Origin of the sequence: Limnothrix sp. FACHB-1083 (assembly GCF_014696485.1) — a bacterium.
Lineage (GTDB): Bacteria > Cyanobacteriota > Cyanobacteriia > CACIAM-69d > CACIAM-69d > CACIAM-69d.
The window spans coordinates 1-57,671 of record NZ_JACJQD010000014.1 but is presented as its reverse complement, the minus strand read 5'-3'; the positions used below and the strand labels follow the sequence as shown (position 1 = coordinate 57,671).

Genomic DNA, 57,671 nt, shown 5'->3' with positions numbered 1-57,671 from the left:
CAAAGCGTTTGGTGACGTTTTCTACGACGATGCCCACGATGCCGCTGCTCCCGATGCGAAAGGTTGACCCCATTATGCAATGGATAGGTCGCCGATCAATGCCCTAAACCCCGCTTTCTCGGTCGTGTTACCGGGGTTTTGTCTGGTTCGCAGCCTAGTTCTCTCCTGCCGCGTCGGTCGATCGCCCCAGTCGATCGAGCCATTGGCGCAAGAGGGCATTCACTCGATCGGGCGCTTCATCGTGGGGACAATGACCCGCTCCCTCGATCGGCACAAATTCCAAACGCGGTGAACAACCGACAAATTGTTGGGAGAGGGCGAAGGGAATGAGTCGATCGCGCGTGCCCCACAACAGGAGCACCGGAATTTGGATGTGGTTCAACACCCGCCGAATGGGGGGCGAAAACCGGCTGCTGGCCATGGCGCGGATGATTTGGGCAAAGGTGCGGGCCGCCCCCTGATCGCGGGCCGGCTCTGTCAAAATTTCCACCAACTCCGAATCGATCGCTCCGGGATCTCCCCAAGCCAAGCCAGCCCAGCGCCGCACCACGGCCGGCCGGCGCACCCCATAAAAAACAGCCTGCAACAGCCAGGGAGAAGCCACTAAATTCTCCAGCCCCAGCACCAGTGGGCGCAGTGCCCTGGGAATAATTTCCTCGCGCATGGATGGATCGGGCAAGCTAATCGCCACGGCCCCACAAACCATTTCGGGGTAGCATTCCGCCACCGTGAGGGCAATGGCCGAGCCGATCGAGTTGCCCACCACCACCGCCGGAACCCCAATGAAGGTTTGCCAAAACTCCCGCACCTGCTCCGCCCAAAAGTAAGCATCGTAGGCCACCAACGGCTTGCAAGATGCGCCAAAGCCAACCAAATCGAGGGCATAAACCGGATGGTGAGTGGCCAGGGCTTCCATGTTGGAGCGCCAATAGCCGATCGAGGCCCCAAACCCATGCAGCAACAAAATGGGCGGCCCGCCATTCACCGCCGGGCCGGGCAGGAAACTGTAGCGGGTTGACCAACCGCGCCAAACCCAATCACGCCGATCGCCCACGCGATCGACCCACGATCGCGCCGGGCATTGAGGGACTGGGGGTTGCGGGTCGGTTGTGGCCAGTGGAGTTGCGTTCATGGGGTGCTGTGGCCGAATACTTTTGATCGAGCGGCCTTGATGATCGAACGGCCTCGATCGAGGCACTGGATCACAAAGACCATCATGATTCAGTTGCCTGGATCAAATACTAAGAAATCTTGCGAGTTTATTGACATCCTTAGCTGCACCTTAGCCGATCAAACCCCCTATTTCCAAGGCGCGATCGCCCGAAAAGTCCCTCATCCCATCCACCCCTGGCACAGAGTAAAATAGGTGGCAGTCTCTGTTGTTTTGGGCCAAGTCTGTCCCGCAGCAGCCAGACGCTGAATGGTTCAATACCGTTCGACACCATTCAATTGATTGCTCGATCGTGCTAAGACGGAAGCAAATCGCCTCAATCGCCCCATGCGATCGGCTGTTTCCCGCCTTAGCAACGCTGGCCCAGCCTAAACAAACTTCAAAAGCTCCATTCACAGCGATCGCGCTACCCCAGAATCCATTTCACCAATGCCACCAGTCATCGACAAACGCAAACCCGCGAATCTTCCCCCCATCAACGAAAACATCCGCTTTCCCGAAGTGCGCCTGATTGATGCAGACGGCGCACAGGTTGGAATCATCCCCACCTACGACGCACGCCGCATGGCCGAGGAAAAGGAACTAGACCTCGTGCTGATTAGTGACAAGGCCGTGCCGCCCGTTTGCCGGATCATGGACTACGGCAAATATAAGTTTGAGCAAGAAAAGAAGGCGCGCGAGGCCAAGAAGAAGCAGCATACGGCTGACGTGAAAGAAGTCAAGATGCGCTACAAAATCGACCCGCACGATTACCAAGTGCGGATCCGCGCCGCTGAACGCTTCCTCAAGGCCGGCGACAAAGTGAAGGCTACGATCACCTTCCGGGGGCGGGAAATTCAGCACGCCCACCTGGCGGAAACCTTGCTCAATCAAATGATGCAGGATCTGCAAGAAGTGGCTGAGGTGCAGCAAGCACCGAAGCGGGAAGGCCGCAATATGATGATGCTGCTGTCACCCAAGCGGGAAAAGTAACCTTCGGCAAGGATGGCCAGGGGTGAAAACTGGGTGATGGCACGCGGGGGCCCCTGGGCCCAGCCGTGATCATTAGATTGACGAGCCGTCCATGGTTTTGTCACCCTTGTGTGGTGGGGGGCGTGCGATCGCGCGCCCCTCTGCCCTTGCCCGTCCGCCCACTCCATTTGATTGACCGATCGCCCATGGATGCCAACTATCAGGGAACCCGAGGCGGCGCATGGCAACAGGTGCTGCGCTGGCTGAACCTTCGGCCCGAAGAAGGGGAACGCACTTGGTTGATGTTCGCCTTCTACACCACCACCACCGTGGGGTTGAGTTGGCTGGATAACAGCACGGCGGGTCTGTTTGTCGATCGCTACGGGGCCGTGGGCCTGCCGCTCATTTATTTGGGCAACGCGGCGATCGGGGCCTTGATGGGCTTTGCCTATTCCCTGATGCAGAAGGTTATTCCCCTGCGTCAGACGATCGTCTTGATTCCAATTTTGATTGCCCTGCCCCTGGTGGCCTTTCGGGCGGGACTGGGCATTGAGCACCTGGCGGCGATCACGGTTTTTGTGATGCGGCTGTGGCTGGATGTGACCTATGTGCTCAACGACATCAACACCTCCATCACCGCCAACCAGCTTTTTAACATTCGGGAAATTAAGCGCACCTATCCCCTCATCAGCAGTGGTGTGCTGGTGGCGGATGTGATCAGCGGTTTTTCGCTGCCGGTGCTGTTGGATTGGGTGGGGCTGCCGAATGTGTTGCTGTTGGCAGCCGCCACGATCGCCTTTGGGGGCGGCATTTTGTTTTATCTGGGCCGGGCCTACAGTCAGGCCTTCCCCGATTCCCCCAGTCGCTACACCGAAGAGTCCCAGGCGGATTCCAATCGCCGGCTGCAGGGGCCCCTGCGCAGCTATGCGGGCTGGCTGGTGGCCTTTTTCATGCTGGCGCAGGTGTTGTTTCTGCTGGTGGAATTTCAGTTTTTTGATCGACTGGAGTTGCAGAGCAAAACGACGGCGGGCACGGGTACCGGGGGTGACGTGGCCAGCGAGATTGCCAGTTTTTTGGGCCTGTTTAACGGGGTGTTGGGGTTGGCGGAGTTGCTGACCCAATGGCTGGTATCCAGTCGGGCGATCGAGCGGATTGGCCTGTTCCGATCGGCGGCCATTTTGCCCACGGCGGTGCTGATTTCTGGGGTTTTGGCCCTGTTGAGCATTCCGCTAGCGGCCCATGGCTTTTCGGGCGCGTTCCTCGGGGCGATCGGCCTGAAGTTCATGGATGAGCTGCTGCGCTACACCCTCTTTGCCAGCACCAACCCAGTGCTGTTCCAGCCCATTCCCGACAGCGTGCGGGGCAGCATCCAAGCCCGGGTTCGTGGCGTGTTTGAGTCACTCTCCACGGGGCTGGCGGGGCTGCTGATTTTGGGAACGGTGTTTGTTTGCAAGCACTTTTTACCGCCAGACTACCTGGAAGCCCAAAGCTGGATTGTGCTGGGGGCGATCGTCATTTTGGCGGTGCTCTGGGTGGTGGCGGTGTTGGGGTTGCGATCGCGCTACATCAGCCTGTTGGTGATCAGCGCCGAGCGGGGCCGGCTGGGCACGATGGATGTGGACTCTTCCACCCTGCGCCAGGCGGTGATTGAGGCCCTGGTGCAACCGGGAACCACCCCCGAAGATAAGCGATCGTGCATTGAACTCCTGAGCCGCATTGACCCCGAGCGGGCCAGTGAAGTGCTGGCTCCCCTGCTGACCGGGTTTCCGCCCGTGCTGCAAAAGCAATGTTTGGAAGTGATGCTGGAGCGGCCCCAAACGGACTATCTCGCGCAAGTGCGGGCCCTGATCGTCCAGCAACCACCGCCGGAGGTACTGGCGGCGGCCCTGCGCTACGTCTGGATTACGGAATCCGATCAGGATGTGCGCCATTTGCAGCCCTACCTGCGGCCGGAGGTGGATCCCATGGTGCGGGGTACGGCGGCCTCGTTAATCATGCGCCGTGGGTCTGCAAGCCAAAAGGCCGAAGCCACCAACAGTTTGCGCCGAATGCTCACCAGCGGCGATGTGCGAGAGCGGGTGATGGGTTGTCGGGCCTTGGGCGAGGCGGCCTATCTCCAGGCCCTGCGGTTGTATGTGCCGGATTTGCTTCAAGATTCATCGGTAGAGGTGCGTTGCGCCCTGCTGGAAGTGATTGCCTCGGCCCGGCTGGAAGACTATTACCCGGCCCTGTTGCGGGGGCTGAATTACAAGAGCACCCGGGAATCTGCCCTGCGCGGGTTGACCAAGCTGGAGCATGAGGTGCTGCCGATGCTGTTGGAAATGGCGGAGGACTGCCATAAGCCGGATCTGATGCGGATGCAGGCCTGGGGGGCGATCGGGCGCATTAGCACCTCAGAAGCCTTGGATATTTTGGTGTCGCGGTTGTTGGTGTCCTGGGGAGCCACCCGCCAAACGATTATGCGCACCCTGCTGAAGCTGCCCGATGACGCGGGGATTGAGGGCGTGTTGCGGCGGATTGGGCGAAGTGGGGTGGAAATGGCGATCGACCAGGAGTTGCGCTACGTGGGGCAACTGGCGGCGGCGCTGGTGGATTTGTCGGAAGCGTCCCTCACGGGGCGGGAGGCGGATCTGCTGCGCCAGTCCCTGCGCGATTCGATTCAGGATGCCCATGAACGGCTCTTTTCCCTGATGAAGTTCCTCTATCCGATCGGGTCGATTCAAGCGGCTTCCTTTAATTTGCGATCGGGGTCGCGGGAGTCCGTGGCTCGGGGCTTGGAGATTTTGGATAATACGCTGGATATTCCCAGTAAGCGGGCGGTGTTGGGAATTTTTGACTCCGCCAACGATCGCGATCGGCTGGCGGCGGTGAATGAGCTGATGCATTACCAACCCATGCCCCCGCGCGATCGGGTGCGGCGGCTTTTGGATTTGCGCTATTTCCTGTCCGATTGGCCCTTGGCCTGTTGCTTCCATGTGGCGCGGTCTTTGCGCTGGAGCTTGACGACGGATCAAACCCTGGCCTGTTTGCGTCACCCACGCGGCTTTGTGCGGGAAGCGGTGCTAGCCTATTTGGAGTTGGCTTCTCAGCGGATGTTGGCGGAAATTTTGCCCCGGATGGTGCATGATCCCGATCGCCTGGTTCTAGCCCAAGTGCAACATCTGGCCCAGGGGTTGGGCGTTGCCCTGCCCACCAAGTCCGCCGAGGCTTCGGGCCCTGCCTAGGGACTGGGGTGGCTCCGGGTTGATTGAACTCTGCCCGCGAAGAACCCCCAGCCCAGCACTCGCCACTCCCACAAAGCGGGATAAGATAGCGGGGTGTTGAGCCTTCATCATGTCGTTTCACCTCCAGCCTTGCCCTCGCGGTGCATCAACCAGCTTTGAGTCATTGACCGCCTGGGGCCTGCTGCTTGACCCACCGCGCCTAGCCGCTCATGCTCACTAGCGTCGATCGCCTGCTCTTTATCCGCGAAGTCCCGATCTTTAAAGAACTGCGCGACGAGTTCCTCGTGCGGTTAGCTTCCTGCATGGATGAGTTATCGTTTTCTGCCAAGCAAACGATCTTCACGCAGGGGCAAGAGGGGCGATCGCTCTACATTGTGGTGTCGGGACGGGTGCGGGTGCATCTGAACGATCGAGATTTGGCCCATCTAGGGAAAGGATCCTTTTTTGGGGAAATGTCGCTGTTTGATGCGGAACCCCGATCGGCCTCCGTCACGACGATCGAACCCTGCGAATGTTTGATGCTGACCCAACAGCAGCTCTACGACGCGATCGACGAAACTCCCGATATTGCGGTGAATGTGATTCGGCTGCTCTCCCGTCGGATTCGGGAGCTGAATCAAAAACTGAATGCCAGTCGCGAATTGGACGGCAAAGGATCCGGATCGACCCTCTTACCGTCCAATTCCCAAAACAGCTAGTAGCGCGACAGGCTTAATACATTGGGTCAAAGTTGTGGAGCCAGTCGTGGTAACAAGGGGCTTAAGCCCCTTGCTGCTTAGCGATCAGGTGACGGTAACAGCCATGTAATTTAACCCAGCGAATTAAGGCAGCCACGCCACTAGGGCCAACTGCGCCCGAGCCTAAACAAAGCGCCCAGTGAAGATCTTGAGCTACAGGGCGATCGCCCCGCTAATGGCCTCAGTGCTGGCCAGTTTCACCAGCCGATCGCCCTGATCTTCGCGGCCCAGAACGGGGAAATCGGCCCAAGCTAAGCCGCCCGATCGACCCGTGCTGGTGCTGATCCACCACAGCCCGCGATCGGCCACCGGAGCCATGGCCGCCAGCCGATCGCCCCGCGCCAGGGTCAGGAAATTACTGCCCGCTTCGCCCAATTCATTCAAGCGCAGGCGATCCACCCGTAGTTGCTTGCCATAGCCCCGCTCGGTGATCAGGGCCAGGGTTTGCCCCGGGCTTAAGGTGCAACAGCCCAACAACCGTTCCGATCGGCTCACCTTCGTGGCCAAGGCTCCTTGGGTGTTGCGGTTGCTGACCGGTAGGGTAACCGCGTCCAGGGGCACAATCATGCCTCGGCCCATGGAAGTGGCCACCACCAGCCGATCGCCCTCGGATCCCAAGGCGGCGGCCACCAACTGATCGCCCTCCTTCAGCTTCAGGGCCACCAGGCCCCGCCCGGTAATTCGCTCAAATTCCCCCAGGGCCAAGCGCTTCACCCGCCCTTGCTGAGTGAGCACAATCAAATCCTGGGGCGGATTGGGGCGATCGGCAAAGTCCAAGGACAACACGGCCACAATTTCCCGGGCCAGGGCCGCCACCGAATCATCCGCACTTTGCAGGGCGGTCGATCGGGCCGATTCCGGCAGGAGGGTGACCAGGGGCAATCCTCGGGGCGCTTTTTTGCTAATAGGGGGAATGTCGCCCACCCGTAGGCTATAGGCCTTGCCCGATCGGGTGAGCACTAACAATTCCTGATCGGTTTGCGTATTAAAGGTCTGTACGGCGGCCTCATCCCGTTCCGTCAGCTCGCCCGGCGTGGGTTCGCTGCGCCGTCGCTTGGGCGGAACCCGCCGCACATAACCCCGATCGCTCAGTTCCACAATTGCCGGTTCCGGAGCCGTGGGAGCCGCTATCGCTGGCGATTCCGTGGTCGCCTGCACCGTCGCTTCATCCAAAATTCGGGTGCGGCGCGGATCGGCAAATTTCTTTTTGAACGATCGCAGGTCTTTTTTCAGGAATTTCAGCCGTTCTTGTCGATCGTCCAGCAAATTCGACAGCTCTGCTAGGCGCGATCGCAGGGTTTCCCGTTCCTCCAACAGCTTTTGGCGCTCCAGTCCCGTCAGTCGCCGCATGGGCATTCCCAACACCGCCTGGGCCTGGGAATCGCTCATGCCCAGCCGCACGGCCAACTGTGCCTGGGCGGTGGTTCCGTCCGGGGCAAACCGCAAAATCTCGATCGTTTCATCCAAATGATCCAGGGCCAGCACTAACCCTTCCACCAACTCCAATCGATCGGCCACCTGCTCGCGATCGGCCGTCAATTGCTTGGTCAGGGTTTCTTCCCGGAACGCCAAAAAGACCTGGAGGGCCTGCTTCAGGCTCAACTGCTGGGGCTGGCGATCGACAATGGCCAGCAGAATCATGCCAAAGGTGGACTGCAAATCCGTTTGGCGATAAAGCTGCTTCAAAACCGCCGCCGGTTCCGCCTCCCGCTTCAGTTCAATGACAACCCGAATTCCGTCGCGATCGCTCTCATCCCGCAAGTCGCTGATGCCCGTCAGCTTGCCCAGGTTCACCAACTCGGCCATTTTTTCTAGCCAACTGGCCTTGTTGGTTTGGTAGGGCAACTCCGTCACCACGATCGCCGTCCGTTTTTGGCGACCCCGCCCGCCGGGAATTTCCTCCACATGGGTCACCCCCCGCAGGACAATGCTGCCCTTGCCGGTGCGGTAGGCATCCTCAATGCCCTTGGTGCCGATAATTTCGCCCCCGGTGGGGAAGTCGGGGCCCGGAATCAGTTTCCACAGTTGCGCATCGGTTAAGTCCGGGCGATCGATCAGCGCCACCAACCCATCCACCAACTCGCCCAGGTGGTGCGGGGGAATATTGGTGGCCATGCCCACGGCAATGCCCGAACAGCCATTCAGCAACAGCAGGGGCAACTGCACCGGCAACACCACCGGTTCCTGTTGGGAACTGTCGAAATTGGGCGCAAAGTTAACGGTGGCCTCGCTCAGGTTTGCCAGGGCTGAAACCTGGGCAATTTCCGCCAATCGGGTTTCCGTATAGCGCATGGCGGCCGGTGGATCGTCGTCGATCGAGCCAAAATTGCCATGGCCCTGCAACAGGGGATAGCGCATGGAAAAGCTCTGCACCATCCGCACCAGCGCGTCATAAACCGCCTTGTCTCCGTGGGGGTGATATTTCCCCAGCACATCCCCCACCACCCGGGCACATTTGCGAAAGGGGCGATCGGGCGTTAACCCCAACTCATGCATCGCGTACAAAATCCGCCGATGCACCGGCTTGAGGCCATCCCGCGCATCCGGCAGGGCCCGGCCGACGATCGTACTCATGGCGTATTCCAAATACGATCGCTGCATTTCCCCATGCAGCGAAGTCGGAATGATTTGCCCAGAGCCAAGAAGGTTGAGTTGCGCGGTCATCAGGCGAGTCCAGTCCAAAAAACGGCCAAGGGGTGAGCGAAATTAAAAATCGCAAGAAAGACGAGGATTAATCAGCAGTCGCTTGCACGGAAAGAGCAATGAGGCATAGCATAACAACTAGACAGCCTCGCGTTTGGCGCAACTTGCTCGATGAAAACGGTTTTGATCGTTGAAGACGACCCAATTAATGCACGCGTCTTCTCCAAAATTTTGACCAAGCGGGGCGGCCTGGCCGTGCAGCACACAGAAGATGTGGAAGAGGTCGTGAAGATTGCCCGGGCGGGCGAAGCGGACATCATCTTGATGGACGTTTCCTTGGCCCACAGCACCTATGAGGGCAAATCGGTTGATGGCATTAAAATCACCCAAATGTTGAAGGGGGATCCGGCCACGGCCAAGCTGCCCATCATTTTGGTGACGGCCCACGCCATGGAAGGCGATCGGGAAAATTTCCTGTCCGAAAGTGGCGCGGATGACTACATTTCCAAGCCCGTGGTCGATCACCAAGCCTTTGTGGACAAAATCGTCAGCCTGCTGCCCACGGACGCTTAGGGCGGGCGATCGACGGCTGGAGAGATCGTTCACGGGTCGCCAATTGCTGTTTGGGCCATCTTCCGTTGGGAGGGTGGCCCATTGCCCGATCGGCCCCTAGGCTTGATTGCCCGTGGCTTCTAGGGATTCGAGGATGTTCAAAATTTCCAGGGCGGCGGCGTAGGTATCGTTCAAAATCCGTTCGTCCTCTTCGGGATCATCGGTCAAGTCATCCAAAATGAGCCGCAGGGCCCCAATAATTTCGCTGAGGCGCGATCGCACCTGATAGGAAATTTGGGCAAAGGTTTCATAGCGATCCATGCCCCCACCTCCCGAGTCGCTGTAGAACGATCGCTGAACTTGCAGCGCGTCTTCAAACAACTCCATGGTGCTCAACATCCGAATGGCCGATCGATAGGATTCGCGCAGGAGTTCTTGACGTTCCTCGTTGCTGTCCACCAGGTCATCCACCAGCAATTGCAGGGAGCCGACGGTGATGTTGAGCCGGGTGCGAATTTCGTAGGAGGTGCGGTTGAAGGTTTCGCTGGCGGTGGCCATCGGCTGCTGCACCCGGGCATTGCCAAACTGCATGGTGTAGAGCTTGGCGTAGGCTCCGCCCTTGGCCAGCAGTTCCGCATGGTTGCCCACTTCCACCACGCGCCCCTTGTCCAGGACAGCGATTTGGTGGGCCCGCTGCACGGTGGAGAGGCGGTGGGCAATGGCGATCACGGTGCGATCGCGGCTGAGGGTTTCGATCGCCTCCTGCACCAACCGCTCAGACACCGTATCTAGGGCGCTGGTGGCCTCATCCAAAATCAGAACTGGGGGATTTTGCAGCAAGGCCCGGGCGATTGCCAGCCGCTGCCGTTGCCCCCCCGACAACATCACACCCCGATCTCCAATGGTGGTTTCCAGGCCGCGCGGCATTCGCTCAATAAATTCCATGGCGTTGGCCAATTTGGCAGCGGCAATCACCTCCTCATCGGTGGCCGTGGGCATGGGGTAGGCGATGTTATTGCGGATGGTGTCGTTAAACAGAAAGGTTTCCTGGCTGACAATGCCCAAGGATCGCCGGAGCGATCGCACGTCAAAGCTGCGTAAGTCTTGACCATCGATGAGGATCCGCCCCGCCGTGGGATCGGCAAACCGAGGCACTAGCTCCACGAGGGTTGATTTCCCGGCTCCGGAGCTGCCCACCAGGGCCAAGGTTGTGCCCCGGGGCAAGGTGAGGGTGATGTCTTGGAGGGTCAGCTCGCTGCTGCCTTCGTAGGCAAAGCTGAGATTTTCAAACCGAATATCCTGGTGCAGTCCCGTGAAGGGGGTGGAACCATTGGCCAAAAAGGTCTTGTTGCTCGATCGCAAAAAGTCTTCCACCACGTCCACACTGGCGGCCGTGTTGGCCAACTGGCCCCGCAACCGGTTGAGCTGGGCCACCAGGGGTAGCAGCCGAAACAGCAGCGTCAGATAGGTTAGCAGCACCGTGGATAGGGCGCTGAGCTGATCCGCAAACAGCCAGCGACTGATGCCCACGATCGCCATTAGCATCACCACGCTCACCACTTCCGTGACCGGGGCGATCGCGATCGAGTTGGCCTGGGATTTAAACTCCGCGGCCTCCCGGGCCTTGGTTAGCCGCAGCATTCGATCGAACTCCCGCGCCTCCATGGCAGCCGATCGCACCAACCGCATCCCGCCCAAAATCTCCAGCAGGGCCACGGAATAGTCCTTGGAGGTTTGGGACACATCCTTCCCCAGTTGGCGGGACTGGTTGACATAAAGCTGATTAATCCACACCACCCCCGCAAACAACACCGTGGCCACCACCGTCAGTTGCCAAGACAGCAGCAACAACAGCCCCACCATCACCAGGATCGAGACCACGGTGGCCACCAATTGCAGCAAATTGGCCACCGTGGCCGAAACCCGCCCAATTTCATTCCCCAGGCGGTTGTTGATGTCGCCCACACGGGTGCGAGCAAAGTAGCTGAGATTCACATCCAGCAGCAACTGAATGGCGTTCATTCGCAGGTCAGCCGCCAGCGATCGCTGCAAAATTCCGACGGCCAAGGCGCTGAGGTAGGTGGCCAGGTTTTTGAGGGCGATCGTGCCCACCACCGCCACGGCCATGGCGATCGGCTGGTAGGCCGCGGGCAGTCCCTCAAAGGGCGAAAAAAGTTTGCGCAAAATGGGCGGCCCGCCGGACAGCACCATTTCCTGGCCCAAAAAGCGCAGCACCACTGGCACAATCAGCGCCGTGCTTACCCCGTTGAACAGGGCCCCCGAGAAGCCCATGATCATCGTCCAAGCGGCTTGTCGGGGATAGCGCCGAATCAGTTGCCAAAGGAATTTGCGTCGGGCCATTGGATCACAAGAAAAAAGGAACGGGGTCTACCCAAAAGAGGCAGCGGTGGCTAAAAACCAGCCAAGAACCCATCAGGCAAAACCTGATGCAACATCCTGATGCGATCGCCCCGGGGATCTGGAGAAATGCGCATCTGAATTTTAGGCCGGGCATTGGCCCGATGGGGGGCGACCGCCACCGCTTCTTGGCCACCGGCCCGCAGCAGCCCCGCCTCGCCGCCCTAGCATCGATCGAGAATTTGGTGCAGACCCGTGGCCATCGCTTCCAGGCTGTAGTGTTCAATGCAGCGCTGTCGGGCCCGCCGCCCGATCGCCCCCGATTGTTCCGGATCATCCAACACCTGGCGAATGGCTTGGGCCAGTTGGGGAGGCTGGCTGGGTTCCACCAACAGCCCCGTATCCCCCAGCAATTGCGGAATATCACCCACGCGGGTGGCAATGACCGGCTTGCCCATGGCCATGCCATCCGTCAGCTTCAGGGGAAATTGGGCGCGGGTTTCCGGGGTGTCCCGCTGGGGAACCACCACCGCATGGGCCGCCGCCACCACCCCTGGCATTTCCGAGGCGGGTTGTTTGGGTAAATAGATCAGCCATCGGCCCCAGCGGGCCTGTAGTTGCTGGTCATAGTCATCGTAGGGACTGCCCCCCACGATCACCAGCCGAATTTGTGGATCGTTGAGCTGATCTAAGGCCTCAAGCAAGTCTTCAACGCCCTTGTAGGGGCGGGTGGCTCCTGGAAACATCAAAATTTTGTAGTCTTGCCAGCCTTGGCGCGATCGAGCGGCAACGGGATCGAATCGATCGGGATCAAACAGGGCCGTGTCCTTGCCGCTGGGAATCAAAACCCCACCAAACCGTTGCTGCAACGCCAAGGTATTCACCGTAATTGCCGTGGCGTGGTGGGCCCAAGACTCGATCGCCTGGAGATAGAGGGGATGATCGGGCCGGCGCAGTTCCCCATCTTTGCCCAGCAAGTCGCGCAGAAATTTGCGCGGCCGCAGCCGATAGCGATAGTGATCGCCCCCGTGCCAGCTCAATTCCCAATCATCAATATCCACAATCACCGGCCGTCGATGGGCGATCGCCTTCAGCAGCCCCAAGCCGTAGCTGCTGGGCTTCAGCTTTTGGGCATAGATAATGTCGCCGGTAATTTGGGGCCAAAGCCGGGCGATCGAGCGAAAGTAGCCGGGATAGGGGCAACCCGGCACGGTCACCACCTGCCAGTGGGGCGGAGCGGGCAACGTTCCCAACTCCCCAAACACCGACCCCACGATCTGGATTCGATAACCCAGGCGATCGAGCGCTTGGGCCAACAAAAACGTGCGTACCGCACCGCCCCAACGGCCGACCCCCTTGGTGGACAGATCGCTCACCAGAATGGTGACTTGGCGCGGTTGGGCCGAGGGTTGAGACTTGGAAAAAACAGACATCAGCGGCACAGCAGCAAAAGGGCGAGGAACCACCGCAGATCAGCCAACTTGCCAATCTGCTCAAGGGTTCTGACGGTCTAGATCGCTCGGCCAGGCCAAACTTATGGCCAGACCAGCCTATGGATGCACAATTCGCACCCGCCCCAACTTCACCAGGTCAAAGAGCCTGGACACTTGCCGCCGCTGATCGTCAGTCATCTTAAAATCACTGAGAAGGCAGTTGGCCAGGCTCAGGTAATCTTGCCGGGGAATCGCCTCGACTCCATCTAAGCGATCGAGAATTGGCTGAAGGTCGAATTCTGTCGCTTTCGTCGCCATTGACGCTGATGTCGAAGAGGTCGCAAGGCCGATCCGCCGCGATTTTCGCCGCTTGCGCGCTCTTCGCGCGGTGGGGGGTCTGTTGTTAATTCTATTTCGCACCCCAATGTACGTCGAACGCATTCCGGCTCTGTTGGACAACTATATCTTTTTGTTAGTCGATCGCGCTCGTCAAGAGGCCGCCGTGGTGGATCCGGCGGAAGCACAACCGGTGCTCGATCGGCTGGCAGCCCTCAATTGCCGCCTCACCACAATTTTTAACACCCATCACCACCGTGATCATGTGGGGGGCACACCGGCCCTCTTGCAGGCCTTTCCCGAGCTGGTGGTCTATGGGGGCGCGCGCGATCGGGGGCGAATTCCCGCGCAACAGGTGTTTTTGGAAGGGGGCGAAACAATTCCCTTTGCCGATCGCACCGCTCAAGTGTTCTTTGTGCCCGGCCACACCCGCGCCCATGTGGCCTATTACTTCGCTCCCGCCAACGGCCCCGACAGTGATGGTTGGGGCGATTTATTTTCCGGGGATGTGATTTTTGGGGCCGGCTGCGGTCGCCTCTTTGAGGGCACACCGGCCGAAATGCTCCAGTCGATCGATCAACTGCGCCAACTGCCAGACAGCACCCGGATTTGGTGTGCCCATGAATACACCCTGGGCAACCTGGAATTTGCCCAAACCATCGAACCCCAAAACCCCGCGCTGCAACAACGCCTCCAGGAAACTCGCCTCGCGCGATCGCGCCAGCAACCCACCGTTCCCCTCAGCCTGGGCCAAGAAAAACAAACCAACCCTTTTCTGCGTTGGGATAGTCCTGCCGTCCAAGCGGCCATGGCCACAGATGATCCCGTTCGTACCTTTACCCGTCTGCGGGGCAAAAAAGATCTTTGGTAGCGAGATCAAGATGTCGGCAAGAGGTCGCCTCCTAAGGCCTTCTCCATCGAAAACCCAGTCCGCTCCTTTGATCATCCAAGGGGCATGAAAATTGGTAACCCCTGAGTCAATTTGACCTAGGCATCAACCCAAACGATCATTGCTATCAATGGCGAAAGTGGTTTGGGGATAGGCAATTGAGCCATCATTTCGATCACTAAGGGGGCTGAACGATTTCCTAACAACGCTCCTGGAAAAGGCAGATTGACGATGAAGTTTAAATCTGCGTAGTTTCGGCTACAAATAGTCCAAAAAATCCTTGCTAGGCTACAGGGTAATTCTCGAATCTGCTGCCGCATTGGGCAACAACGAGTTGAATCAAGCCTGTGGCTCCTATTAGCATTCAGATTATTGAGACGAATCCACACCTACGCTCGTTGTTGGGGTGGCACTTACAACAACTGGGCTACGTGGTTTGTCCGTCAGCAACGCTTCAGCAAGCACGGGACGTGGCCCAGGCCCAACGGCCAATGTTGGTTGTGCTGGATCCCGATTTGCCCGATGGGGATGGTTTGGAATTCTGTGCCTGGTTGCAACGGGTTCAGCAGCCGATGGTGCTGATGATTTCGGCGCGATCGGGCGAGGCGGATGCGGTGGCGGCCCTGCGGGCAGGGGCCGATGATTATCTGCGTAAGCCGTTTGGGATGCAGGAGTTTTTGGCGCGGGTGCAGGCGCTGGTGCGTCGGGGCCGATCGCGATCGGCTCCGGCCCTGCTGGACTGTGGCGTGTTGCGGATTGATCTAATTCAGCGGCGGGTTTGGCTGTTTGAACGGGCGATCGAGCTGACTCCCCAGGAATTTAGCCTGCTCTATGCCCTGGCCCAGGCGGGCGGCGTGCCCCTCAGTCGGGCGGAAATTTTGCAGCGGGCTTGGCCTGAGTCGATCGACAATCCACGCACGGTCGATACCCATGTGCTATCCCTGCGCAAAAAGCTGGAGGCCGATCCCCGCCAACCCAGCACCATCCAAACAGTTCGCAATGTGGGCTATCGCCTCAATTTGGAGCGCTTGGAACTGCACCGGGAACCCACCAATGGCCACGGCCCGCCGCCAAATCCGGTGGGGGGTGGGCCGGCCGGCTCCGGTGGTGGGGCCTTGTCCCGATCGATGTTGTCGGTGTCTTCGGGCTAGGGGCGATCGCGCTAGGATCCTGACAAATCAATTGGATCGAGCCAGCCCGATCATCGCGCATGTTTCCCATTGGCGACGACAATCCCACCCGCCGCACAGCCTATGTGACCTACGGGCTAATTGGGGTCAACCTGCTCGTATTCCTCTACGAAGTCAGCCTCAACCCCTTGCAATTACGGGCGTTGTTTGAGTTGTGGGCCGTCGTGCCCTTAGAGCTGACCGCACAGTTCAACGGCTATCCAGTCACCATCCCCGGAACCAACTTGCCCGAAACCCTAACCTTGCTCACCTCCCAGTTTTTGCATGGGGGCTGGGCCCACTTGGGCGGAAACATGCTGTTCCTGTGGATCTTTGGCAACAATGTTGAAGATCGATTGGGATCCGTGAAATACCTATTGTTTTACCTGGCTTCTGGAGCCATTGCAGGGCTTTGCCAGTGGTTTTTTGCGCCGCTATCTGCTGTCCCTTCATTAGGTGCTAGCGGTGCGATCGCGGGAGTCATGGGAGCCTATATCCTGCGCTATCCCCGGGCGAGCATTTTAACCCTCGTGCCCCTAGGATTTGTGCTCATCCCCTTACGAATTGCGGCTTTTTGGTACTTGGGTATTTGGTTTTTGCAACAGGCCCTTTATGGGCTGGGATCGCTCCAGCAGCCCATGAATATCGGCTTGAGTGGGGGTGGAATTGCCTATTGGGCCCATGCGGGCGGCTTCGTGGCCGGGGCCGTTCTGGGGCCATTGTTGGGGCTATTTAAGGACGATGATTAAGCAAAAACTCCAGACCGGGAATGTTTGTTGATGAGATTCGCTAACGGGATTCGCTGATGGGAACTGAGCAAACTATCCCAGTTCCCATGGTTGGTTTTGGATGAAACCCCGATCGCCCATCCGAGCCGAACTTCGAGCCGAACTTCGAGCCAAGTTCTCAGTCAAGCCTAGAGTTCCAGCACGGCCAAGGTGATATCGGCGGCCCGTTGGATTTGGAAACCCAGTTTTTCGCACAGATGACGCATGGGGGCGTTGTTGGGCAAAATTTCGCCCCGCAGTCGATCGATCTTTTCGTCGCGGGCAATGGCAACCAACCGCTGCAAAAGTTCCGTGCCTAGCCCTTGATTTTGGTAGCGATCGCGAATGAGCATGGCAAACTCCGCTTCATTGGAGCCATGCAGCTTGCTAATGCGGCTGACTCCCAAAATTTCCCGTTCTTCACTGGGATCGCGCCCCTCCGCCACCAGGGCCATTTCCCGATCGTAGTCAATGAAGCAAATCCGCGACAGACGCTCGTGGCTGATCCGCTGGCTCAGTTTCAGGGCGTGGAAATAGCGCAGATAAACCGTTTGTTCCGACAAACTCTCGTGGAAACGCACCAAAGGCGGTTCATCCTCCGGGCGAATGGGGCGAATATTGACCGTTGTGCCGTCGCGCAGGGTCCAGGGGGTTGCGTATTGAATGGGATAAGGGCGGATGGCCGGCCGGGGCAACGTTGCCGGATCCATGGGCGGGTGCAACACCACCCTCGCATCCAGGGCAATCAGCGAACTGGTGGTTCCGGTGGCCACGGCCTGGCCAGCCTCGCGGGCGAGGAGGGGATTGATGTCAATTTCCTTAATCCAGGGCTGTTCCACCACCAGTTGGCTGAAACGCACCAGGAGTTGCTCCAGGGCGGCCAAGTCCACGGGGGCCCGGCCGCGTACCCCTTGCAGGGCTTTGTAAATGCGAGTTTGTTCCATCATCCGCCGAGCCAGAGTGGTGTTGAGCGGGGGCAGGCCCAAGGCGCGATCGCGGAACACCTCCACCAACTGACCGCCCAACCCAAACAGCAACACGGGGCCAAATTGTGGATCCACACTACTGCCCAGAATTAGCTCATAGCCATCTAACTTGAGCATGGGTTGCACGGTGACCCCCAAAAAGTCCGCTGTGAGGACGCGCCGTTGGGGATCCGCATCCCCTTCTTCGGTGTAGCTGCTGGTTTGTGGGGACTTGTGACGGTTGGCGATCGCCACGCCGGCCACGATCGCCAGGTAAGCCCAGCGCACCTCATTGGCATTTTGCAAATTCAGCCGCACACCGCCCACATCGCTCTTGTGGGTGATGGTTTCGGAATAGAGCTTGAGGGCCACGGGATAGCCAATATCGTTGGCAATTTCCACGGCCTCTTCGAGTTTGGTGGCGATGCGGGTTTCCACCACGGGAATTCCATAGGCGGCCAGGATTTGCTTGGCTTCAAATTCCGTGAGTAGATTGCGGCCCACCGCTTGGGCTTGTTGAATAATCCGAGTGACGGCGGCTCGATCGGGTTCGGCGGCAAAACTACCCGCGACCGCGTTGGGGGTTTCATACAGTCCCCGCAGGTTGTAGCTGTAGCGCCACATGTAGTTGAACACCCGGGTGGCCGCGTCGGGGTAGGGGAGGGTAAAGATGCCCGCTTGGTTCAAAATTGCCTCGCCAGCGGCCACGGCCGAACCGCCCATCCAACTGGCCAAGATCGGCTTCCCGCAATGGGCATAGGGCCGCAGCCGTTCAGCAATTTGGGTGGGATCGGTCATGGCCTGAGGGGTGAGGATGGTCAGCAGCCCGTCTCCGTTGGGATCGGCGGCGGCAATTTCCAAGGCCTGGGAATAGCGATCGGGGTCGGCATCTCCCAAAATGTCGATCGGGTTGCGGCGGCTCCAACTGGGCGGCAACACTTGGTCTAACCGCTCGATCGTCTCCGGTGACAGCTCGGCCAAGTCGCCCCCGCCGGAAACCACTTCATCGGCCGCCAACACCCCAGGGCCGCCCGCATTGGTCAGCACAATCAACTTGCGCCCCCGGGGGCGGGGTTGTTTGGCCAGCACTTCGGTCATGTCGAACAGGTCTTCGATCGTCTCGACGCGCAACACCCCCGATCGCCGGAAAGCCGCATCCAAAACCGCGTCACTACCCGACAGCGATCCCGTGTGGGAGGCGGCCGCCTGGGCTGCCGCTTCCGTGCGTCCCACCTTGATCACCATGATCGGTTTTTGCAGCGCCACTTCTCGCGCCGCTGACAGAAAGGCCCGCGCATCCCCCACCGATTCCATGTAAATGGCGATCGTGTGGGTGCGGGGATCATCGCCCAGGTATTCAATCAGGTCGCCCCAGCCCACATCCAGCATTGACCCGATCGACACAAAGGAACTGAAGCCCACCTGTTCCCGGAAGCTCCAATCCAAAATCGCCGTACACATGGCCCCGCTTTGGCTCAGGAATGCCACATTTCCCGGCCGGGCCATGGCGCTGGCAAAGGTGGCGTTCAAACCGGAAATCGGATTCATCACCCCCAAGCAGTTGGGGCCCACCACCCGCATGTTGTAGCGGCGGGCTTCGGTCAGGAGTCGTTTTTCTAGTTCAATGCCAGCGGGGCCAATTTCCTTGAAGCCCGCAGACAGGACGATCGCCCCGCGTACCCCTGCCTGGCCACAATCGCGAATCAAGTCCGGAACGGTGGCCGCTGGGGTGGCAATCACCGCCAAATCAACGGTTTCGGGCACTTCCGCGATCGAGGGATAGGCCCTGACTCCCAACACGTTCGATCGCTTGGGATTAATGGGAAACACCGTGCCCCCAAAGGGGTTTTGCAACAAATTGGTCAAGAGCGTGCGCCCCACACTCCCTTCACGATCGGTTGCGCCAATCAGCGCCACACTCCGAGGCACAAAAATTGCATCCAAAGGATGGCGATCGGGAGAGACTTCAAGGGCGATGGAAGCAACTGTCATAGCCAGCGACCTACGTGAATGCAATAGGTAAAGAAGACAAAGGGGCAATGCCGGGCCCATGGCCCAATTGTTCAGATCAACGCAACACCGCTCAGGCAGCCCCAAGGTCGCAATTCATCCCGGCCCTAGCGTTCGTTTGGGGTTGACACCATCGCCGCAATCTCAATTGACGGCATTTGCGGGGATGCAGGCCATGGGGCTGGCTGCCGCTCGGAGGTTAGGGAATCTGTCGATCGTGAAGTCTTGATCCGATCTTGACCCGACTTGATGGGGAATTCCCTAAATCGCATACAGTTTTTTCGATTCAGCGTTTTTGATTCAGAATCTTTGATTCAAAGTTATTGATTCAGAGTTATTGATGCAGCGCCCTGATATTGCCTCATCAATAACATTGGGAACATCAGGAAAGGGGAATTCCAAGAAATCTGAACGAACTTTGAAAAAATCTGACAAGTTTGGTGTCACGCAAGATGCCCATCAATGGGGCCCCGAAGGACGGCGGATATAGCCCAGTAGGGATTGGGGATTCACCCAGCGGGCGCGGGATCCTAGCCGATCGAGCAGGTTAGCCCGCAGCCTTGGGGAACATAAACCAATCAACAGTAATCCCAACAAAGCTTTCACTGCTCCGGGCGATCGCCCAAAGGCCGGATCATGGCCCAAGAGATGCCAACCCAATTGCCAACCGAGCAGCCCTTGGCGATCGGGCGGGTTCAGTCGCAGGGTCACGGCATCCAAGCGCGGGGCCAGATATTTATAGAGCAAATATTTATAGAAATTGCCAAAGGCGATCGGCCCATGAATGGCCAGGTGGGGATGCTGGGCGATGGTTTGCCGCAAACAGGCCAACCCCGATCGCGCAATGCGGGCCACATTTGCCGACTGGGATCCCGCTGCCATCCGATAGAGCACCTGCACCCGGGGTACGCAAACCAAGGGAAACCGGGCCGCCAACCGCAACCACAAATCCCAATCCTCCGAGGGAACCAGGGTGGGATCAAAGGGGGCGATCGGGCGGGGATCGGCGGGATTCGGCCAGCCCACGGCCGCCAGGGCGGATCGGCGGATCAGCGGGTTAGAGCCATTTTCTAAAAAATTGAGCTGTAACAAAGCGGGCAGCACGGCCCCTTCCAGGCTGACATAGCTGCCTCGGTGGGAAAACGCTGCCCGATCGTCCACGTAGTCCGTCCAGCTATAGGCCAAGGCGGCCTGGGGATTGGCGGCCAAGGCCGCCTTCTGGGCCGCTAATTTGTCTGGAGTCCACCAATCATCCGCATCGAGAAAGGCAATCCATTGGCCCCGTGCTTGGGCTAAGCCTCGGTTCCGGGCGATCGCCTGGCCGCCGTTGGCAAACCGGAATGGCCGCACCCGAGCATCCCGCGCGGCCCAAGCCTGCAAGCAATCCCAGGTCTGGTCGATCGACCCGTCATCCACCACCACAATTTCAAAATCTGGGTCGGTTTGGGCCAACACAGAGGCGATCGTCTGGGAAAGGGTAGCCGCTGCGTTGTAGGCCGGAATGATCACTGAGATCGCTGGGTTGGGCATTGCTGAATCCGATCTTGTGGCGTTGGGCATTGCTGCTTCGGACATTGGGTTAAACGACAGTCCGCCTCAAAAACAGCAATCGAAAACGGAACTTTCGCGATCGCCGCCTACAATTTTGGCAATGCTGCAAGGGGCCCCACTGCCCTGCCACCCATGAACCGCCGATCGTCCGCCGCTTCCACCCCGATCGCCACTTCCGGGGTCACGCCGCAGTTTTCTAGCCAAGATTGGCAACGCTTGAAACGGGTTCGGGCGATCGCCACCCTGATGGACAACGCGATCGAACTGCCGATTGTGCGCTACCGGGTGGGCCTCGATCCCGTGATTGGCCTGCTCCCGATCGGGGGAGACCTGGTGAGTTTTTTGCTGTCGGTTTATCTGGTTTGGGAGTCGGCCCGCCTGGGCACACCGCCCGCCCTGCTCACCCGCATGACTGTGAATATTGCCTTGGAAACCCTGGCCGGCGCGGTTCCGGCCCTCGGGGACTTGGTGGATGTGGCCTGGAAGGCCAATGCCCAAAATTTGCAGTTGCTGGAAGCCCATTTGCACGCACCCGATCGAGGGCCGGGGCGCGTGTCCAAACGGTTTGTGCTGCTGTTGATTGGGGGCCTGCTGCTGCTGACGATCGCCACGGCTAGCCTCAGCCTGTGGTTGCTGCAACTGGCTTGGCGGACTCTCGTTGGTGCATAGGTTTCGGGAATTGGAGCATCGGCCCTAGGTCTGGATGGGTTCGTTGCGGCTAGGGTCGCCCAAAAACGGCTCGATCGGGGGCGGTATTACCACCGGTTGCGGTGGGCCACCCCATTGGGTTTGTAAGTCCGTGAGGAGTTTGTCTTGCTCCGCCCGTAGGCTGTTGACTTTGGTGCTGCGGTTTTGGATCGAAAACCAAACCAAGCCCCGATCGCGCGTGGGCAAAAACCCAGACAGGGCACTGACGTTAAACAAACTGCCGGTTTTGACAGCGGAACCGGCGGGCATTTTGCGCCGAGCAATGGTTCCCCGATCGCGCCCGGCCATGGGCAACAGGGCCGCAACGCCCTCCGGAATGCCCAGCACTTGCAAGCGCCGTTCCAAGGCAATCCCGATCGCGGTGATCGCCCTGGGAGAAAAAGCATTGCCCTGGCCCAAACCGGAGCCATTGAGCGATCGCAACTCCGTTTCTGACAGGCCCGTGAGCGATCGCAACTGTTGCGCCACCTTCACGCCGCCGCCCATCTGGCGGGCCAGGGTTTCGGCCATGAAGTTATTGCTGTAGAGGTTCATTTGCTTCAGCAAACTCAGCAACGGCAGCGATCGATGGCGAATCAACAAGCGCCGGCCCGCTACGGGCGTGGTCGTGCCCGGTGTGGCGGTGGCGTTGGGCAGTTGGTTGGGCGAAGCCGAGGGCAGGGCATCCAACGCTGGCCGCACCGTTCCCGCAATCACCACTTGGGGCTTGGGTGTGCCGGGGGGCATAGTTCCATGGACACGGGTGAGCAAGGGCGACCAAGCCGCTCCATTGATCCCTTGGCGCAGTAAGGTTCCGCCCAGGGCTGGCCCCGGTGGGTTGGGGTCTTCTGGATCGGGCAAAAAGTTCATCTCAAAGCGCCCTTCAATCACCAGATCGCCGGTTACCCGGTTGATGCCCAATTGCTGGAGCGCATTCCCAAGGGCGATCGCCTCTTCCCAAACAAACATCGGATCGCCACCGCCGCGCACAATCAAGTTGCCCTGGAGGGTTCCTTGGGCGATCGGCCCGTCGGCCCAAATTTCCGTGATGAATTGATGGTTCGGATCCCAGGTTTCCAAGGCCGCTAAGGACGTGGCCACCTTGGTCAAGGATGCGGCGGAGAGGGGGCGATTACCCTGATGTTGGGCCAAAACGCGCCAGTTGGCTTGGAACCAAAGGCCCTGTTCAGCGGGGTCAATGCCGGCCGCCTTCAGGCGATCGAGATATTGCTGCACCGTTGTCTGTGCTCGGGGTTCCGCCTGGTTTGGCCCCCAAAACCAACTGCTGCCAACGCGGTTTAGATAAGTCACGGCTCCCTGGTGGAGCAAGTCAACCCCGGGTGAGAGGGTGAGCAGCGTTGCGAGTCCCGTACCGATGAATCCTTGCACTGTTCTGAATGCCCTGATGAGTTCTCTGATTTGCTGCGTTGCCTATTCGCTGCGTCGCCACCGTCGCAGCAGGATCTGCAATTCCGGCAGGCGCAACTGCCAAGCCACGGCCCCAAAAACCCCTAACCCCGCTGAACCCGCCAACACCAGCAACAGCAATTGCTCAAGCAGCGAGGATCCCAAGGATCCCGCCAGCCCCCAGCGCACCCCCCAGGCCACCCCCCCAGCCAGGAAGCTTCCCAACAGCACACCGCCAAAGGGCTTGGCCCAATCGCCCCAGGGCAAGCCGCCAATGCGTCGATCGAGCAACCAGAGCAACGCCGCCATGGCCAGGGCATTCACCCCCACCGTGGCCAACACAATGCCGGCCGCGCCAAACCGAGGCACGAGCCACCAGTCCAGCAGCGCATTGAACCCGATATTGACCAAACTGATCCGAAAGGGCGCATTGGCATCACCCAGGGCATAGAAGGCTCGTACCATCACATCCCGCCCAAGATAAACAAACATGCCAATCCCGGCGGCCATCAAGACGCTGGCCACCAGTTGGGAATCGTTGCTGTTGAAGGCTCCCCGCTCGTAGATCACTTGAACGATCGGGTCAGCCAGGGCGATCGTCAGGCCGCTGAGGGGCAACATGGCAATCGCGGAAACCAACAATCCTTGCCGAAGCCGATCAATAAATACGGGTCGATCGTCCGCTGACCGGGCCAACACCGGCAACAGGGGCACAAGCACCACGTTGGAAACCAGGCCCAAGGGGGTTTGGATCAGTAAGTTGGCGTAGTTGAGGGCCGCCGCCGCCTGGGGCACAAAGGAGGCAAAAAATAAATCCGTGTAGAGATTAATCTGCAACATGCCGGAGGAGAGGGCCGCGGGCCCCATCACGCCCAGCACCGCTTGCACGCCCGGATGGCGCAGCGACCAACGCAGCCGAAACCGCCCCATGCCCGCTTTGATTTGGGCGGGCAGTTGGACTAACCATTGCAAGAGGGCCCCGGCCGTGGTGCTGGCAGCCAACAGCACCCCACCCAGCGCCAGGGTTTCAGGGCCAGAGCCGCCCTGTTGCCAAGCGAACCAGCCGATCGCCCCGATCGTGACGATGCTGGACAGAATGGGACTGATCGAGGGCAACCAGTAAAGATCGGCGGCGTTGAGCGTGCCGAAGCCAATCCCGATCGCCCCGGCCAAGAAGGCGATCGGGGCCATCACCTGCAATTGCAACACCGCCAGCTCACGGGTTTGCACCGCCGCTGCGGTGTTGTGGACGCTCAAGCCGGGAGCCAACAGCCCGATCGCCGGTTCCGCAAACACCACCAGGGCCGCACTCACCAGCAGCAAGGCCCCACAAACCACCGTGGTGACCGTTTCCACAATCACCGCCGCCTCCGATCGATCGCGCTTGGCCAACACACTGACCATGGCGCTGTGGAAGGGGCCATTGATGCCGCCCAACAGAATCAACAAAAAGCCCGGCAGCACATAGGCATAGGCGAAGGCATCCACCACGGGCCCGGCTCCAAAGGCCGCTGCGATCACCTGTTGGCGCACCAGCCCCGCCACCTTGCTCAGGAGGGTGGCCCCGGCCACGATGCTGGCAATGGACAGGATCGATCGCCCGGTCTGGGTTGGCTCCGGGGCCGCCGGGGGCGGGGGTTCAGGGTCGAGATTGGCGGCCGGCTCGGCGGGCGAGGGGGGCGGCAATTCGGAAGCGGAGGAAGGAGGCGGAGAGTCGGTCACGGTCGAGGGGCGATCGAGAACCCGATCGAAAAAGGCTGGTTTGCAGCATACCCGAGCCGGGGAGCGATCGACCTTTTCGCCAAACCGCTATAGTCGATCTGCGTCGATTGGCTCCCCGATCGCCGTCAGCCAACGTTCAGATTCCGATTCCAGATTCCAACGTTTTCCCCGATCGCTTCGATCGCCTGTGAATTCTATGACCCTGACCAGTCCTTCCCCATCCCCCAAACCCACGGCCGTGCTCACGGTTTCGGGCATGAAATGTGGGGGCTGTGTGGCGGCTGTGGAAAATCGCCTGAAACGCCAACCCACGGTGGCTGATGCCAATGTGAATCTGGCGACGGGCTTGGCGGTGGTGGATTTGCTGCCGGGAACCGATGTGCAGGCCACCGTGCCCGCCCTGGCGGCGGCCTTGACGGGGGCAGGGTTTCCCAGCGAAGTGCAAACTTCGGCTGATTTGACCCCGATCGCCCCGGAACCCTCGGCCACGGCGGGCGATTGGTGGCGGCCCTTGGTGATTGCCGGGGTACTGTTGCTGATTTCCACCTTGGGCCATCTCGATCGGCTGGGAGGCCCGCCCATTCCGCTGATCAGCCGGGTGGAATTTCACTTTGCGGTGGCCACCTTGGCCCTGCTGTTTCCGGGGCGAGAGATTTTGCTAGAAGGGTTTCGCTCCCTTCTGCGCGGCATTCCCACCATGAACTCCCTGATTGGCTTGGGAACCGGTGCGGCCTATCTGGCCAGTGTGGTGGCCTTGGTTCACCCCAGTTGGGATTGGGCTTGTTTTTTTGATGAGCCGGCCATGCTGTTGGGGTTTGTGCTGTTGGGCCGCACGATCGAGGCCCGGGTGCGGGTGCGATCTCGGGAATCCTTCACGGCCCTGCTGGCCCTGAAGCCAGCCCTGGCGCGTCGGTTGACCCAGGAACCCACGGAATTGGGAGAAGCGCTGCCAACGGAATCGATTCCCGTGGGAACGGTGCAGGTGGGCCAAGCCCTGTTGGTGTTGCCGGGCGATCGGTTGCCGGTGGATGGGGTGGTGGTGTTGGGTAAAACCACGGTGGATGAGGCGATGTTAACGGGGGAATCGCAGTCGGTGATCAAGCAGCCGGGCGATCGCCTGTTGGCGGGAACCCTCAACCAATCGGGGGCGATCGTGATTCGGGCCCAGCGGGTTGGCCGCGACACGGAATTGGCCCGCATTGTGCAATTGGTGGCCGAAGCCCAGGGGCGCAAGGCTCCGATCCAGCGTTTGGCCGATCGCGTGGCGGGCTATTTTTGCTGGGGGGTGATGGCGATCGCCGGGTTCACCTTTGGCTTTTGGGCCCTCTGGGGCGATCGATTCCCCGCTGTGTTGCAAGCGGCCGCCCAAACCGCCGCCCACGCCAACCACACCGCCCACCTGGCCATGGCCGGGATGGCCCCCATGGTGTCGGAGCCGGTGACCCCTGGGCAACTGGCCCTGAAGCTCGCCATTTCCGTGCTGGTGGTGGCCTGTCCCTGTGCCTTGGGCTTGGCCACGCCGACGGCCATTTTGGTTGGCTCCAGTTGGGGCGCAGAACAGGGAATTTTGATCCGGGGTGGTGATGTGCTGGAACGGCTCCAGCAGGTGGCCACGGTGGTCTTTGACAAAACGGGAACCCTCACCACGGGGCGACCGGTGTTGGTCGATCGCCAACCCCTGGTGGCTGACATGACGGGCGATCGCCTGGTGCAGTTGGCGGCGGCCGTGGAGCGGGGCACTCGCCACCCCCTGGCCCAAGCGATCGCCCAAGCGGCCGCTGCGCTACCCGCCCTCCCGGCCCAAGACTTCGTGACGGAACCGGGCCTGGGAGCCAAGGCCCAAGTGGCCGATCGCCCCGTTTGGGTTGGCAATCGGGCCTGGCTGGCTCAAGGGGGAATTCCTTTGCCGGAGTCGGTGGAGCTGGCCTTGCAGCACATGGCCCAGGCGGGGAAAACGCCAATTTTGGTGGCGGAGGGCGATCGACTGGTGGGGCTGTTGTCGGCCGCCGACGAGTTGCGACCCGATGCGATCGCCACCGTGCAGCGGCTCCAGCAACTGGGGTTGGATATTCGGGTGTTGACGGGCGATCGGGCTGAGGTGGCCAACGCCCTAGCCGATCGGGTTGGTTTGCCCCGATCGGCCGTGGTTGCCGAGTTGCGACCCGACCAAAAAGCCCAAATCATCAGCCAATTGCCCCATCCGGCCATGGTGGGTGACGGCATCAACGACGCACCCGCCTTGGCCACTGCTCCCGTTGGCATTGCCCTGGGATCGGCCACCGATGCTGCCCTCGAAACTGCCGGTGTCATTTTGACGCGCGATCGACTGCTCGACCTGCCGAGCGCGATCATGCTCGGCCGCGCAACGTTCCGTAAAATTCGCCAAAACCTGTTATGGGCCATCGCGTACAATGCGATTGGCATTCCCCTCGCGGCGGGCCTTTGGTTACCCTCCGTTGGATTGGGGCTTAGTCCTGCCACTGCTGCCGCTCTGATGGCTTTCAGTTCTGTCAGTGTGGTGAGTAATTCCCTGCTCTTGCGTGTCAGCGCCCGATCGGCAGTTAGTGCGCTGCCTGAACAAAACCAGACATGTCAGAATTAGCCGTAACCGAGCTACGTCAAGAGTCTCCACACTTCGTGGAGCACAGTTAATCCAGTCCGCATAATCAGCCCATGCCCGCAGAACCCAGGCAAAATCACCTCTTAATCGTTGAAGACGACAAGGGGAGACGGGAAGTCATTCTCGAAAATCCCGTCTACTCCATTGGACGCGATCCCAAGTGCGATGTCATCCTTGTTTCTCAATTTGTGTCGCGTCGGCACGCCACCCTCGTTCGTCTGTCCTATGACGACGGTACAGCCTATTACCGAATTGTCGATGGCAACCTCAAGGGCAAACCCAGTGCCAATGGGCTGCTAATTAACGGTCGTAAGCTGCAAGTCCACGATTTACAAAACGAGGACGAAATTGTCTTTGGGCCCCAGGTTCGGGCCATTTACTACACCCTCAAGCAAGATACGCTCTCGATCGGGCCGCCGGACGAGTTTGATATCACCTTGATTAGCCCCAACATGGTGGGTGACCCGGAAGACACGGATGATGATTAACCCTTGTGTTAATCAGAACCCATAGGAGACTCCAGAATCTGAGCGTTTGAAGATGTTGTTGTTTAATCAATCATCCCTCAAGGCTTCTGGAGTCATGTTTAAGCATTATCCTATGCGCTTTCCTATCGTTTTCGGCATTGATTGACTCGGCACTGATTGATTCAGCACTGATTGATTCAGCATTTACGAAGCATCTACGAAGCATCTACTGAAAAAGTTTCTGAAAAGCCAAAACCGAGCCTGAGCCAGCCGCTGTCACTGACCAAGTTCATTGAGAATCTTAGGAAAGTTGCAGGTCTTGGCCCCGTTTCGGTTTTGGCTTTTCTTAGTTTTGGCTTTTTAAGCTGTGGGTTCATGAATGCGCGGACAATGCGCGGGTGAATTGTCCTGTGAATGAATCGATGAATGAATCGATCGTGCCCTAGCCCAATTGAGCCGCGCACACCGCTGCTCCCAGCAGGCCCACTTGAGGATTCAAGACCACCGAAACGGGCACATTCTCTAACAGCTCGCTCACCCGGCCCTTGCTGCCAAAGTGAAATAGAAACTGTCCCCGATCGAGCAAGGGCAAAATCTTGGCGGCAATGCCTCCGGCCACATACAGCCCGCCGTAGGGCAAGAGCTTCAGGGCTAAGTTGCCCGCCTCGGCTCCATAGGCCGCCACAAACAAGTTCATGGCCTGTTCGCAGAGTGCATCGGACTCTTCCAAGGCAGCACGGGCAATGATTGCGCCAGGATCGATGCTCTTTTCGCTGCGGCCCATTTCCTGTTCCCAGGTGCGGATGGCTTGGGCGACGGTGCTGTTTTCGTGGCCCGTTTGCCGATCGCGCAGAAATTGATAGATGCCGACAATCCCTTGACCGGAAACAATTCGCTCCACGGAGACCCGATTGATCTGATATCGCTCCTGCAAGTAGTTGTGTAGCTCCCATTCCAGGGACGATCGGGGCGCAAAGTCTGTGTGACCGCCCTCGGTGCTGAACGCTCGGTAACGGCCCGGCTCGCCTGTTGGAATCAAAAATCCTTCGCCCAAGCCAGTGCCCGCCCCCAAGATCCCGATCGGGGCCAGGGGATCGGCCTTGGCCGGCTGCAACACTTTCAAATCCACCGCTTCCAGCACCGGGATGCCATAGCCGACGGCGGCAAAGTCGTTGATCAGTTCCACATGGGGAATCTCGAGGGCTTGGATTAGGCGATCGACCTCCAGGAACCAGCCCAGGTTGGTGAGTCGTGATGTGCCGTGGGCCACGGGCCCCGCAATGCCAAAACAGGCGCGATCGGGTCGGCGATTTAGCCCGGAAGCCCCCAAAAAGGTTTCCACCATTGGCACCAAGTCGGTGAAGTCCCGGCTGGCGTATTGGGCTTCATACAGGGGTTGCAACTCCACCGCCTGGGGGGTGCGGCTGTCGGTTTCCACCAACCGCAGAATCGTTTTGGTTCCGCCCACATCACCGGCCAACAGCAGCGCCACGGTTTCGCCTCCCGTTCTCAGATTGCTAGAGCTTCAGCAGGCCAAGGAACTCTGGCCCGCCCACAAGTCAATGATCTCAACCCAATCACACCCTCATCCGTCCGACCGGGACACAGCACCCCATTCCGTAGGGGCGCAATGCTTGCCATGTGCTTCAACTTAACGGTTAGCTTGTTCAAAATCATCCCAATCAGGGTCGATTGAAACCCGTCAACCCTGTAGGGGCGTACAGCCGTACGCCCCTACCCGGATTTTCTCGGTCTTAAGTTGAAGCCAATGAACGCTTGCGCCCCCCCGATACTCATGCTTGCGATCTCGATCGCTTGCACCCCGACTGATCGAGTTGACTAATTTTGCTCGAAGGGTAAGCCAAAGACCGAGCAGAACGTTTTCTCAACCTTATATCCCGAGTCGATCGTCTCCAGCGGATCCTTCCGCAGCCGGTGACGCAAGCAGAGCACAATGACCCGGCGGATGTCATCGACGGTTACTTGGGTGCGACCTTCGAGGGCGGCGATCGCCTTGGCGGCCCGGTTGGTCACGATGTCGCCCCGTAACCCGTCCACATCCAGCTCAGAACAAACCTGGGAAATTTGCACCCGCAAATCGTAGTCCAGCTCCACCGAGGGCAGCAGGTTCCGGGCGTTCACCAGCTTGGCTTGCAGGGCTTGCTGTTCCGTTTGGCAACGATCGAGGTAGCTTTGGGGGCTGCTGTCAAAGGCCGATCGCTCTTCCACGATTTGCACTCGCAGGTTCGGCTCCTTCACGGTGCGAATTTCCGCGTGCATCCCGAACCGATCGAGCAGTTGGGGCCGCAATTCCCCTTCTTCCGGGTTGCCGGAACCCACCAACACAAATCGCGCCGGGTGGCGAATCGAAATCCCTTCGCGTTCCACCGTGTTCCAGCCCGAGGCCGCCGAATCCAGCAGCACATCGACCAGGTGGTCATCGAGCAGGTTCACTTCATCCACGTAAAGGATGCCGCGATTGGCCTTGGCCAACAGGCCCGGCTCAAAGGCTTTCACCCCTTCGGCCAGGGCCTTTTCAATGTCGATCGTGCCGCAAACGCGGTCTTCGGTGGCTCCCAAGGGCAGGTCAACCATTTGCACCTTGCGCTGCACCACGGGCAAGGACTGACCCGCCAACGCCCGATCGCGCACCTCGTCGCTCATCAATTCCGGGTCGCGGGGGTCGCTGTTGAAGGGGTCGCCGTCCACCACATCGATTTCCGGGAGCAAGTCGGCCAGGGCGCGAATCGTGGTGGATTTGCCCGTGCCCCGATCGCCAACGATCAACACACCCCCAATCTTGGGGTCAATGACGTTGAGCATCAACGCCAACTTCATTTCTTCTTGACCGACGATCGCCGTGAAGGGAAACACGGGCCGGCGGCGGGTTTCGGAACTGACAACGGTTGCGGTCACGGGCGTTTCAGGTAAGGTCGATTTTGAAGGGTTGGATCTTATGGGATCAAAATTGGGCGGGCCCTTGCGGCCGGCCGTCTTTCATTTTGCCATAGGGGTTGCGCTCCCAACGGGTGATCGGCCCGTTGGGGGAGGCTGATACCATGGACTGGTAACTTTTCAAAAATTTCGGCAAGGGCTGGGCTGTGGCTGCAACTTCATCTCCTTGGGTCTCGGTGGCACGCATGGTGGAAGAGCTGCTCTACTCAACTCGCCACCGGGCCACCCTGGGCCCGGCGGCACGGGGCCCGGCGGCCCGACGGGGGCGATCGTCGCGCCCGGCCGGCTCGCCGCTGAATTCTCAACCCAGTCGCCCCCAGCCGGCCCGGCGCGATTCGCTGGATGATCCTTGGGCCGATGACCCCGATCGCTACGTGGATGAATATGCGAATCGATATGTTGATCGTGTCGATCGCCCCGTAGACCAGTCGGGCGATCGATCCCTCAATCGCCGGCCACGCCCCAGCCACCATCCCCGTAAAACACGCCTCCGCCATCGCTACGCGGCCCGATCGATCATCACCCGGCGTTGGTTGCCTTGGGTTGCCGGTGGCAGCCTGCTCCTGCTGTCGGATTGGCAGCTAGGATCCGCCGCTGCGGCCGGTGGGGCCGTGGTTTGGCTGGTCTACCGCACCGAGCCGCGCCATTGGCAAGCCCTCGATCGACAGATTCAAGGTTGGTTGCGAGAACTGAACCGGGGCGAAAACGGCAAGCTGACCCTGGCCCTGGTGGGCGGTGGTGCAGCCATGCTGAGTACCTACGTGGCCGCGGCCGTGTTGGGAGAATCGACCGGCTGGCTGGGGGCGGCCACGGTGCTTCAAGGGTTTGGAACCCTGGGCGCATTGGCCCTGCTGGTGCGCCACTGGTTCGGCCAACCCACGATCGAACACGATCGCCTCTTCCATCGGGCGATCGAGCGATTGAGCGATCGCGATCCCCTTTCCCAACTGGCCGCTGCCCGCCAACTGGGTCACCTGGCTGATCGGGGGCACTTGGATGCCACCCAAACCCGCACCGCCGCCGACTGTGTGCGGTTGCTGTTGCAACAGGGGTGCGATCGCCCCGTCCATGAAGCCGCTTGGGATACCTTGGCGGTGCTGGAACCAGTGGGCGCAGAACCCGGAACCGCCCGATCGGGACGATCAACCCAACCCGTTTTGGTGCGCTTGCCTCGGGTCACGGTTCGATCGCGCCAACCCTAATCCCCAGTGACCAAACTGATGGGATCGGGGTGGAAGTTTCCCGGGTGTAACAGCGAATTCTTGAGAAAACTAGAAAATTTGAGAAAATTGCACCTGGTTCGTGTTTAAGGTTTCATGGGCTACCGTTTCCTGAAGATCGCGGCCAGCCCACATTGGCAGTCAATCGCAACCAGTTAAGATAGAAATACCAACTTCCATCGGGGTCACCTTCAATCGCGTTGCCAGGGTGCAACAAGCGCACGCGATTCCCGAGTTCTAAGCCTTGCACCAAAGGAGGCCTATGCTTCAAGACCCTAGAGCCGTCCGCCACTTTCAAAAAATCGCCGATACGATCGCTGAACTGTGGAATCGGGGCTACCGCTTTGACGATATGCGGATGTACCTTGACGGTTACTTGGCAGCCCTGCGTTATACCGAGTCCTTGGAAGCGTTTTCGATTAATCGTCTCGAAGAGGAAGCCACGCGCTATCTCTACGACCCATCCAACTACGACATGGTGCAACCTCAGCCAGATTTGGTTGAATAGCGCCGCTGACCGCGCTCCAATGTCCACGATCCAATGTTTTGATGATTTGATGGGTCATTTGATCAGTGATTGGATTGTTGCAGTCACGTTCTCAGGAGATTGTTCCTAATCACGTTGCTGGCATCATATTCCCTTCAAATCTTTTGCAACTTCCCTTTTGCAACTTCTCTCAATCGATTGTCAGTCAAATTAGGTGTTCAAATTCATTTTTTCATCTCTTGTTGACTCGAGAACTCGATAACCCAAGTCATTGGGTTCATAGAAATAAGCGTGCTGCTTTCGTAGTCAAGTGATGTTTCAGCCCATGGGACTGAAATCAGGTTGGCTCAAGAATCTGGAGTAACAAGTTTCTCCTTGTCCTTGCTCTAGCATGGTGTTTTTAAAAATTGGTAGACTGATTGGGGCATCCTATGCAAAATGGGGATCCTGGTCAGTTTTTTTGTGGGCTGAATGAAAATTTGGTGAGTCCAGCTAGCTGCTTGTTTATGAAGTGGCTAACCGTTGGATTTTGATGGCCAAATTTTGATGATTTGACTTTGATGGCTTGACTTTGATTTCTAAATTTTGATGGCTTGATTGGGGTGGTTGGATTTGGGTGGCTTAAGCAGGAAGACAAAGCGCATGGATGTGGTGACCTTAAAACCAGCCCGATCGCCCGATCGGGATTTGGTGCTGCCCTTAATTAGTCAGCTCTATGAGCATGAGTCCATTGAATTTGCGCTCGATCGAGTGGGGCCCGCGCTCGATCGGCTCCTGGCCCAACCGGATTGGGGGACGGTGCTTTTGATTCAGCCGGAAAGTGATCCCCAGCCCGATCGCCCCTCCATTGCCGGTTATGCCTTGTTGGCCTACCTTTACAGCCTCGAATTTGGCGGGATGGTGGCGCTGCTCGATGAGTTGTGGATTAGCGAGGCCTGGCGCGGTCAAGGGTTGGGGCGCAAAACCATGACGGCGATCGAGCAGTTCTGTGGCGATCGCGGGCTGGTGGCCCTGCGGTTGGAAGTGGGCAAAACGAACACAGTTGCTCGATCGCTCTATCAATCCTTGGGGTTCCAGGATCTCGATCGCGACTTTTGGACCAAGCGCCTCGGCTGAGGGCCGGGCTGAAGCGGTCTGCTTTCGGACTGCCGCACCATCCCTAGCCACTGTTGATTCGCCCTGTTGATTCGCCCTGTGATGTAGCCCTGTGATGTAGCCCTGTGATTTCCATCGACAATCCCCAACCGGCCACCGTCCAGATCCGATCGGCCCAGCCTGCGGATGTGGCGGCCCTCTTTCACCTGATTGAAGCCCTGGCCGCCTACGAAAAACTCAGCCATCAGGTCACCGGTTCCCCGGAAGCCCTGCGATCGCACCTGTTTGGCGATCGACCCTTTGCCGAAGCCCTGGTGGCCGAAGCCCAGCCCACAGCGGGCGGCGCGGCCAGCATCGTCGGAATGGCGCTGTTTTTCTATAACTATTCAACTTTTCTGACCCGGCCGGGCTTGTATCTCGAAGATCTGTTTGTGTTGCCGGCCTATCGGGGCCAGGGTTTGGGGAAAGGACTCTTGCAAGCGGTGATCGATCGGGCCAAATCGCAACAGTGCGGGCGGGTGGAGTGGAGCGTGCTGGACTGGAATGCTCCGGCGATCGCGTTTTATGAGCACATGGGCGCAACAGTTTTGCCCGACTGGCGAATTTGTCGGGTGCTGTTGCCTGAAGCGATCGCCTGACAATCTGCCCGCCAGCTCGCCCCGGCAAATTGTCTCGATCGATCGGCCAATTAGTCCTGGATCTCAATGGGCGATCGACCCAAAAATTCATCCAGCTTGGCCCGCACCACCTGGATGTCTTGCCACATCAACCATTTGGGGCTGCCCTTCTCTCGCGACTGATTTCGCAACAGGTAAGCGGGATGGAAGATGGGCATACAAAGCCGCCCTTCCCATTCCAGCCACTGGCCCCGAATTTTGGTGATCCCATCCTTGCGACCGGTCACGCCGCGCACCGCTGTGGCTCCGGTCAGCAAGATAATTTTCGGATCCACTAACCGAATCTGCTCCATCAGGTAGGGCCGGCAGGCTGCCGCTTCCTCGGGGGTGGGGGTGCGGTTACCGGGCGGCCGACAGCGCACCACGTTGCAGATATAGACTTCCGTGGCCAGGTCAATGCGCACGGATTCCAGAATTTTTTCGAGCAACTGTCCCGATCGCCCCACAAAGGGCAACCCGGTTTCGTCCTCCGTTTGGCCCGGCCCTTCGCCAATGATCATGATCGGGGCCGTGGGCAATCCGCGACCGACCACCACATTGGTGCGACCGCCAGCCAGCTCGCAACGCTGGCATTGGCGGCAATGGGCAAACAGCGCTTCAAGGCTGTTGTAGGTTCCCGGCGGAATGGGTTGCCGACCGTCTAGGGGAATCCGTTCGAGGTCGATCGCGGGCGGAGGTGGGGGGGCCGGCGGTGCAATGCCCCCAAAATCGAACAGACTAATTTGCTCGCTCACGGGATCAGTGGCGGACACGATCAAACAACTTCCTTTTTCTTCCGGTGGCTAGAGTCCGGTGGCAACCCGTTTTTGTTGGTCGGGCCGACCTAGACGGCAGCGGGTTCCATTCCCAGGCGGGCCAGCAGTCGATCGAGATCGAAATGCTCACCCATCAAGTGGCGGATGCATTGAATTTTAATCGGTTCCTGCAAACGCACTTGCCCAAAGGCCCGATCGACAATTTCCACCGTGGTCAACGTGTCCAGATCCACCGTCAGCACCGGAACTTCCAACTCTTCGGCGCGGGCGATGATTGTCGGATCCGGCGGCACTTGCCCCGTCAGAATTAAGCAATGGGTTGAGGTTTCCAAGGCTGCAAATTGAATATCTGCCCGATCGCCCCCGGTCACCACGGCCATGTTGTTGCCCTTGCGGAAATACTTGAGGGCCGAATTCACGTTCATGGCCCCGATCTTCAGGTCTTCCACCATCAGTTCCAGGCGATCGCGGCAACAGAGCACTTCCGCATCCAGTTGGCGCACCAGTTCACCCACGCTGACACTCCGCAGCAGGGAGTTGCGCGGCAGCAGCCCCAAAACGGGAATGCCTTGGGACTCCAAAAATGGCCGCGCCACACCGTTCACCGCGTCCAGTTCCTTGGCAGGCAAACGGTTCAGCACCACGCCCGCCAGCCGATCGCCCAGCAGCTCCCGAGCGGCCATCAGCCGATCGACCGTCAGGGTGGGTTCATAGGAACAAACCAGCAACACGGACGCATCCAGCGTGCGTGCCGTTTGGGCCATGGATAGTTCAAACAAACTGCCCTCTTGTAAGGAGGCGGGCCCCTCCATCAGCACCAACTCAGCGCTGGTGTTGCCATAATCCTCCAGCAAGGCGCTGTAGTTGGTGGGGTCTTCCCCTTGCAACCGCTTGAGCACCGCATCGGAGGTTAGTTGTACCAGCGTCGGCAGCAGTCGATCGCTCGGGAGGTTTAATGTCTCGCGGATCAGCCGCACATCCGCATCTTCGCCATCCGTGGCCGTCATCAGGCCACCGAGCGGCTTCCCGTAACCGATCTTGATGTCCTTGGTGGCCAACAGATGAGCCAGCCCTAGCAATACCGCTGATTTGCCGCTGTACTCTTCCGTAGAACCGACGATCAAATGCCTGGGACGAAACGGCACGCTAAAACTCCTGTGTTGTGCAACAAACTGGGGCGAAATGAACCGTCTGCGGTTGGGGGAAATCGGTTGAAATCGGGGAACCGTGGCTCGATCGAAGGGCGATCGAAAAGGTTAGCGATCGTTGGCAGAACCGGCGGGGGTCTCTCGCTGCGTCACAGACCCGTTCAACAGATCCATCGGCCTTTGCGAGGGGGAAACTCCGCAACCCAGAACCGTGGGCGGTCTTCAGTATTCAGAACGTGATTCAGAGCGTGAATTGACTTTCAGATGTCGTCAGATTTGAGGGGCGATTTTCAGGTGCGATCGACCCATCAAATCTGGAGGGATACCAGACATAGCAATCCTGTTAATGCAATTAAATCATTAATGTGTATTGCAGCGATTGCAACTGTCCATTACACCTGGTATGGAAGGGTAACGATTGTAACAAGTTGTTAGGGATTGTTTCCGCAGTTTTGCGCCCTGAGTCCGGGTGGGCTGAGGTGTTTGGGGATCGCTCTACCGGGTCTGAGAATGGGCTTGGAAACCGACGGCCGGCCGCCGATGTGACCCGATCGCCCCTCTAGGGTTAATCATTCCCAAAATTTCCCGCCCATGGGCAGCTCCGAAGCAACCCAATTCAGGGTTTCCCGAACGATTTGGCGGACGATGGGGCTAAAGGGGGCATTATGCGATCGTTTCCTAACATTACCAAAAAAATAATGCCTGATTTAATGCCTGATTTCGGCTGAATGCCGAACTTACTGTTGAGTCTGATCCGGAATTTGGTTCTGGGATTTGGTTCTGGGATTTGGTTCTGGAATTTGATTTCGGTCTGATTTTGATTTGGCCAAAGCCTGATCGGGTTTCGCTGGTCAGAGGCTGAAGAGTGGATCTAACCAGCGATCGCCCCAATCTAAGGGCTAACCCAAGGCCCGATCTAGGGGCCAGACCGAAGGGCCCAGCAAGGGCCGATCGGGAGGAGTATCTTAGCTCGCTTGATCCTATTCCAAATGGCTCAGAAGCTTGCGATAAAAGGCCTTTGAAAAATCCGTCACCCGCGTTTTTTTATAGTCAATTAACACATCAATTAGAAAGCTAATAAATTCAAAATTAGCCATGGACACTTCGTAGCTTAATTCTGCATTGCCATCAAACTGAATTCGACAGCGGGTTAGGTCGGCCGGCAGGGTGGAAACACGCCAGGTGGCCACAAAGGGAATATCGTCGCCGCCTTCAATGCGACGTTTACCTTCGATCGATCCCTTTTGGTATAGCCCGATCGCAAAGGGCAACACGTTGCGTTTTGCGCCCTGATAGTAGGGCAGATAAACACCAACGGCTCCCTTGGCGGCCGGTTCTAGTTTGTCCAACGACATGTGGCGTGGCCTCCTGTGGCCCGTGAGAGGATGACGAGACGATGGGGGGTGGTGACAGTATTGGGGCGATCGCGCCGTGGCCGTCAACCATCGGCAATTGCCGTATTTGCCATTATTGCCAAGCCAGACCCCTTCAACAAGGGGCGTTGGGGTCTCAAGAACTCCTCAAAAACTCCTCAAGAATGTCGTAAGAATACCGTTGATTCACCGGGCCCAAACTGCACCAATTGGTAGGATGGATCGCTTGCGTGATTTGGCCGCAAGCGGTCTAATGCTAGGGAAGATTGCCGTTGATTAACCCCAACTCATTACTTGCACCATCTTCCTGAATCATATGACGGAACCACTTCTTGACCGGGATGCTCTCGATCGAACCACGGCGGAATCGGGCGACCAGTGGGATTGGAGCGGTGGCCTCGAAGGGCGGCGGCGCAAGGCGGCCACCGCTCTCTTCGCCCTTTGGTCCACGGTGGTGATGTTGCACTATGCGGCTTGGGGGCCGGCCTTTGTGTGGGTGGTGACGGTGTTGGCGGGGGCCTATGTGCTGCGGGTGATGGCAGCTCCCCAGGCGGCGGTGACCGCGCGATCGACCGACCAACGCGCGGCGATCGCCCCAGATCTTTCCCGATCGTCGGTTGCTTTGGCGGCGGATGCCTGGCCTTCGGTGGCGGTGTTGGTGTCAGCCAAGGATGAGGAAGCGGTGATTGGGGCGCTGGTGAAACGCCTCTGCGCGATCGACTATCCAGCCGATCGCTACGAAGTTTGGATTATTGACGACGGCAGCAGCGATCGCACGCCCCAGGTTTTGCAACAACTGCAAACGGTTTATCCGCAATTGCGCGTTTTGCGGCGGCCGCCGGGGGCCGGGGGCGGCAAGTCCGGCGCGTTGAATGCGGCCGTGGCCCAGGCTCGGGGGGAAATTCTGGTGGTGTTTGACGCGGATGCTCAAATGCAGCCGGATCTATTGCGGCAGGTGGTTCCAGTTTTTGCCCGATCGAGCGTTGGCGCGGTGCAGTTGCGTAAGGCGATCGTGCAAGCGGAAGCCCTTGATGTTCATCCCGATCGCGACAACTTTTGGATTCGAGGTCAGCAGGCAGAAATGGCCCTCGACAGCCACCTCCAAGGACAACGGGCCCGCTTGGGTGGCGTGGGTGAGCTGCGGGGCAATGGTGAATTTATTCGGCGTGCTGCCCTCGAACAATGCGGCGGATTCAACGAAGCCACCATTACCGACGACTTGGATTTGGCCGTGCGGCTGCACCTGAACGGTTGGGATATTGAATGCTTGATGTTCCCGGCGGTTTTGGAAGAGGGTGTGACCCGCCTCAAGGCCCTGTGGCATCAGCGGAACCGCTGGGCCGAAGGGGGCTACCAACGCTATCTCGACTATTGGCGGGCGATCGCCGGGAATCGCGGTGGAGCCGCCAAAACCTTGGATTTAGCTGTGTTTTTGCTATTCCAATACCTCGTTCCCCAAATGATTGTGGCTGACTGGGTTGTGGCCGGCATTCGGGGCGATGGGCCCGTGCTGACTCCGCTGGCTACGGCGGGGCTGTTGCTCTCGGCCTTGGGGATGGTGTTGGGGTTGCGTCGAATCGCAGCGGTGACTGAAGTGCCTACCCATTGGGGCGATCGCCTGGTCAGTTGGTTGCGCACCCTCAGCAAAACCGCCTTGGGTTTGGTGTATATGCTGCACTGGTTCCCCGTCATTGCCAGTATGGGTTTGCGGATTGCGGTGCGGCCCAAGCAGTTGAAATGGGTGAAAACGGCCCACGCCGGTTCCGGGGAACTGGTGATCGAGCTAGATGATCTTGACTCCGACCATTCCTAGGCAGCGCAGCAGTCTGAATTCATCGGGGCAACGTTGCGGAATTAGTCGCCATAACAAGGGGCTTAAGCCCCTTGCTGCCTAACGGTCTGGGAGGAGCCGCCATTGGAATTGACTGATGAGTTAATTGATGAGTTGACCGATCAAAATTAAGCTTGCCTTGCGACTGTTCAGCACATCAAAAAGCACATCTAAAAGAGGGCATATGCTGGCAAATTGGCGCTTTTGGGTCATGGGTCTGATCGTGGGAATGGTGACGGGATGTCGTGTGGACTGGAACGGCTCCAATGGCCAAGCAAAACCCCAACAAACCCTGACCGTTTCCGCGGCCGCCAGCTTGCAACCCGCCCTCACCACCCTGCAAGCGGAATATCGCCTGGTGGAACCCACGGTACAGTTAAGCCTCAATTTCGGTTCCTCCGGCGCGCTCAAGCAGCAAATTTTGCAAGGGGCCCCGGTGGATCTGTTCATTTCAGCCGATACCAAAACCATGGCGGAGTTGGCGGGGGCGGGCCTGGTCGATCCGGCAACCCAACGAGATCTGCTCTCCAATGAGTTGGTCTTGGTGGCCCGGCCCGGGGTTCCCCTGCGCAAGTGGCAAGACGTGGCTCGGCCGGAGGTGAAATTTTTGGCGATCGGGGATCCGGAACGAGTGCCGGTCGGTCGCTATGCCCGCGCCACGTTGGTGTCTTTGGATCTTTGGAAAGCCGTGCAACCGAAGTTGGTTTTGGGCCAGGATGCCAGACAGGTGTTAACAGCGGTGGTGACCGGCAATGCGGATGCGGGGGTGGTGTATGCCTCCGATGTGCGTCGATCAACTGAGTCGCCACTGGGTTTGGTGTTGGTGGGGGATGCGCCGCCGGGATCCCATCCGCCCATCACTTACCCGATCGCGGTGATGGCCAAAACGCGCCAACCGGCCGCCGCTCGCCAATTTGCTGACTGGTTGGGGAAACCCACCGCCCGATCGATCTTTGTCCGCTATGGGTTTGTGCCCCTGAGCTTGGGGAGTTCCTTACCCTTGCCGCATCCGGTGGCTGCCCCTGAGCGATCTCCCGCCCACTCATGACCAGCCTTGCCAGTGGGGTGACCCAGTGGGATTGGTCGCCTTGGAGTTTGTCGGTGGGGGCGGCCCTGTGGGCCACGGGGTTGGCCGTGAGCTTGGGCTTGCTGATTGCCTGGGCGATGCTGTCCTGTCGGGAACCCTGGCGCAGTGCGATCGATGCGGTGTTGGTGTTGCCGCTGGTGTTGCCGCCAACGGTGGTGGGGTTTGGGCTGTTGGTGTTGTTGGGTCGCCAGGGGCCGATCGGGTTGGCTTTGGAATCGATCGGGGTGTCGGTGGTGTTTTCGCCCCTGGGCACGGTGGTGGCGGCCACGGTGGTGGCCTTTCCCTTGGCCTATCGCACCTTGCTTTCCACCTTTGAGCAATTGGATCCTGACCTGTTGCGGGCGGCCCGCACCTTGGGCCTGAATGGTTGGCAAATTTTTTGGCGGGTGCGGTTGCCCCTGGCGCGATCGGGCTTGGTGGCGGCGGCCTTGCTCGCCTTCGCGCGATCGCTCGGAGAATTTGGGGCCACGGTGATGTTAGCGGGCAACATTCCCGGCCGCACCCAAACGATTCCCAGTGCCATTTTTGCCGCCGTAGAAGCGGGTGACTGGCCCCGGGCCCAACTGTGGGTGTGGTTATCGATCGCGATGGCCCTGCTGGCAATTGTGGGGCTTAATCAAGCGGCCCGTCGCCCTTGGTAGGGGGATTGTTGGGTTCTGAATTCGTTACAGAATGGGTTGCAGAATTCGGTGATTTGATCGGTTCGATGAACTCGATCGGCTCGATCGGCCCCGTCGCTGCGGGTGACCAGATTAACCAACCCGCCGCCACCGCAAAGGAACCCGCCGCCTGACCAGGATGCAGCGGCAACCCCGTGGCACTCAGCAGGGCATTGACAGCCGCAAAACCACCGAAAAAGCACCCAATTCCCAATCCCACGCGATCGGGCATCAGGTCGATCGCCAGCGGAATGCCCCCATTGAATAGCCCCGCCCAGGCCACCATCATCACCAACGCCAGCGGCCAAGTGATGATTCCCAATTGCGGCAGCGTCAGCATTGGCAGCCCCATCCCCAAGGCGATCGCCCCCGCCAGCATCACCGATCGATTGCCCCACCGGCCCGCCAACAGCCCCATCACCAACGCCCCGATCGCCACCGTCAGACCCACCCCCAACCCAATCACACTGCCGGGCCATTGGGGTAACTGGCTTTGCAAGGCAGCGGGCACAATCCCAAAAAACAGCCGCAGCCCCCAACCCACGGCCGCCCCCAAACCCAACAGCTGCACCACTTCTCCCCACCGAATCGGCCCAGGATGATGTTGGGCAACGGCGCTGGCTCCCAAGACCCGATCGGGCCCCGCCAATTGCAAGACTCCCGCCGCCGCCACCAGGGCCAACGATCCCAACCCAAAGGCATAGGCCGGGCCCAACTGCAAAACGCGATCGCGAGCCAAGGGAGCCACCGCCCCCACCAAGCCCGCCGACAAAACCAACAAGCTGTTGGCCTGGGGCAGTTGACTGCTCAAGGCGTATTGACCAATGAGAGCGATCGCGGGCGATCGAAACACCGCCATGGCCACCGCCCACAGCACCACTGTCACCATCAACAGGCCTTGAATGATTGCCCCGCGCCCCAATGCCGCCGCCACCATGGCCCCAAACATCAACACCGTCAGCCCCACCCCCGCCACCACCAGGGGATAGCGGCTGCCCACGCGCAACCGCGCCCGATCGCTCAAGCCTCCAATCACCGGCTCCAACACCGCCGCCAGGCCATCTTCCAAAATCAACACTGCCCGATCGATCCCCGGCAACCCCACGGCCGCCAACAACTGGGGTAAATAGAACCGATACAGCACCCAAGCTAGGGAAATGGCTCCTTGCAATCCCGCCAATCCCAACACGGGCCGCCACAGGAGGTTGCGTTCCGGTTGATGTGATTCAGGCTGATTGGATGCCGGTTGATTGGATTCTGGTTGAGCGAACCCAGGCTCTTTCGGCTCGGGATTCGGGACAGGCTCGGGCGATTGGGTCATGGGATGGGGCCAGGGCAAAGACCGATCGCCTGGGGGGCGATCGCGCGGATAGTTCCGGTCTAACCGATCGATTCGGCTCCTGGCGAACCTTTCCGGGCGATCGTCCACATCAGCCCCATATCAGTCCCACAGCAACAAAAATCCTGAATCAATGGATCCTGGATCAATGGACTTAACTGATTCCTCAACGTCGGGGCTGAATTCTGGTGCTAATTCGCCGTGGCCGCTCTCAAAGTGTCGATATTGGCTTCCCAATTGCGCCCATCAAAGGGTTCAATCAACACCTGCGACGGATCGGCCAAATCAACTCCATCCAGGCAACGGGCATTCACGCTATAGCCATCCGGGTGCGATCGGGGCACATAAAACGACTTGATGCCACAGGTGCGACAAAACAAATGCTTGGCCGTGCCCGTGTTGAAGGTGTAGGTGGTTAATGCCGTTTCGCCCTGCAACAGTTGAAAGCGCGATCGGGGAACGAGCAAATGCAAAAATCCCGTTTTGTCGCAAATGGAGCAATTGCAAGACTGCACCTGTAAGGGTGATGGCCCCTGCACCTGAAAGCGCACCGCTCCGCAATGGCAACCGCCCTCATAGGTGACGGCAGAGTCACGGTTGGATTCAGTCTCCGCTGTGGGGTTGGGTTCTGGGGTCATAGCTAATGGTCGATCGAGAAGAAACGGATTACTAAGGCTTGAATTAGGGCTTAAATTGTCGATCGAACGTGGCCCGGTCGATCGGTTGCGGCACTTCCAAACCCTCGCCTCCCAACACCGTCAAAGGTTGACCTTCCACCAAAATCCAAACCTTCGCAGCGGGATTCAACGTGCTGGCCGTGTAAACAATTTGCCCTAACCGTCCCATCATCGATGCACTGCCGCCGCCGCTGGTGAATTCCGACGACAGGTTCACCCGCACTCCTTCCGGCGCAATCATCACGTCCAGCAGCTTGGTGTTGATGGGAATGGCGCTGCTTAAGTTGTTGTCGGTGGGTTGCCCGGCCAAAACTTGCTCGATCGCCCCGCGCAGCACCTCATCTGGCTCACTGCTGGCCACGGTTTTGGCCGGTTGACCCGCCATCGCAAAATGGGTTCCCGTGTCCTTCAGCCAATAGACCTGGGATTGTTCAGCGATCGGGGCGGTGGCCACAGGGGCAGGAGTTGCCTTTGGTGATTGGGGCACGGCGCTGGGGGGCGGCGTGGGGGCAACGCTGGCCGCCACCGAAGGGCTGGGGCTGGGGATGGTTGTTGCGGCGGAAGGGCTGGGGGTTGGGGCCGGGGCCATGGAAGCGTTCCACCAGGCAACGCCGGCCCCCACCGCCACGGCCGTTGAACCAACGGCGGCCACAAGACTGATGGGTAGATTGCGACGGGGACGATCGGACATGGTGACAAAACCTCCTGAGGCGGTGCAAACGCAAGGCCCATAGCCAGCCTGGAACCGCACTGGAAACCGTTAGCGCAATGGCTCTTGAACTCTTGTTCTGGGTGGGGGGATGGAAACCCGGATCATTCGATGGTGGTGATTTTGGGGCGACTTGGGAGTTGGCAATCGGGTTCAGCAGTGGGCGATCGGGCTGCTACGGCCATTCTAGGCCGCTCCTCAAAAGTCGGCGTGAATGCTGTTCTGAAATTAGGCTCCTTGGGCCAGTTCCATCAGGGCCACTTCCCAGGCCAAGCGAGGTTGCACATAGCCCATCAGTTGCTTGCGGAGGGCTTCCAAACGGCGCAGGGTTCGATCGCGCTGGGGCCAAGGCCGATCGCCCTGTTGCCACCAGGTTTGTTGCAAATAGTTCACGAGCCACAGTTGCTGCTCCAGGTCGATCGCCTTATCAAGCTGCCGGGCCAAATCCAGGGCGGCAAAGGCGGACTGGGGCGGTTGGCGCAGGGCCATGAGCAAGTCCTGCGGCAGGGTTTGCAACCGTTGCCAATGGGCGATCGCCTGGCCGGGACAGCCCTGGGCCAAGGCCAACACTTCGGGAGCGTTGCGCAAGTCGCCATGGCCCGCCCGATCGAGCACTTGGAGCAACTCCGAGGGAGGCAACCGGCGAAAGGAAACCCGCGCGCAACGGGAAACCAAGGTGGGCAAAATCGCCTCGGGGCCAGGAGCCAACAGAATGATGGTGGCGCGGCCCGGTTCTTCGAGGGTTTTTAAAAGGGCATTGGCGGCCCCTTCGGCCATGGTTTGGGCCGCTTCAATCACCACAAACGATCGGGGTGCTTCCATGGGTGGCCGGCCGAGGCTGGTGGCCAATTGGCGAATTTGTTCTAGGCGAACTTGGGGCGGTGTTTTCTTTTCCAGACCGCTGGCTTGGGCTTGGCTGATGGAAATCAGTTGTCCCCGATCGAGGTAGGTTGGCTCCAGCCAAATCAGGTCGGGGTGCATTCGCTCGCGTACCCGTCGTCCCAAACTGGCCGCCAATTCCGGGCGATCGGGCGGACAAAGAATCCATTGGCCAAAGCATTCTGCCGCCAGCTTGCGCCCCACCCCATCGGGCCCGGCAAACAGATAGGCCGGCGCAATTCGATCGCGGGCGATCGCCATCGTCAAAAAATCAATGACCGAATCTTGGCCCACCAGGGGCCCAAACCCAGCCCGAATCGTCGCTGGCTCCAGCATCTAACCGGCCTCCATCCCCATGGCCCCTTGTTCCCGTCCTGTGATCTCGGCCGCAATGACCTGCATGAACAACCTGCCTTCCCCTGGCTGTTCGATTAGAACGCGGGCTGCACTGGAACCGGCCACCAACGGGCCAAGCGTTCGGTCAACACCGCTTGGGTTTGGGCAAAGGTAGCGGCCAGGTCTCCATCGGCTGCGATTCGCACCACTCGATCGGGATCCTGAGTAGCCAAGGCTGCAAACCCCGATCGCACCCGTTCATGGAACTCGATCGCACTGCGTTCTAGGCGATCGGCCGGGCCCCGCCGCGCCGCCCGCCGGGCCAAGCAACAGTCGATCGAGGCATCGAACCACAGGGTTAAGTCACTGGCTAAGCCCGCCGTGGCAATTCGATTCAGGGTTTCAATCAGGATTAAATCCTGCTGACGGCCAAAGCCTTGATAGGCCACGGTGGAATCCACAAATCGATCGCTCACCACCAACGCCCCGGCGGCCAAGGCCGGTTGCAGCACCTGCGCCACATGCTGGGCCCGATCGGCCGCGTAAAGTAACAGCTCTGTGCGATCGGCTACCTCCCAATCGCCCGACAGGAGCAAATGGCGAATTTGTTGACCCAAGGCCGTGCCTCCCGGCTCCCGCGTCACCACCAAGGGGCGATCGCCCAGAATGCCGCTGGCCTTGAGCCAATCCACCGCCTGCTCCAGTTGGGTGGTTTTGCCTGCGCCGTCAATTCCTTCAAAGGTGACCAACCGGCCCGGATTTGTCGGAACTGTCGGTGATAAATCCAGTGGTGACAGACCCGATCGCGGCATGGTGTCCAATCCCATAACAACTGTTTCCGTCCCCATCGCCAGCTTCCCTGAGCAAAACCCTTGGGATCTGGTTCTGTTTTGCTAACGATCCCTTGGTTCCGGGCCCCAAGTCCACAGTCGAGAGCAAAAGCGCTTGGGTATTATAGGGTTGGACGCGGTTCTACGCAGTTTCACGCAATCGAATCTTCATGGCTCGTTATACCTGTCTATTTTCCTTTTCACAGCCGTCAGATCAACTGCTTGGCCAGCTTGAACCCTCGCTGACCGATTGCGGTCTCAACGTCGTCCACAAAACCGTTGATTATCTCCTTGCGCGTGAACGACCGGGCAAAGTGTCCTATTACCGTTTGGTGACGGTGGAATTGGTGATCGATCGCGCCGATGAAGTTCGCAATCGCACTCGCTTAAACCTGATTGTCAAGAATGAAGAGCTGGCCCTTCAGCAAAATAATCATTGTCGGCAAATGTCCGAGCAAATTGGCCAAACCTTACAGGACAGCGGTTTGCTGGAACTGCTGAGTAGTGTCACGGGCTAGGCAATCCAGGCGATCGCGCCGTTAAGGAGCGAAGGTTGGCGGTTGCGCCAAATCGGCAATTTGTTCTAATTGGAAATTTTCTAGCAAGTCCTCGATCGCCTGGCAGAGGTCGTGATAGTCGGGCGGTAACTCCGTGAGCAGCGTGCGCACCTGATCTTCATCGGCGCTGCGGGCGGCTAAGTCCAACGCCAAGCGCCACTCGATCGGCAGTTCCGCAAACCGATCGCGCAGGTTCAGGCTGGGTTGGCCATCGGGCACTGAATGCGGAGCCACGGGCACGGCGATCGGGCAGATGGGGCCCTGGGGAGCCAGCAGGCCACGAATCAGATCCAACAGCAGAGGACAGAGCGGGGGCGAATTGGGCAGCAAGGTGCAGTCCAGCTCTTGCAAACAATGGTGATCTTGGGGACTGGGGGCAATGGCCACAATCGCACAGGGACGATGCACCAGGTTCTTGCGCTCGATCGCCCGGATGCGGCGAACCGTGGCCAGCCCTTCCCCGTCCGGTAGCCGCAGATCCACCCACAGCAGTCGCGGTTGCCAGGAAGTCCATTGGCGCAAGGCATCCCACCCGTGATGAACACATTGGCTTTCCAAACCCACCTGCTTCAGATAGTTCACATAGGCCTGGCCCCGATCGCGCAGGGGATCCACAATTAACAAGCGCCCAATCCAGGGTTCGGGCGGCGCAGACTCCAGCAGGGCCAGGGGTTTGCGAGCCGGTGGCTCCGGATGCGCCAACAAACCATCCAGGCGGGGCAAGGGCACTTGCAGCCGAAAAATGGTCAGGATGCCCGGACGACTTTCCGCCACCAGAGAACCGCCCATCAGCAGGGCCAGCCGCTGCCCGATCGCCAAGCCCAATCCCGTGCCTTGGCGCAGGCGACGGCCGGCCTTGGCTTGCACAAAGGGTTCAAAGATGTCAGGCATTTCCTCGGGGTGAATGCCTTCTCCGGTGTTGCTAATTTCAAAAACAAGCAGGTCACCTTCGCCTAAGTCAACGGAGAGAGTGACTTGGCCGGGCATTCCAACGAATTTGAAGGCGTTATCGAGCAAGTTGGTTAAAATTTGCCGCAACCGCCGGCCATCACCCTTCACCCAATGGGGAATCGTGCCCGCCACGGCCATTTGGAAATGGACACGGGCACTGCGCGATCGCATCTCAAAAATTTCATGCAAGTCGTTTAGCAGGGCCAACAGGTCAAAATCGATCGGCTCCAGTTCCAGATGATCCGTTTCCACACGGGCGATCGAGAGCAAATCATCAATCAGTTGCAGCAGGTAGGATCCATTGCGGGCGATCGCGTCCAGATGTTCCAGAGCCGGATCCATGGGGGCGGCAATCAGACCCAAAACGCGCGATCGCAACAGTTGCCCAAATCCCAAGATGGCGTGGAGCGGCGTGCGCAACTCATGGGTCACATTGGCCAAAAAGACCGTCTTGGCCCGGTTGGCCTGTTCCGCCGCATCCCGGGCCGCCGCCAAGTGGTGATTCGCCACCGCCAAGGCCGCCGTCCGTTCCGAAACCTGTCGTTCCAGGTTTTGGTTGTAGCTCACCAACAATTCCTCAGTCACCTTGCGATCGGTGATGTCCTGTAACACCACAATCGCCCCGGTCACGGCCTGCTCACTGTCAAACAGCGGCACGGCCAACACCTCCAAGGGCAGGCGGCGGCCGTGGGTTTGCTGCACATCCAGCCGCGTGGGTGCAACGGTTTTTCCCTCCAGGGCCAGGATTCCCGGTAACTGTTGTACGGGAAACGGGGCCTCACTACCGGCCAAGAACAGACGGTGATGCAAGGTTTCGCAGGTGCGCCCCAACGGTTGCAGCCCGATCGGCAGTTGCAAGAGGCCCCCCGCCACGGAATTAACGTACTGCAAGGAACCGTCTTGGCTCAAAACCAACACCCCCATCGGCAGCGACTCCAGCACTTGGGTTAAGTGACTTTTGCTGTCTTGGAGGGCGCTGAAGGACAAACGCAGGGTGGCCGACATGGCGTTGAAGGTTTGGGCCAAGGCATCAAACTCTTGCACCCCCGTGTTGCTGTCTACGGGTTGAAACTGGATGCGGGCAGCGGCGCGGGTGGCTTGGTTCAGTTGCTCCAGGGGGCGCAAAACCTGCTGTACCGTCCACCACCCAATTCCCATGGCCAACAGCAGCGCCGTGCCGGCCAACAGCAACATAATTTCGGCGGTTTCTTGCACATCGCTCAGAAAGGCCGATTCGGGAACCAACACTGCAATCCACCAATCGGGGGTCGTGGGGTGGTTGCAGCGCTTGAGGTGCAGCAGGTAGCGCTTGCCGTGAAATTGATAGAGCTGGCTGGAGCGATCGGGCAGATAGCGAAATCCTCCGAACCGATCGAGCAGGTAGTAGCCCGCGCTTTGGATGGCGCGATCGGGGAAGCTCTGCAAGGACAAGGGGTGCAGTTGATTCAGTTCGCCCCGCTGCTCCACCCGATAGGGCAATTGATCGCTGGAGGTGGCTACCACCGTCCCCTCATCGGTGAACACAAAAACCTGACCCTGAGGCGGTAGGGGAATCGATCGCAGCAATTGCCCCACGGCCATCAGGTTCAAGTTGGCGCTAAACACCCCCAACAACCGGCCGGAGCGATCGTCATACAGCGGCCAGGCATAGTGCATCACCCAATCGGCGCTCCATTGCCAGTTGCGGTTTTGCTGGCGCTGATCCAAGCTGCTCCAGGTGGGCTGGCCAACCCCCACCGCCGCATTAAACCAAGCCTGGGATTGGGGTTCGCTGGTCCAATAGAGCCGAGGGCGACCGGCTGGATGTCCCCGATCGCTCACGGACCATTGCCAGACACTTTGGTTATGACTTTGACCGTTGGCAAAGCGCCGCCACCCCCCTAACCGTGACACCCCGCGCAAATTGCCCTGGGGGTCGCTATAAACCAACTGGCCCAAGTCGGGAAACTCCCGCAACCGTCGCCAGAGGTATTGTTCGATCGCCCGCCAATCCTCTTGGGGCCATTGCCCCGTCAGGAAGTCATTGGTTTGCAGTTGGGCAACGGTGTTGTAGGTACGAAAAAGGCTGGTGAGTTGTAAATTGGCCTGCTGACTGCTCATTTGCAGCAGTTGCTTGGTGTTTTCGGTGGCAACGGTGCGATTGCTGCGGAGGGCTAAGTAGGCGATCGCCCCCACCACCAGCACCAATTGGATCACGAATGGCACAATGATCAGCCACCGCAGGGAGACCGCCCAACCGCCGCCCGCCGAAGGAGCGGTGGTCTGCGATCGAACCTGGGGTGGCGACTCGGGGGCGGTTGGTTTCAAGCGTGCTCTCCTCTAGGGCCGAGGCGCAAGCAAGGGGGTAATCAGCATTTGAGGCCGAGGCCACCTTGGGTAAGGCCAAATTGGGTGAGGCCAAATTGGGGCCGAAATTGCAGCCGAGGCGATTGATCGATCGCACCCAAACTCAAGCATCGGGGCCTAAACATTCGCCGGGTTGTAGGTGCAGGCCGTTGGCAAAGTCCCAGCCAGCTTGCGGCCGTTTGCCCGCAGGCACCAATTGGCGCAACAGCAAGTAATCTTGCCCAGTGCGCACCACGGGCCCCCATCCCTTGAGAATGCCAACGATCGTTCCGGGTGGCCCCGCGATCGCCTGCCACTGGGCCTGTAAATTCTCCCATTGGGCGGCGAGGGAACCAAAACTCTCGGGTAATTGAGACCAAAATGCTGCACCCAAAGGGGCCGTTTCCAATAGCTTCAGGCCGTTGCCGCGCAACTGGCTGTGGCCGTTGGGGATCATGGCCCGCACTTGGTTATGGATGGCCAAGGCCGAATGCGACCAGTCGATCGCCCATTCCTCTTTTTTGATTGGGGGGGCGTGGGTGGCTCCGGCCGGTTGGGCTTGGGGTTGCAGCGACCCATCAGCCAAGCCGTGCAGGGTGGGGGGCAACAGATCCGCCGCGATCGCCGCCAGTCGTTCCGCCAAGCTTTGGGCGTTGTCGAGGAGGTCGATCGGGGTGTCGCCCCGCAGCAACATCGGGCCCGTGTCCATCCCTTCATCCATCAGCATGGTGACAATGCCCGTGAGGCGATCGCCCGCTTGCAAGCACCGCTGAATCGGGGCCGCGCCGCGATAGGCCGGCAGGATGGAGCCATGGCCATTGATGCAACCCAACCGGGGCATGGCCAACATTTCCGCCGACAGCAGTTGTCCATAGGCCACCACCACAAAGGCATCGGCTTGGGTGGCACGCAGGCGATCGAGGGTTTCGGGATCTTTTTTGACCCGATCGGGCTGCCAAACCGGAATGCCCGCCGCCAGGGCCAGTTGCTTCACCGGGGAAGGAATCAGGTCGCTGCCCCGCCCCCGCCGTCGATCGGGTTGGGTCACCACGGCCAAGACTTCAAAATCTGGCTCATTGATCAGGCGCTGCAAACTGGGAACCGCAAAGGTGGGAGTACCGAAAAAGACAAGCCGCATGGTGATAGGAAAAACAAAACGGTCGGAGGAGCGATCGATCCTGAAACCAACACAAGCCAAACACCGTGGCCAGCGGGCCGATCAGGGATGCTGATCGGGGGTGCCGATCAGGGGTTCAGCAACGGTTCAATCACGATTTCAATTCGTCGATTGCGTTGCTGGCTGGCGGGATCCGGGTCAGGGGTGAGGGGCCGACTGGCCCCGAAGCCGGCCGTAACCCAACGGTAGGGGCCCGTGAGCCGATCGGCCAGGTATTGACCCACGGCCTTGGCCCGGCGCAGGGTTAATTCTCGGTTGGCCACCGGATCCCCGATCGCGTCGCTGTGGCCGGCAATGCGCACGGTTGCGCCTGGGTAGTTTTGCAAGTCGGCGGCAATGGTATCCAGAATGGCTCCGGCTGCCGGTTGCAGGTTGCTGTGATTGTCCTGAAACAACAAATCCGTCGGGAGAGCGATGGTGAGGCGGCCGGCGGTTTGGGTGGGGGTGGTTTGGGTCGGGACGCTCTGGGTAGGAGATGACGTGCTGCGGGGATTGGCTCCCGTGCTGTTCAGGGCTTGGGCGATCGCCTGCACCCGTTGCTCGATCGGCCCCGTGGGATTGCGATTGCCCAACTCCCCTTCAATGGCCGTGGCCTCCCCAATCAGGGCGTTCAGATCCGCTTCGAGGGCTTGCAGTTGGGTTTGCAGGGCCTTGCGTCGATCGGGGCTGAGGGGGGCGGCTGGAACCGGCGATGCACTCAGGGTTGGGCTGGGGCTGGGAATGGGGACTGTGGGTAAGGTGAGCAGGCCGGGCGATCGGGGCCAACGGGTTAACCATTGATCCAACTGGCGCAGGGCCAATTCCAGCGGTGGGGTGCTGGTGATCGTTCCCGGAACCCAGCGAGCGGCAGCTACCCCGCCCAAAACCCCTGCAATCCCCAGTCCCGACAACAGGGCCAGCCGCAACAGGGCGACAAGCCAACCCCAAGGGCCCGGCCGGCGCGATCGAGCCGGAGGACGACCGGGCCGGCGCGATCGGTTCCGATTGGGTTGGGGATCTGGGGTGGGCGGTAGTTCAAACGGCGATTGCAAAACTCAAAACATCCTATGGCTTGACCTTGAGGTTGACCGGGAGATGAACCAGACGGGACTGTTTCCATTCTAGGCTGGTTCTTTGCTGGGCCTAGCGCCCGAGCTTGTTTTCAATCCCTTCGCAGCCGCCGGGAATTGTGCCGCGTGTGCGTTCCCCGCCCCACATGCAGCAATAGACCCGATCGGCCTCGGAAAGATCAACCACGCCGCTCAAGTCGGCATTTTCAATCACGGCTCCGGTGCCTTCGCCGGTTTGGTAGTTGGCTTCGTCGTCCTCGCGCGATCGGGGCGTGGTGGTTTCCAAGTTGCCATAAAACAGCCTGACTCCCTTCAAGTCGGCTCCCCGCAAATTGGCCTCAAATAGAATCGTGCGGCTGAGGTTGGCCCGGGTTAAGTTACAACCGCTGAGGTCGGCTCGCACCAGGTTCGTTTCCCCCAGGTCAACCCAGCGCAGATCCGTGCCTTGAAGGTCGGCCCCCGCCAACATCACGCCCAGGTCAATGACCCGCACGCCCCGGGCCCGATCTTCTTCATAGCCGCCGGAACCGTCCAAGATGGGCCGACCCAGCAGGCGATCGCGCTTGAGGGGCGTAACCAGCTTGGCTTGGGACAAAAAGCGCACAATTTTGGCCTTGCCCTCCGCATCCACACTGCCCAGGATGGCGGCGGTGCGGCCTTCCGCGATCGCCCGTTCTTGGGGCCAATCTTCCAAAAAACCCTGCTCATCTAAGGCCAAGTCGGACACGCCTTGGAAATAGGCATCGATGGTTTGCTGTTGGGTAATCCGGTTTTGCTGAATGGTTAAATCCCGCGAGAGCACGTATTGTTGCCAGGCCACATAGACCGCCAACACGGCGATCGCAATTTGGCCCAAGGCTCCCAGGGCTTCGCTGATGGCTCCCACCGCATCCCAATTGATGCTGAGGCGGGTTCCCTGTTCCCCTTGCGATCGCTCCGTGCCCCACAAAAGCAGCAACCCAAAGACCCCAATGATCGACCCCAAGGCCCCCGCGATCGGCACGCGCCAGGAAACGGGGATCAGTTGAGTCCAGAGCTGGCTGCGAAACGGCGTGAGCAACCACAGACCCGTGCCCAAGGCTCCCAAGCCACCCATTAACCCCAGCCAGAGATTGCCGGAAATTAGCCCCATGGCTAACAGGGCGATCGTGGTGGGGACAACCACTGTGGTCAGGGTGCGGGATAGGGGTGAGGCAATGCGATCGACCAGCATCGATCGACCACCCGGCCCGATTCCCCCCTCCGATTTTTCAACAGATAAGCTCATGCCACGGCTCCTTGCTCGACATCCTACGCTATATCGATATATCGATTGAAATGTAAGGATTGAAATGTAAGGTCATGGCTGAAAAGCCTGAAAAGGCTGATTGGTATTGTTTTTATCCAACGCCTGAGCAAGAGTTACGGACGCAAGCTTGGTACGAGCGACAAGAGCGCATGGAATACGCTCAAACATTTTCCATGTTGGCTGAACTCTGCAATTTCCAAAATGCCAAGGGTCAATCATGGCCCCAAAACTTCTTTAAAAACGGTAGCAATTGATTTTGACGCAGGCTACAGTTCCCTGAGAGACTAGACCATTAACGCCAGCCACGAGCTTGTAGCGCTGCCGACCGGCAACCTTGGCAACGCCTGATCTGGCAGTCATCCCTAATGTGAACTTCCGAGAAACATGAAACTAGCGGCGCGGGTCGGACAAGTCACCCCCTCCATCACGCTCGCCATCACTGCCAAGGCGAAGGCCATGAAAGCGAGCGGCCTGGATGTCTGTAGCTTCAGCGCCGGGGAGCCAGACTTCCCCACTCCGGCCCATGTGGTGGCGGCAGCCCAAAAGGCTTTGGATGAAGGCAAAACTCGCTATGGCCCGGCGGCTGGGGAACCGGCCCTGCGCCAGGCGATCGCCCAGAAGCTGAACCGTGATAACCGATTGCCCTATGAACCGGAGCAGGTGATTGTCACCAACGGGGGCAAACATGCCCTCTACGGTTTGATGATGGCGATGATTGAGGCGGGCGATGAGGTGATTATTCCCGCGCCCTACTGGCTCAGCTATCCAGAGATGGTGGTGCTGGCGGGGGGCAAGCCGGTGATTGTGCCCACCACTGAGGAGACGGGCTACAAGATTACGCCGGAACAGTTGCGATCGGTGATTACGCCGCGCACCAAGCTGCTGGTGATGAATTCGCCATCAAACCCCACGGGCAAGGTTTACAGCCCCGACGAAATTCGGGCGATCGCCCAGGTGGTGATTGAAGCGGATATTGCGGTGGTGTCCGATGAAATTTACGAAAAAATTCTCTACGACGGGGCCGAGCACCTGAGCATTGCGGCCGTGGAGGGCATGTTCGATCGCACCCTGGTTTGTAACGGGTTCGCCAAGGCCTATTCCATGACCGGCTGGCGGGTGGGCTACCTGGCGGGGCCCCATGCCCTCATTAACGCCGTGGCCACCATTCAGGGCCATGCCACTTCCAATGTTTGTACCTTCGCCCAGTTTGGGGCAGTGGCGGCCCTGGAAGAGTCCCAAGACTGTGTGGCGGAAATGTTGGCGGCCTTCACGAAACGGCGATCGGTGATGTTGGAACGGATTCGGGCCTTGCCGGGGATCACCTGCTCAGAGCCGGAAGGTGCGTTTTATCTGTTCCCGAATATTGCGCAGTTGGGCCTCGGGTCGATCGAGTTTTGCCAGCGCCTCCTGGAGGAGTTCCAAGTGGCCACGATTCCCGGTTTGCCCTTTGGGTCAGATGCCAACTTCCGTCTGTCCTATGCCACGGATCTGGATACGATTTTGCGGGGTATGGATCGACTGGATAAGTTTGTGGCTTCTTTGCAGTAGGCGGCCATCAGCGTTCAATCAGGGCGCTGAATCCTCGGTCGTGGCTTGATTGGGGGATTCAGTGCCGGGGGGAATCAACGGCTGAGTCTCTGGCTGTCTGGGCTGCTGGATGTTTGACGGTTGCTTGAGATGGGTTGATCGCGTGATTCACCGTTTCAGGATTAATCAACAGTTCAGTTTCCGAACACCATTCAGTTTCCGAACAGCTATGAACCGCACCACCAATCCTTTGCAAATTTGGCAGTTGGCGACCCCTAAAGACCGGCGGGAGTTTGCTATCGGACTGCTGCTGGCCCTATCGATGGGGATGGGTGTTGAGTTGAGTTCTCAGAACTTCTATATCGGTTTATTTGCCGGTTTTGTGATGTTGAGCTTGGCGCAGCAGCAGTTGACGACGACGGTGCTGTTGCGGGAGCTGGGTAGGTTGCGGGAGCTGGTGGATCGATCGGGCGGTCGGGCCGGGGATGGGCCCGCCTGAGATTTTGTAGATCCTGAACGGGCGATCAAACCCAGGATCGTGGATTCTGCGGATCGATCCTAGGGGCCAAACAGGTTCGAGAATGGATCTTCAAAAATGCCGGTTTCTGTCCCCAACAGGGCCGGCGGAATGGGCGGCAAGGTGCTGGGAATGGGCGGCGGGCCCACGGGCGTGGTAGCGGGCCCCGGCACGGGCGCACCAACGACGGGACTGGGCGCGGGTGCAGGGGAAGCGGCGGCCTGGAGATTTTCCGGGAAGAAGGTCGATCGGGCGCGGCTGTTGCCCCCGGATTGCAGGAAGATTGCGCCGTCTTTCATGGAACCCACGCCGTAGTTACCCCGGGAAATGAGGAAGGGGTTGGCCTGTTGATAAAACACATTGCCAAAGGCTTGGAGTTGCTGATCGCGCATGGACCAAATCAGCCGATCGCTGCTGAGGTTGGCGCTGCGGAGGCGGGACACACCGCGCACATTGCCTAACATTTCGGCATTTTGGTTTTTGAGATCCATGAATCCCCGATCGGCGTTTAACACCACCTGCTGTTGTCGTTCGTAGACCGTCACGGGGCGATCGGCCGTCAGGGACTGGGCTTGGAATTGCCAAATCAGGGAATCGCTGGCCACGTCTACCCCAGGATTGCCGGTGCTGACCTGGGCTTGGTTACGCAAAAAGGCAACGCGATCCTTCAAGCTCACATCTACCAAGTTGCCCACGGCCCGATCGGAAATGACACAGCGACCGCCCGCACAGTTAAACCGCTCGATGATGGTGCGGGTGTCGCTGCTAACCAGTTGCGGTTTCTGTTGCCACACCACCCGCTGGGATTGCACACGCACGGCGGGATCCTGGCGCACCCCCACCACGTTGCCGATCGCCTGGGCCACTTGGTCTTTCATTTGCCAAATGATTCGATCGGCCCGCAGTTGCATCGGTGGGTTTTGGCCGGTGGCAACGGCCTTGCCCTCTGCCTGGGCCACTTGGTCTTTCATTTGCCACAACACCCGATCGGCCGTCAGCCGGTTGGCTCCCTTGTTCTGGACGGCGACCACATTCCCGATCGCCTCGCTGACCTGTTTTTTGCGTTGCCAAACCAGTCGATCGGTCGTCAGCTTCATCTCGGGCTTGCTGCCGGTGGCCACCACCTTCCCGATCGCCTGTAGCTCATCGGCCTTCATTTGCCAAATCAGCCGATCGCTGTCCAACTTCATCTGGCGATCTTTGGAGACCAGCTTCACCGCCTGCACCATCTCTACCCGGCGATCGCGACTAAACGCCACCGCCTCCTGGGATTGGATCTTGGCTTGGGGATGATTCAGCGTTACTCCGCCCTTCATTTGCAGTTGGAACTTTGCGGGTTCCCAAGTGGCAGAACCGCCTTGGAATTCCATCTTTTCCCGCAAATCCTTGGCGCGTAAGTTGCCGGAAACCTTCAAAACTTGCCCGTTTTGTTCCACTTCCCCCTGTTTGGCCGTGATCTCATAGACCACCTTGCCATCCTGGAACAGCTTGCCCTTCACGTCTGACAATTTGGCCAGCTTGCGATCGCGAGAATAGCGTGCCTGGCTGGCCCGCACTTCCCACAACACCTGCCCCTGCTTGTCCGCTCGGTTCAGGGTCAAGTTGTCAAACACCAAGTCTCCTTGGAAATCCTCTGCGGCCTTCGTGTCGGCGGCAATTCGTTCCTCCCCTCGGTTGCGATTGCCACAGGCCGTGCTCAGGCCGGCAATCAGTGCAAGGGCGACCAGTCCCCGAATAGCGCGAGTTGGAAAGCTCATAGGTGCAGCAGCGGTTGATCCTGAGTCTGATCTTGGGTTGGCCCCTAGGTTGGATTCTGGGTTGGATCTGGCTGAATTCGTTGGGGTTGAATTCGGCTCGATCGTGGCCGAGGGAGGCTAGCCCATGGGCGATCGCTGGGGATCGAAAAACCGCGATCGTCAACCGCAATTCTAAAGGCGAACGGGCAGGGACGGGATTGCCAAGGTCAGTTTCTTGCGGGGCTGGGCCCCAGCGGGCTGCCATGCGCACCGCAACTGAGGGTGCAAGCTTAGCTCTCTCTCTCTAAACGCTCTTCATCCGCATGGGGTAAGGGATGGTAGGTGTAGCCTTGGCGGGGGCTTTTTTTGATGTCGTCCTTGATGGCATCCAAATCAATATAGCGATCGGCCACGTTGATTAAATTGTCGCTGGTCATTGATCGCAAGCTGACCACTTCCACCCGGGCCCCGCGATAGCTAACCGCATCCACCGCATAGGCTAAATCCCAGAAGTGTTGAATCTAAACACAAAACTTCATATTCTAGGCAACAAGAGTTTCTGGCAGTAAATCATAGCTCCAATGACTGATTGAGCCATAGCGACCGAGTACAACTTGCAAATATCGCAATTTATCTAGTAGCGTCTGACTATAGAATTGCGGCAATTCTATTAACTGCAAGATGGCATAAGCAATTAAGACCATGTAGATCTGTATTGCTACGCCATTTTGATTTTTCGTAATGAGCTGATCTAATTTTAAATGCATCTTTAAGAACTTCCATAGCAACTCAATCTGCCAGCGCTTTCGATACAGTTCTCCAATCTCT

Annotated in this window: 48 protein-coding genes and 1 pseudogene (1 of these 49 running past the window's edge); 22 read left to right on the top strand and 27 right to left on the bottom strand. The window is 59.1% G+C overall.

All coding sequences use genetic code 11. From position 1 onward, the window contains the following. Together H6F46_RS16280 and H6F46_RS16275 are read right to left on the bottom strand one after the other, a co-directional pair. On the bottom strand, nt 1-37 hold the start of the coding sequence (locus tag H6F46_RS16280; RefSeq protein ID WP_190355835.1) for a TOBE-like domain-containing protein. 980 nt of this gene lie to the left of the window's left edge; 37 of the gene's 1,017 nt are visible here — the first part of the coding sequence; the start codon lies at nt 35-37; its stop codon lies off the left edge, out of view. 117 nt (nt 38-154) lie between these two features. Further along, entirely contained in the window at nt 155-1,132 is a 978-nt protein-coding gene (locus H6F46_RS16275; RefSeq protein WP_190355807.1) for an alpha/beta fold hydrolase, read from the bottom strand. A 468-nt stretch (nt 1,133-1,600) separates the two neighbouring features. Between H6F46_RS16275 and infC the strand changes: the two genes are divergently transcribed. The 3 genes from infC (at nt 1,601) to H6F46_RS16260 (ending at nt 6,044) form a co-directional block, all read left to right on the top strand. After that, complete coding sequence (gene infC / locus H6F46_RS16270; RefSeq protein WP_099532596.1) at nt 1,601-2,143, top strand: translation initiation factor IF-3; 543 nt, start codon at nt 1,601-1,603, stop codon at nt 2,141-2,143. A gap of 185 nt (nt 2,144-2,328) precedes the next feature. Beyond that, nucleotides 2,329-5,346 (top strand): Npt1/Npt2 family nucleotide transporter, encoded by a 3,018-nt coding sequence (locus H6F46_RS16265; protein WP_099532624.1) that lies wholly within the window; start codon nt 2,329-2,331, stop codon nt 5,344-5,346. Nucleotides 5,347-5,555: 209 nt separating this feature from the next. Beyond that, nucleotides 5,556-6,044: a Crp/Fnr family transcriptional regulator gene (locus tag H6F46_RS16260; protein ID WP_099532595.1), complete on the top strand. Its 489-nt coding sequence runs from the start codon at nt 5,556-5,558 to the stop codon at nt 6,042-6,044. A 192-nt stretch (nt 6,045-6,236) separates the two neighbouring features. Here the strand turns inward: H6F46_RS16260 and H6F46_RS16255 are convergent, their stop codons facing one another. Beyond that, complete coding sequence (locus tag H6F46_RS16255) at nt 6,237-8,747, bottom strand: DNA topoisomerase (ATP-hydrolyzing) subunit A (RefSeq protein ID WP_190355808.1); 2,511 nt, start codon at nt 8,745-8,747, stop codon at nt 6,237-6,239. Between the two features lie 150 nt (nt 8,748-8,897). Here H6F46_RS16255 and H6F46_RS16250 point away from each other — a divergent pair, with 150 nt between their 5' ends. Next, nucleotides 8,898-9,299 (top strand): response regulator, encoded by a 402-nt coding sequence (locus H6F46_RS16250; protein WP_099532594.1) that lies wholly within the window; start codon nt 8,898-8,900, stop codon nt 9,297-9,299. A gap of 96 nt (nt 9,300-9,395) precedes the next feature. Here the strand turns inward: H6F46_RS16250 and H6F46_RS16245 are convergent, their stop codons facing one another. The 3 genes from H6F46_RS16245 to H6F46_RS16235 all read right to left on the bottom strand — a co-directional run bounded on the left by H6F46_RS16245 (nt 9,396) and on the right by H6F46_RS16235 (nt 13,387). Further along, nucleotides 9,396-11,639, bottom strand: a complete 2,244-nt coding sequence (locus tag H6F46_RS16245; protein WP_190355809.1) for an ABC transporter ATP-binding protein — start codon at nt 11,637-11,639, stop codon at nt 9,396-9,398. A 221-nt stretch (nt 11,640-11,860) separates the two neighbouring features. Then, the gene (locus H6F46_RS16240; RefSeq protein ID WP_347278349.1) at nt 11,861-13,102 is read right to left on the bottom strand and encodes a glycosyltransferase family 4 protein; all 1,242 of its coding nucleotides are present in this window, start codon (nt 13,100-13,102) and stop codon (nt 11,861-11,863) included. A gap of 84 nt (nt 13,103-13,186) precedes the next feature. Beyond that, on the bottom strand, nt 13,187-13,387 hold the full coding sequence (locus H6F46_RS16235; protein WP_099532592.1) for a hypothetical protein: 201 nt from the start codon (nt 13,385-13,387) through the stop codon (nt 13,187-13,189). Between the two features lie 106 nt (nt 13,388-13,493). Here H6F46_RS16235 and gloB point away from each other — a divergent pair, with 106 nt between their 5' ends. The 3 genes from gloB to H6F46_RS16220 all read left to right on the top strand — a co-directional run bounded on the left by gloB (nt 13,494) and on the right by H6F46_RS16220 (nt 16,212). After that, nucleotides 13,494-14,276 carry a hydroxyacylglutathione hydrolase gene (gloB, locus tag H6F46_RS16230; protein WP_190355811.1) on the top strand — a complete coding sequence of 261 codons (783 nt, stop codon included), beginning with the start codon at nt 13,494-13,496 and terminating at the stop codon, nt 14,274-14,276. A 365-nt stretch (nt 14,277-14,641) separates the two neighbouring features. Continuing rightward, entirely contained in the window at nt 14,642-15,445 is an 804-nt protein-coding gene (locus tag H6F46_RS16225; protein WP_099532591.1) for a response regulator transcription factor, read from the top strand. A 59-nt stretch (nt 15,446-15,504) separates the two neighbouring features. Next, nucleotides 15,505-16,212 carry a rhomboid family intramembrane serine protease gene (locus H6F46_RS16220; protein ID WP_190355812.1) on the top strand — a complete coding sequence of 236 codons (708 nt, stop codon included), beginning with the start codon at nt 15,505-15,507 and terminating at the stop codon, nt 16,210-16,212. Between the two features lie 167 nt (nt 16,213-16,379). Here the strand turns inward: H6F46_RS16220 and H6F46_RS16215 are convergent, their stop codons facing one another. Both H6F46_RS16215 and H6F46_RS16210 read right to left on the bottom strand, forming a co-directional pair. Then, nucleotides 16,380-19,187, bottom strand: coding sequence for a bifunctional acetate--CoA ligase family protein/GNAT family N-acetyltransferase (locus tag H6F46_RS16215; protein WP_190355813.1), 2,808 nt, complete (start codon nt 19,185-19,187; stop codon nt 16,380-16,382). Nucleotides 19,188-19,664: 477 nt separating this feature from the next. After that, complete coding sequence (locus H6F46_RS16210; RefSeq protein ID WP_190355814.1) at nt 19,665-20,780, bottom strand: glycosyltransferase; 1,116 nt, start codon at nt 20,778-20,780, stop codon at nt 19,665-19,667. 108 nt (nt 20,781-20,888) lie between these two features. On the opposite strand from H6F46_RS16210, the gene H6F46_RS16205 reads away from it, so the two are divergent. Further along, nucleotides 20,889-21,425, top strand: a complete 537-nt coding sequence (locus H6F46_RS16205; RefSeq protein ID WP_099532587.1) for a DUF4112 domain-containing protein — start codon at nt 20,889-20,891, stop codon at nt 21,423-21,425. Between the two features lie 24 nt (nt 21,426-21,449). Here H6F46_RS16205 and H6F46_RS16200 read toward each other — a convergent pair whose 3' ends face one another. Then, nucleotides 21,450-22,832 carry a D-alanyl-D-alanine carboxypeptidase gene (locus tag H6F46_RS16200; RefSeq protein WP_190355815.1) on the bottom strand — a complete coding sequence of 461 codons (1,383 nt, stop codon included), beginning with the start codon at nt 22,830-22,832 and terminating at the stop codon, nt 21,450-21,452. Nucleotides 22,833-22,874: 42 nt separating this feature from the next. Beyond that, nucleotides 22,875-24,572 carry a murein biosynthesis integral membrane protein MurJ gene (gene murJ, locus H6F46_RS16195; protein ID WP_347278350.1) on the bottom strand — a complete coding sequence of 566 codons (1,698 nt, stop codon included), beginning with the start codon at nt 24,570-24,572 and terminating at the stop codon, nt 22,875-22,877. Between murJ and H6F46_RS16190 the strand changes: the two genes are divergently transcribed. Continuing rightward, complete coding sequence (locus tag H6F46_RS16190) at nt 24,502-27,174, top strand: cation-translocating P-type ATPase (protein WP_242028004.1); 2,673 nt, start codon at nt 24,502-24,504, stop codon at nt 27,172-27,174. The genes murJ and H6F46_RS16190 overlap by 71 nt on opposite strands. 71 nt (nt 27,175-27,245) lie before the next feature. Next, nucleotides 27,246-27,680: an FHA domain-containing protein gene (locus H6F46_RS16185; RefSeq protein ID WP_099533819.1), complete on the top strand. Its 435-nt coding sequence runs from the start codon at nt 27,246-27,248 to the stop codon at nt 27,678-27,680. A 421-nt stretch (nt 27,681-28,101) separates the two neighbouring features. Here the strand turns inward: H6F46_RS16185 and H6F46_RS16180 are convergent, their stop codons facing one another. Together H6F46_RS16180 and bchI are read right to left on the bottom strand one after the other, a co-directional pair. Continuing rightward, nucleotides 28,102-29,151: a glucokinase gene (locus tag H6F46_RS16180; protein WP_190355816.1), complete on the bottom strand. Its 1,050-nt coding sequence runs from the start codon at nt 29,149-29,151 to the stop codon at nt 28,102-28,104. A gap of 347 nt (nt 29,152-29,498) precedes the next feature. Continuing rightward, on the bottom strand, nt 29,499-30,575 hold the full coding sequence (gene bchI / locus H6F46_RS16175; protein ID WP_099533822.1) for a magnesium chelatase ATPase subunit I: 1,077 nt from the start codon (nt 30,573-30,575) through the stop codon (nt 29,499-29,501). 185 nt (nt 30,576-30,760) lie between these two features. Between bchI and H6F46_RS16170 the strand changes: the two genes are divergently transcribed. From H6F46_RS16170 to H6F46_RS16155, 4 genes are all read left to right on the top strand, one after another. Further along, nucleotides 30,761-31,816 (top strand): hypothetical protein, encoded by a 1,056-nt coding sequence (locus H6F46_RS16170; protein WP_190355817.1) that lies wholly within the window; start codon nt 30,761-30,763, stop codon nt 31,814-31,816. Nucleotides 31,817-32,096: 280 nt separating this feature from the next. Further along, the gene (locus tag H6F46_RS16165; RefSeq protein ID WP_099533826.1) at nt 32,097-32,342 is read left to right on the top strand and encodes a DUF6761 family protein; all 246 of its coding nucleotides are present in this window, start codon (nt 32,097-32,099) and stop codon (nt 32,340-32,342) included. A 621-nt stretch (nt 32,343-32,963) separates the two neighbouring features. Next, nucleotides 32,964-33,437, top strand: a complete 474-nt coding sequence (locus H6F46_RS16160; protein ID WP_099533828.1) for an N-acetyltransferase — start codon at nt 32,964-32,966, stop codon at nt 33,435-33,437. Between the two features lie 104 nt (nt 33,438-33,541). Then, the gene (locus H6F46_RS16155) at nt 33,542-34,054 is read left to right on the top strand and encodes an N-acetyltransferase family protein (protein WP_370567179.1); all 513 of its coding nucleotides are present in this window, start codon (nt 33,542-33,544) and stop codon (nt 34,052-34,054) included. Between the two features lie 50 nt (nt 34,055-34,104). On the opposite strand, the gene H6F46_RS16150 is transcribed toward H6F46_RS16155, so the two are convergent. The 3 genes from H6F46_RS16150 to ebsA all read right to left on the bottom strand — a co-directional run bounded on the left by H6F46_RS16150 (nt 34,105) and on the right by ebsA (nt 37,351). Further along, nucleotides 34,105-34,845: a uracil-DNA glycosylase family protein gene (locus H6F46_RS16150; RefSeq protein WP_234406972.1), complete on the bottom strand. Its 741-nt coding sequence runs from the start codon at nt 34,843-34,845 to the stop codon at nt 34,105-34,107. 71 nt (nt 34,846-34,916) lie between these two features. After that, nucleotides 34,917-35,993 carry a DRTGG domain-containing protein gene (locus H6F46_RS16145; RefSeq protein ID WP_190355818.1) on the bottom strand — a complete coding sequence of 359 codons (1,077 nt, stop codon included), beginning with the start codon at nt 35,991-35,993 and terminating at the stop codon, nt 34,917-34,919. Between the two features lie 983 nt (nt 35,994-36,976). After that, entirely contained in the window at nt 36,977-37,351 is a 375-nt protein-coding gene (gene ebsA / locus H6F46_RS16140) for a type IV pilus biogenesis protein EbsA (RefSeq protein WP_099533831.1), read from the bottom strand. A gap of 334 nt (nt 37,352-37,685) precedes the next feature. Between ebsA and H6F46_RS16130 the strand changes: the two genes are divergently transcribed. From H6F46_RS16130 to modB, 3 genes are all read left to right on the top strand, one after another. Continuing rightward, complete coding sequence (locus H6F46_RS16130) at nt 37,686-39,182, top strand: glycosyltransferase family 2 protein (protein WP_190355819.1); 1,497 nt, start codon at nt 37,686-37,688, stop codon at nt 39,180-39,182. Nucleotides 39,183-39,411: 229 nt separating this feature from the next. Further along, nucleotides 39,412-40,248, top strand: coding sequence for a molybdate ABC transporter substrate-binding protein (gene modA / locus H6F46_RS16125; RefSeq protein WP_190355820.1), 837 nt, complete (start codon nt 39,412-39,414; stop codon nt 40,246-40,248). Next, a complete protein-coding gene (gene modB, locus H6F46_RS16120) occupies nt 40,245-40,928 on the top strand; it encodes a molybdate ABC transporter permease subunit (RefSeq protein WP_190355821.1) in 684 nt (227 codons plus the stop codon). Before modA ends, modB begins: the two co-directional genes overlap by 4 nt. Here the strand turns inward: modB and H6F46_RS16115 are convergent. After that, a complete protein-coding gene (locus H6F46_RS16115) occupies nt 40,900-42,135 on the bottom strand; it encodes a hypothetical protein (protein ID WP_190355822.1) in 1,236 nt (411 codons plus the stop codon). The two genes, modB and H6F46_RS16115, sit on opposite strands and share 29 nt — an antisense overlap. Before the next feature lie 50 nt (nt 42,136-42,185). Here H6F46_RS16115 and H6F46_RS16110 point away from each other — a divergent pair, with 50 nt between their 5' ends. Continuing rightward, complete coding sequence (locus H6F46_RS16110) at nt 42,186-42,443, top strand: hypothetical protein (protein ID WP_190355823.1); 258 nt, start codon at nt 42,186-42,188, stop codon at nt 42,441-42,443. Between the two features lie 33 nt (nt 42,444-42,476). On the opposite strand, the gene H6F46_RS16105 is transcribed toward H6F46_RS16110, so the two are convergent. The 4 genes from H6F46_RS16105 to tmk form a co-directional block, all read right to left on the bottom strand. Then, on the bottom strand, nt 42,477-42,923 hold the full coding sequence (locus H6F46_RS16105) for a GFA family protein (RefSeq protein WP_190355824.1): 447 nt from the start codon (nt 42,921-42,923) through the stop codon (nt 42,477-42,479). 43 nt (nt 42,924-42,966) lie between these two features. Further along, nucleotides 42,967-43,653, bottom strand: a complete 687-nt coding sequence (locus H6F46_RS16100) for a GerMN domain-containing protein (RefSeq protein ID WP_190355825.1) — start codon at nt 43,651-43,653, stop codon at nt 42,967-42,969. A gap of 246 nt (nt 43,654-43,899) precedes the next feature. Continuing rightward, a complete protein-coding gene (locus tag H6F46_RS16095; protein ID WP_190355826.1) occupies nt 43,900-44,886 on the bottom strand; it encodes a DNA polymerase III subunit delta' in 987 nt (328 codons plus the stop codon). Between the two features lie 95 nt (nt 44,887-44,981). After that, the gene (gene tmk, locus H6F46_RS16090; protein ID WP_242028003.1) at nt 44,982-45,713 is read right to left on the bottom strand and encodes a dTMP kinase; all 732 of its coding nucleotides are present in this window, start codon (nt 45,711-45,713) and stop codon (nt 44,982-44,984) included. A 173-nt stretch (nt 45,714-45,886) separates the two neighbouring features. On the opposite strand from tmk, the gene H6F46_RS16085 reads away from it, so the two are divergent. Beyond that, nucleotides 45,887-46,234, top strand: coding sequence for a hypothetical protein (locus H6F46_RS16085; protein WP_190355827.1), 348 nt, complete (start codon nt 45,887-45,889; stop codon nt 46,232-46,234). A 21-nt stretch (nt 46,235-46,255) separates the two neighbouring features. Here H6F46_RS16085 and H6F46_RS16080 read toward each other — a convergent pair whose 3' ends face one another. The 4 genes from H6F46_RS16080 to H6F46_RS16065 all read right to left on the bottom strand — a co-directional run bounded on the left by H6F46_RS16080 (nt 46,256) and on the right by H6F46_RS16065 (nt 52,988). After that, nucleotides 46,256-49,531 (bottom strand): ATP-binding protein, encoded by a 3,276-nt coding sequence (locus H6F46_RS16080; RefSeq protein ID WP_190355828.1) that lies wholly within the window; start codon nt 49,529-49,531, stop codon nt 46,256-46,258. Between the two features lie 142 nt (nt 49,532-49,673). Next, complete coding sequence (gene fmt, locus H6F46_RS16075) at nt 49,674-50,687, bottom strand: methionyl-tRNA formyltransferase (protein WP_099535296.1); 1,014 nt, start codon at nt 50,685-50,687, stop codon at nt 49,674-49,676. 107 nt (nt 50,688-50,794) lie between these two features. Continuing rightward, entirely contained in the window at nt 50,795-51,757 is a 963-nt protein-coding gene (locus tag H6F46_RS16070; RefSeq protein ID WP_190355829.1) for an OmpA family protein, read from the bottom strand. Nucleotides 51,758-51,848: 91 nt separating this feature from the next. Further along, the gene (locus H6F46_RS16065; RefSeq protein WP_370567183.1) at nt 51,849-52,988 is read right to left on the bottom strand and encodes a pentapeptide repeat-containing protein; all 1,140 of its coding nucleotides are present in this window, start codon (nt 52,986-52,988) and stop codon (nt 51,849-51,851) included. Between the two features lie 128 nt (nt 52,989-53,116). On the opposite strand from H6F46_RS16065, the gene H6F46_RS16060 reads away from it, so the two are divergent. From H6F46_RS16060 to H6F46_RS16050, 3 genes are all read left to right on the top strand, one after another. Then, entirely contained in the window at nt 53,117-53,317 is a 201-nt protein-coding gene (locus H6F46_RS16060) for a hypothetical protein (protein WP_190355840.1), read from the top strand. Between the two features lie 130 nt (nt 53,318-53,447). Then, complete coding sequence (locus tag H6F46_RS16055; protein ID WP_099535303.1) at nt 53,448-54,611, top strand: pyridoxal phosphate-dependent aminotransferase; 1,164 nt, start codon at nt 53,448-53,450, stop codon at nt 54,609-54,611. Between the two features lie 208 nt (nt 54,612-54,819). Then, nucleotides 54,820-55,089 (top strand): hypothetical protein, encoded by a 270-nt coding sequence (locus tag H6F46_RS16050; RefSeq protein WP_190355831.1) that lies wholly within the window; start codon nt 54,820-54,822, stop codon nt 55,087-55,089. A 59-nt stretch (nt 55,090-55,148) separates the two neighbouring features. Here the strand turns inward: H6F46_RS16050 and lptC are convergent, their stop codons facing one another. The 3 genes and pseudogenes from lptC to H6F46_RS16035 form a co-directional block, all read right to left on the bottom strand. After that, the gene (gene lptC, locus H6F46_RS16045) at nt 55,149-56,864 is read right to left on the bottom strand and encodes an LPS export ABC transporter periplasmic protein LptC (RefSeq protein WP_190355832.1); all 1,716 of its coding nucleotides are present in this window, start codon (nt 56,862-56,864) and stop codon (nt 55,149-55,151) included. 269 nt (nt 56,865-57,133) lie between these two features. Continuing rightward, nucleotides 57,134-57,349 (bottom strand): annotated as a pseudogene (locus H6F46_RS16040) (NYN domain-containing protein); the annotation flags it as partial. Between the two features lie 36 nt (nt 57,350-57,385). Beyond that, the coding region (locus H6F46_RS16035) for a transposase (RefSeq protein WP_242027764.1) at nt 57,386-57,671 on the bottom strand (286 nt) is incomplete at its 5' end.

Bases quoted from the DNA above. Each gene is read 5' to 3' on its own strand.
- H6F46_RS16275 (WP_190355807.1), bottom strand. From the start codon at position 1,132: ATGAACGCAACTCCACTGGCCACAACCGACCCGCAACCCCCAGTCCCT.
- infC (WP_099532596.1), top strand. From the start codon at position 1,601: ATGCCACCAGTCATCGACAAACGCAAACCCGCGAATCTTCCCCCCATC.
- H6F46_RS16265 (WP_099532624.1), top strand. From the start codon at position 2,329: ATGGATGCCAACTATCAGGGAACCCGAGGCGGCGCATGGCAACAGGTG.
- H6F46_RS16260 (WP_099532595.1), top strand. From the start codon at position 5,556: ATGCTCACTAGCGTCGATCGCCTGCTCTTTATCCGCGAAGTCCCGATC.
- H6F46_RS16255 (WP_190355808.1), bottom strand. From the start codon at position 8,747: ATGACCGCGCAACTCAACCTTCTTGGCTCTGGGCAAATCATTCCGACT.
- H6F46_RS16250 (WP_099532594.1), top strand. From the start codon at position 8,898: ATGAAAACGGTTTTGATCGTTGAAGACGACCCAATTAATGCACGCGTC.
- H6F46_RS16245 (WP_190355809.1), bottom strand. From the start codon at position 11,639: ATGGCCCGACGCAAATTCCTTTGGCAACTGATTCGGCGCTATCCCCGA.
- H6F46_RS16235 (WP_099532592.1), bottom strand. From the start codon at position 13,387: ATGGCGACGAAAGCGACAGAATTCGACCTTCAGCCAATTCTCGATCGC.
- gloB (WP_190355811.1), top strand. From the start codon at position 13,494: ATGTACGTCGAACGCATTCCGGCTCTGTTGGACAACTATATCTTTTTG.
- H6F46_RS16220 (WP_190355812.1), top strand. From the start codon at position 15,505: ATGTTTCCCATTGGCGACGACAATCCCACCCGCCGCACAGCCTATGTG.
- H6F46_RS16215 (WP_190355813.1), bottom strand. From the start codon at position 19,187: ATGACAGTTGCTTCCATCGCCCTTGAAGTCTCTCCCGATCGCCATCCT.
- H6F46_RS16210 (WP_190355814.1), bottom strand. From the start codon at position 20,780: ATGTCCGAAGCAGCAATGCCCAACGCCACAAGATCGGATTCAGCAATG.
- H6F46_RS16205 (WP_099532587.1), top strand. From the start codon at position 20,889: ATGAACCGCCGATCGTCCGCCGCTTCCACCCCGATCGCCACTTCCGGG.
- H6F46_RS16185 (WP_099533819.1), top strand. From the start codon at position 27,246: ATGCCCGCAGAACCCAGGCAAAATCACCTCTTAATCGTTGAAGACGAC.
- H6F46_RS16165 (WP_099533826.1), top strand. From the start codon at position 32,097: ATGCTTCAAGACCCTAGAGCCGTCCGCCACTTTCAAAAAATCGCCGAT.
- H6F46_RS16160 (WP_099533828.1), top strand. From the start codon at position 32,964: ATGGATGTGGTGACCTTAAAACCAGCCCGATCGCCCGATCGGGATTTG.
- ebsA (WP_099533831.1), bottom strand. From the start codon at position 37,351: ATGTCGTTGGACAAACTAGAACCGGCCGCCAAGGGAGCCGTTGGTGTT.
- H6F46_RS16130 (WP_190355819.1), top strand. From the start codon at position 37,686: ATGACGGAACCACTTCTTGACCGGGATGCTCTCGATCGAACCACGGCG.
- modA (WP_190355820.1), top strand. From the start codon at position 39,412: ATGGGTCTGATCGTGGGAATGGTGACGGGATGTCGTGTGGACTGGAAC.
- modB (WP_190355821.1), top strand. From the start codon at position 40,245: ATGACCAGCCTTGCCAGTGGGGTGACCCAGTGGGATTGGTCGCCTTGG.
- H6F46_RS16110 (WP_190355823.1), top strand. From the start codon at position 42,186: ATGCCGGTTGATTGGATTCTGGTTGAGCGAACCCAGGCTCTTTCGGCT.
- H6F46_RS16105 (WP_190355824.1), bottom strand. From the start codon at position 42,923: ATGACCCCAGAACCCAACCCCACAGCGGAGACTGAATCCAACCGTGAC.
- H6F46_RS16100 (WP_190355825.1), bottom strand. From the start codon at position 43,653: ATGTCCGATCGTCCCCGTCGCAATCTACCCATCAGTCTTGTGGCCGCC.
- H6F46_RS16095 (WP_190355826.1), bottom strand. From the start codon at position 44,886: ATGCTGGAGCCAGCGACGATTCGGGCTGGGTTTGGGCCCCTGGTGGGC.
- tmk (WP_242028003.1), bottom strand. From the start codon at position 45,713: ATGGGATTGGACACCATGCCGCGATCGGGTCTGTCACCACTGGATTTA.
- H6F46_RS16085 (WP_190355827.1), top strand. From the start codon at position 45,887: ATGGCTCGTTATACCTGTCTATTTTCCTTTTCACAGCCGTCAGATCAA.
- fmt (WP_099535296.1), bottom strand. From the start codon at position 50,687: ATGCGGCTTGTCTTTTTCGGTACTCCCACCTTTGCGGTTCCCAGTTTG.
- H6F46_RS16065 (WP_370567183.1), bottom strand. From the start codon at position 52,988: ATGCTGGTCGATCGCATTGCCTCACCCCTATCCCGCACCCTGACCACA.
- H6F46_RS16060 (WP_190355840.1), top strand. From the start codon at position 53,117: ATGGCTGAAAAGCCTGAAAAGGCTGATTGGTATTGTTTTTATCCAACG.
- H6F46_RS16055 (WP_099535303.1), top strand. From the start codon at position 53,448: ATGAAACTAGCGGCGCGGGTCGGACAAGTCACCCCCTCCATCACGCTC.
- H6F46_RS16050 (WP_190355831.1), top strand. From the start codon at position 54,820: ATGAACCGCACCACCAATCCTTTGCAAATTTGGCAGTTGGCGACCCCT.
- lptC (WP_190355832.1), bottom strand. From the start codon at position 56,864: ATGAGCTTTCCAACTCGCGCTATTCGGGGACTGGTCGCCCTTGCACTG.